The organism is Streptomyces sp. NPDC059861, from assembly GCF_042731435.1.
Lineage (GTDB): Bacteria > Actinomycetota > Actinomycetes > Streptomycetales > Streptomycetaceae > Streptomyces.
The window spans coordinates 57,672-110,703 of sequence record NZ_JBHWJQ010000030.1 but is presented as its reverse complement, the minus strand read 5'-3'; the positions used below and the strand labels follow the sequence as shown (position 1 = coordinate 110,703).

39 protein-coding genes (1 of these 39 running past the window's edge) are annotated in these 53,032 nt (G+C 70.6%); 13 read left to right on the top strand and 26 right to left on the bottom strand.

Features of this window, described 5'->3' with window-relative positions:
- Both ACFV6X_RS24855 and ACFV6X_RS24850 read right to left on the bottom strand, forming a co-directional pair.
- Nucleotides 1-167 (bottom strand): helix-turn-helix domain-containing protein (locus ACFV6X_RS24855; protein ID WP_385386885.1); only part of this gene is annotated, 167 nt, incomplete at its 3' end.
- A 120-nt stretch (nt 168-287) separates the two neighbouring features.
- Entirely contained in the window at nt 288-1,376 is a 1,089-nt protein-coding gene (locus ACFV6X_RS24850) for a CobW family GTP-binding protein (protein WP_385386872.1), read from the bottom strand.
- A gap of 381 nt (nt 1,377-1,757) precedes the next feature.
- Between ACFV6X_RS24850 and ACFV6X_RS24845 the strand changes: the two genes are divergently transcribed.
- Nucleotides 1,758-2,255: a DUF6082 family protein gene (locus ACFV6X_RS24845; protein ID WP_385386870.1), complete on the top strand. Its 498-nt coding sequence runs from the start codon at nt 1,758-1,760 to the stop codon at nt 2,253-2,255.
- Between the two features lie 266 nt (nt 2,256-2,521).
- A complete protein-coding gene (locus ACFV6X_RS24840; RefSeq protein WP_385386869.1) occupies nt 2,522-2,761 on the top strand; it encodes a hypothetical protein in 240 nt (79 codons plus the stop codon).
- A gap of 92 nt (nt 2,762-2,853) precedes the next feature.
- Here ACFV6X_RS24840 and ACFV6X_RS24835 read toward each other — a convergent pair whose 3' ends face one another.
- Nucleotides 2,854-4,020, bottom strand: a complete 1,167-nt coding sequence (locus ACFV6X_RS24835; RefSeq protein WP_385386867.1) for a citrate synthase — start codon at nt 4,018-4,020, stop codon at nt 2,854-2,856.
- A 111-nt stretch (nt 4,021-4,131) separates the two neighbouring features.
- Here ACFV6X_RS24835 and ACFV6X_RS24830 point away from each other — a divergent pair, with 111 nt between their 5' ends.
- The 4 genes from ACFV6X_RS24830 to ACFV6X_RS24815 all read left to right on the top strand — a co-directional run bounded on the left by ACFV6X_RS24830 (nt 4,132) and on the right by ACFV6X_RS24815 (nt 8,966).
- Nucleotides 4,132-5,388 (top strand): citrate/2-methylcitrate synthase, encoded by a 1,257-nt coding sequence (locus tag ACFV6X_RS24830; RefSeq protein WP_385386865.1) that lies wholly within the window; start codon nt 4,132-4,134, stop codon nt 5,386-5,388.
- A 54-nt stretch (nt 5,389-5,442) separates the two neighbouring features.
- A complete protein-coding gene (locus ACFV6X_RS24825; RefSeq protein ID WP_385386863.1) occupies nt 5,443-6,402 on the top strand; it encodes a sucrase ferredoxin in 960 nt (319 codons plus the stop codon).
- 213 nt (nt 6,403-6,615) lie between these two features.
- Nucleotides 6,616-8,286, top strand: a complete 1,671-nt coding sequence (locus ACFV6X_RS24820) for an ATP-binding protein (RefSeq protein WP_385386861.1) — start codon at nt 6,616-6,618, stop codon at nt 8,284-8,286.
- Nucleotides 8,286-8,966, top strand: a complete 681-nt coding sequence (locus tag ACFV6X_RS24815) for a response regulator (protein ID WP_385386884.1) — start codon at nt 8,286-8,288, stop codon at nt 8,964-8,966. Before ACFV6X_RS24820 ends, ACFV6X_RS24815 begins: the two co-directional genes overlap by 1 nt.
- 51 nt (nt 8,967-9,017) lie before the next feature.
- Here the strand turns inward: ACFV6X_RS24815 and ACFV6X_RS24810 are convergent, their stop codons facing one another.
- From ACFV6X_RS24810 to ACFV6X_RS24800, 3 genes are all read right to left on the bottom strand, one after another.
- Complete coding sequence (locus tag ACFV6X_RS24810; protein ID WP_385386860.1) at nt 9,018-10,610, bottom strand: cation acetate symporter; 1,593 nt, start codon at nt 10,608-10,610, stop codon at nt 9,018-9,020.
- Complete coding sequence (locus tag ACFV6X_RS24805; protein WP_385386858.1) at nt 10,607-11,041, bottom strand: DUF485 domain-containing protein; 435 nt, start codon at nt 11,039-11,041, stop codon at nt 10,607-10,609. Before ACFV6X_RS24805 ends, ACFV6X_RS24810 begins: the two co-directional genes overlap by 4 nt.
- 122 nt (nt 11,042-11,163) lie before the next feature.
- Nucleotides 11,164-13,287, bottom strand: a complete 2,124-nt coding sequence (locus tag ACFV6X_RS24800) for a type IIA DNA topoisomerase subunit B (RefSeq protein ID WP_385386857.1) — start codon at nt 13,285-13,287, stop codon at nt 11,164-11,166.
- Between the two features lie 443 nt (nt 13,288-13,730).
- On the opposite strand from ACFV6X_RS24800, the gene ACFV6X_RS24795 reads away from it, so the two are divergent.
- Nucleotides 13,731-13,961, top strand: coding sequence for a hypothetical protein (locus ACFV6X_RS24795; RefSeq protein WP_365446085.1), 231 nt, complete (start codon nt 13,731-13,733; stop codon nt 13,959-13,961).
- A gap of 175 nt (nt 13,962-14,136) precedes the next feature.
- Here ACFV6X_RS24795 and ACFV6X_RS24790 read toward each other — a convergent pair whose 3' ends face one another.
- The 7 genes from ACFV6X_RS24790 to ACFV6X_RS24760 all read right to left on the bottom strand — a co-directional run bounded on the left by ACFV6X_RS24790 (nt 14,137) and on the right by ACFV6X_RS24760 (nt 26,274).
- The gene (locus ACFV6X_RS24790; RefSeq protein ID WP_385386856.1) at nt 14,137-15,042 is read right to left on the bottom strand and encodes a serine protease; all 906 of its coding nucleotides are present in this window, start codon (nt 15,040-15,042) and stop codon (nt 14,137-14,139) included.
- Between the two features lie 131 nt (nt 15,043-15,173).
- On the bottom strand, nt 15,174-16,721 hold the full coding sequence (locus ACFV6X_RS24785; protein WP_385386854.1) for an RNA polymerase sigma factor: 1,548 nt from the start codon (nt 16,719-16,721) through the stop codon (nt 15,174-15,176).
- Nucleotides 16,722-17,354: 633 nt separating this feature from the next.
- A complete protein-coding gene (locus tag ACFV6X_RS24780; protein WP_385386852.1) occupies nt 17,355-18,242 on the bottom strand; it encodes a FadR/GntR family transcriptional regulator in 888 nt (295 codons plus the stop codon).
- Between the two features lie 173 nt (nt 18,243-18,415).
- The gene (locus tag ACFV6X_RS24775) at nt 18,416-21,016 is read right to left on the bottom strand and encodes an ATP-binding cassette domain-containing protein (protein ID WP_385386851.1); all 2,601 of its coding nucleotides are present in this window, start codon (nt 21,014-21,016) and stop codon (nt 18,416-18,418) included.
- A gap of 237 nt (nt 21,017-21,253) precedes the next feature.
- Entirely contained in the window at nt 21,254-22,012 is a 759-nt protein-coding gene (locus ACFV6X_RS24770) for an NUDIX domain-containing protein (protein WP_385386849.1), read from the bottom strand.
- A gap of 159 nt (nt 22,013-22,171) precedes the next feature.
- Nucleotides 22,172-24,091: a glycogen debranching N-terminal domain-containing protein gene (locus ACFV6X_RS24765; protein WP_385386847.1), complete on the bottom strand. Its 1,920-nt coding sequence runs from the start codon at nt 24,089-24,091 to the stop codon at nt 22,172-22,174.
- 485 nt (nt 24,092-24,576) lie between these two features.
- The gene (locus ACFV6X_RS24760; protein WP_385386846.1) at nt 24,577-26,274 is read right to left on the bottom strand and encodes a DUF4192 domain-containing protein; all 1,698 of its coding nucleotides are present in this window, start codon (nt 26,272-26,274) and stop codon (nt 24,577-24,579) included.
- Nucleotides 26,275-26,415: 141 nt separating this feature from the next.
- Here ACFV6X_RS24760 and ACFV6X_RS24755 point away from each other — a divergent pair, with 141 nt between their 5' ends.
- Nucleotides 26,416-28,581: a RecQ family ATP-dependent DNA helicase gene (locus ACFV6X_RS24755; protein WP_385386844.1), complete on the top strand. Its 2,166-nt coding sequence runs from the start codon at nt 26,416-26,418 to the stop codon at nt 28,579-28,581.
- A gap of 287 nt (nt 28,582-28,868) precedes the next feature.
- Entirely contained in the window at nt 28,869-29,492 is a 624-nt protein-coding gene (locus ACFV6X_RS24750) for a hypothetical protein (protein ID WP_385386842.1), read from the top strand.
- Nucleotides 29,493-29,897: 405 nt separating this feature from the next.
- On the opposite strand, the gene ACFV6X_RS24745 is transcribed toward ACFV6X_RS24750, so the two are convergent.
- The 5 genes from ACFV6X_RS24745 to ACFV6X_RS24725 all read right to left on the bottom strand — a co-directional run bounded on the left by ACFV6X_RS24745 (nt 29,898) and on the right by ACFV6X_RS24725 (nt 34,009).
- Nucleotides 29,898-30,551: a hypothetical protein gene (locus tag ACFV6X_RS24745; protein ID WP_385386840.1), complete on the bottom strand. Its 654-nt coding sequence runs from the start codon at nt 30,549-30,551 to the stop codon at nt 29,898-29,900.
- 68 nt (nt 30,552-30,619) lie between these two features.
- A complete protein-coding gene (locus ACFV6X_RS24740) occupies nt 30,620-31,321 on the bottom strand; it encodes a ribonuclease HII (protein WP_385386838.1) in 702 nt (233 codons plus the stop codon).
- A gap of 390 nt (nt 31,322-31,711) precedes the next feature.
- A complete protein-coding gene (locus tag ACFV6X_RS24735; protein ID WP_385386837.1) occupies nt 31,712-32,614 on the bottom strand; it encodes an ADP-ribosylglycohydrolase family protein in 903 nt (300 codons plus the stop codon).
- Between the two features lie 11 nt (nt 32,615-32,625).
- Nucleotides 32,626-33,285, bottom strand: a complete 660-nt coding sequence (locus ACFV6X_RS24730) for a histidine phosphatase family protein (protein WP_385386835.1) — start codon at nt 33,283-33,285, stop codon at nt 32,626-32,628.
- Nucleotides 33,286-33,403: 118 nt separating this feature from the next.
- Nucleotides 33,404-34,009: a YdbC family protein gene (locus ACFV6X_RS24725; RefSeq protein ID WP_385386833.1), complete on the bottom strand. Its 606-nt coding sequence runs from the start codon at nt 34,007-34,009 to the stop codon at nt 33,404-33,406.
- 151 nt (nt 34,010-34,160) lie between these two features.
- On the opposite strand from ACFV6X_RS24725, the gene ACFV6X_RS24720 reads away from it, so the two are divergent.
- Nucleotides 34,161-34,694 (top strand): TerD family protein, encoded by a 534-nt coding sequence (locus ACFV6X_RS24720; protein WP_385386832.1) that lies wholly within the window; start codon nt 34,161-34,163, stop codon nt 34,692-34,694.
- A gap of 134 nt (nt 34,695-34,828) precedes the next feature.
- Here the strand turns inward: ACFV6X_RS24720 and ACFV6X_RS24715 are convergent, their stop codons facing one another.
- Both ACFV6X_RS24715 and nrdR read right to left on the bottom strand, forming a co-directional pair.
- On the bottom strand, nt 34,829-37,723 hold the full coding sequence (locus ACFV6X_RS24715; RefSeq protein WP_385386830.1) for a vitamin B12-dependent ribonucleotide reductase: 2,895 nt from the start codon (nt 37,721-37,723) through the stop codon (nt 34,829-34,831).
- A 162-nt stretch (nt 37,724-37,885) separates the two neighbouring features.
- Nucleotides 37,886-38,437, bottom strand: a complete 552-nt coding sequence (gene nrdR / locus ACFV6X_RS24710; protein ID WP_385386828.1) for a transcriptional regulator NrdR — start codon at nt 38,435-38,437, stop codon at nt 37,886-37,888.
- A 562-nt stretch (nt 38,438-38,999) separates the two neighbouring features.
- On the opposite strand from nrdR, the gene lexA reads away from it, so the two are divergent.
- The gene (lexA, locus tag ACFV6X_RS24705) at nt 39,000-39,779 is read left to right on the top strand and encodes a transcriptional repressor LexA (protein WP_385386826.1); all 780 of its coding nucleotides are present in this window, start codon (nt 39,000-39,002) and stop codon (nt 39,777-39,779) included.
- 321 nt (nt 39,780-40,100) lie between these two features.
- Here lexA and ACFV6X_RS24700 read toward each other — a convergent pair whose 3' ends face one another.
- The 4 genes from ACFV6X_RS24700 to ACFV6X_RS24685 form a co-directional block, all read right to left on the bottom strand.
- Nucleotides 40,101-42,086 carry an ATP-dependent DNA helicase gene (locus ACFV6X_RS24700; RefSeq protein ID WP_385386824.1) on the bottom strand — a complete coding sequence of 662 codons (1,986 nt, stop codon included), beginning with the start codon at nt 42,084-42,086 and terminating at the stop codon, nt 40,101-40,103.
- Between the two features lie 290 nt (nt 42,087-42,376).
- Nucleotides 42,377-43,174 (bottom strand): GNAT family N-acetyltransferase, encoded by a 798-nt coding sequence (locus ACFV6X_RS24695; protein WP_385386822.1) that lies wholly within the window; start codon nt 43,172-43,174, stop codon nt 42,377-42,379.
- Between the two features lie 65 nt (nt 43,175-43,239).
- Nucleotides 43,240-45,261 (bottom strand): IucA/IucC family protein, encoded by a 2,022-nt coding sequence (locus tag ACFV6X_RS24690; RefSeq protein ID WP_385386820.1) that lies wholly within the window; start codon nt 45,259-45,261, stop codon nt 43,240-43,242.
- 81 nt (nt 45,262-45,342) lie between these two features.
- A complete protein-coding gene (locus ACFV6X_RS24685) occupies nt 45,343-47,145 on the bottom strand; it encodes an aminotransferase class III-fold pyridoxal phosphate-dependent enzyme (RefSeq protein ID WP_385386818.1) in 1,803 nt (600 codons plus the stop codon).
- Nucleotides 47,146-47,709: 564 nt separating this feature from the next.
- Here ACFV6X_RS24685 and ACFV6X_RS24680 point away from each other — a divergent pair.
- Both ACFV6X_RS24680 and ACFV6X_RS24675 read left to right on the top strand, forming a co-directional pair.
- Nucleotides 47,710-48,933 carry a trypsin-like serine peptidase gene (locus tag ACFV6X_RS24680; protein ID WP_385386816.1) on the top strand — a complete coding sequence of 408 codons (1,224 nt, stop codon included), beginning with the start codon at nt 47,710-47,712 and terminating at the stop codon, nt 48,931-48,933.
- Between the two features lie 323 nt (nt 48,934-49,256).
- Complete coding sequence (locus ACFV6X_RS24675; RefSeq protein ID WP_385386882.1) at nt 49,257-50,453, top strand: trypsin-like serine peptidase; 1,197 nt, start codon at nt 49,257-49,259, stop codon at nt 50,451-50,453.
- A gap of 68 nt (nt 50,454-50,521) precedes the next feature.
- Here ACFV6X_RS24675 and hflX read toward each other — a convergent pair whose 3' ends face one another.
- Nucleotides 50,522-52,015: a GTPase HflX gene (gene hflX, locus ACFV6X_RS24670; protein WP_385386814.1), complete on the bottom strand. Its 1,494-nt coding sequence runs from the start codon at nt 52,013-52,015 to the stop codon at nt 50,522-50,524.
- A 196-nt stretch (nt 52,016-52,211) separates the two neighbouring features.
- Nucleotides 52,212-53,032: the 3' portion of a M1 family metallopeptidase gene (locus ACFV6X_RS24665; protein ID WP_385386812.1), read on the bottom strand. The gene runs 754 nt beyond the window's last position; only the last 821 of its 1,575 coding nucleotides appear in the window; the start codon falls outside the window, past its right edge; it ends in the stop codon at nt 52,212-52,214.

Below are 53,032 nucleotides of genomic sequence, written 5' to 3'. Positions count from 1 at the left end.
ATGCCCGCCTCGCCGAACTGCCGGTAGCGCTCGGCCCAGCGCTGGGCGGTGGCCGGCGAGACCTGGAAGCGTTCCGCAGCGCGCCTGAGGGGCCAGTTGTCCTCGACCACGCAGCGGGCCAGACGCAGCCGCCCGGTCTCGGTCAGGGGTGCATTACGGTGGGGCACGAGGGCCTTTCGGTCAGGTGTAGACGTCGCAATCCACACCGAACCGGAAGGCCCTCACCTGTTCAAGATCCCTCAACCGAGACCTCGCTCACCCGTCCACAACCTCCCGGAACACAACATCTAGGCCGGGGGCTCCTCGAGATCCGGCGCGTCCGGATCCCGAGCGTCCGGATCCTGTACGTAGCGCAGGACGCCCCACATGCCGTGTTCATCGGCGTGCGGGGCGTCGCTCCTGCACGCCGCGAGTTCCTTGTCGAGGGCGGAAGCGTCGATGCCGGAGCCGATGAGGACGAGCTGTGTGAGGCGTTCGCCGTCGGCTCCCCAGGGCTCCGGATAGAAGCGCAGGAACCGCCCGACGGCGTGCACGGCGTACCGGCTGCACGGATCGTGCGGACCGAAGTCGACGTATCCCTTGATCCGGTAGAGCCCCTCGGGCCGGCTGTCGAGGAACGTCATCAACCGGCGCGGGTCGAGGGGCACTTCGGAGACGAAGGAGAGGCTGTCGTAGGCCGTGTGCAGGTGCCCGGCGTGCTCGTGCTGCGCGCCAGCGCCGTCATGATCGTGCAGGTCGTCGAAGGACAACTGCCCGACGCGCTCGCGCGAGGGCCGGCAGTCGAAGAGGAACTCGGGGTCGACACGGCCGTACGTCGCCGGTACGACGGCGGCGCCGTCGGCGAGGGAACGGACGAGGGCGAGGACGCGCTCGGAGTCCGGCGCCCGGTCGGTCTTGTTGACGACGACCAGGTCGGCGAGCGCGAGGTGCCGGCCGATCTCGGGGTGCTTCGCGCGCGTGTCGTCGAACTCGGCCGCGTCGACGACCTCGACGAGCCCGCCGTACACGATGCCCGGATGCTCGCTGGCCAGCAGCATCCGTACCAGTTCCTGGGGCTCGGCGAGCCCGCTGGCCTCGATGACGACGATGTCGATCCCGGCGCCGGGATGCGCCAGCCGTTCGAGGTACACGTCCAGCTCACTGGCGTCGACGGCACAGCACAGGCAGCCGTTGCCGAGGGAGACGGTGGAATCCCCCAGGGCTCCCGCGACCGCCATGGCGTCGATCTCGACGGACCCGAAGTCGTTGACGAGGGCGCCGATACGGCTGCCTCCGCTGCGGTGCAGGAGGTGGTTGAGCAGGGTCGTCTTGCCGGAACCCAGGAATCCGGCGAGTACGACGACCGGGATCTGCCGGGAACTCGGGCTCAGCCCCACCGTGCGACCTCTCTCACGCCTACGCGCACACCGGTTCACACCCCGGCGCACCTTACGGAACTTGCATGCCGGGCCAGGATACGAGCACGCAGAATCTCCGCGTAGTGAACGATTGTTAGCATCGCGAGCGGGGCAGACGTTGGGCATGGCGCCGGTTTGTGCGACCCTCGCTTCCTTCCGTGCGCCTCCTCTCCGCCTCCCCGCCGATCAGAGCCGCTCGGCACCCTGGGAGGGGGCAAGCGCCGCCCACCGCTCGCCGGTCCCCACCCGTCGACCCGCACCCCGACGACCGGCGGGCGGCCGCCTGAATCGGGGGTTGACATGGCCACACGGAAAATAAGGACACGGGGGCTGGCCTCTGCCGCCGCAATGGGGCTCGGCATGGCAGTCGGCGCAGTTCTCACCATGGCCGCACAACACCAGGCTTTGGAGTCACTGCGCCGGCGCCTGGAGCAACTGGAGCAGTCAGCGGAGACTGAGAGGCACAACAACCTCGCCAACCAGCAGCGTCAGCACTGGGAACTACTCAGCAAGGCGATCGACGACCCCGAACTCGCCGAGGTCCTCGACCTCTATGAGGTACCGGTGAGCTCCAAGCAGCGGCGCCAGTACATCTTCGCGAACGCCCTGTACACGAACCTGCTGTTCTACCACCGCATCGGCAACCTCAACCGCGAAGAGTTCCTCAAGCATGCCCGAGGCATCTTCCAGAGTCCGATCGTCAGAGAGTACTGGTACGCGACGAGGCAACAGCGTGCGAGTATCTCCGAGACCGACGAAGCCGAGCTTGGGCTGATGGTCGACGAGCTACTGCACCAACTGGAAGAAGCAGACACCGAGGAATGGTGGGTCATCGGCCAACCGCCGGACACCGCGTAGAGACGGCCCCCCACATGCATGGAGCACCCCTCGTCACCGGAGCGCAGCGAGGACCACACCTTCAGGCGATAACGGAACAATAAATCGGCGCGTTCTTCCTGATGCCAGACGGTTGACTACTGCGCGACCGCGCAAGGAGTCGACCGTCACCCTTATTTGTCGCTCCAACGCCGCCCGGTGGTCGAGGCCCTTACAAGGACGCCCCACGCACCGCGCAGCAGCCGTGCGCAGGCGCTAGTGCCTTGAGACCAAAGGAAAGACCAACAGTGAGTCAGATCATTCGCCGCCTTGGTGTGTCTCCGCGCGAACGAGGAAGCACATCCAGCGCGACGTGCCCGGACATCTTTGAGTTGAAGGATGGGAACTTCGCCGTCATCGGAACAGACGTGACTGACTCACTGGACTCGCACCTACCCCACGACGCCGCCCGGGCGGACTACGAACGCATCGTCGTCATCACCCGCGAAACCCTCATTCGTGCAAAGCGCGACATTCCTGATGTGTGACTGATCCACGGCGGCAATCGGCCGGGGTCGCCGCCGCTCAGGTCCGGCACCGTATTCAGTGCCGGACCTCGTCCGTCCCCCGGCCGTACCCGTCAGGCCGCCCGCGGCACCTCCACCGGTGCCCCGGGCCCCACATACCGTGCCGCGGGGCGAATGATCTTCGAGTCCTGGGACTGTTCCAGGATGTTGGCGCTCCAGCCGACCACGCGCGCCGCGGCGAAGGTCGGGGTGAACATCTCGCGGGGCAGGCCGCAGAGTTCCATGACCACGCCGGCGTAGAACTCGACGTTGGCGTGCAGTTCGCGGCCGGGCTTGAGGTCGGCGAGGATCGCCTCCACCCGGCGCTCCACCTCCACCGCGAAGTCGACCAGCGGTCCACCGAACTGCTGGGCGATGCCACGCAACATGCGGGAGCGCGGGTCCTCCGTGCGATAGACGGGGTGCCCGAAGCCCATGATGCGCTCGCCGGCAAGGACACGCTCCCGGATCCAGGGGTCGACGCGGTCCACCGTGCCGATCGCGTCCAGGGTGTCCAACGCCCGGCTCGGGGCACCTCCGTGCAGCGGCCCCGACAGCGCCCCGACCGCCCCCACCAGGCACGCGCCGACGTCGGCGCCGGTGGACGCGATCACCCGCGCGGTGAAGGTCGATGCATTGAATCCGTGATCAATAGTTGAGATCAGGTATTGCTCGACCGCACGGGCGCGCCGCTGATCCGGCTCCTCACCGGTCAACATGTACAGGTAGTTCGCCGCGTACGAGAGGTCCGCACGGGGCGGCACCGGTGCCAGCCCCTTCTCCAGCCGATGCAGCGCGGTGAGCACGGTCGGTACGGCCGCGGTCGCCACGAGCGTGTCCTCGCGCCGCCGGTCCGCATCGATGTCGTACAGCGGACGGAAGCCCTTCGCCGCGCCCAGCAGGGACAGCGCGGTGCGCAGCCCGGCGAGCGGCCCGGAGCGTCCACCGGCGGCAGCGATGCCGGGCAGCGCCGCCGACACTTCGTCGGGCAGCCGTCGCAGCACCGCGGTCTCGGCGACGAAGGTGGCCGCGCTCGGGGCGTCCGGCAGCTCGCCGTGGACCAGGAGATGCCAGACGTCCTCGAAGGAACGGGTCTGCGCGAGGTCGACGGCCGAGTACTGCCGGTAGTGGTAGAAGCCCTCTAGACCCCGTACGTCACCGATCTCCGTGTCGGTCACGACGACGCCCGCGAGTCCCCGCGGTACGTCGACGGGAGTGGATGCGGACCTGTTGACGGACATGTTTTCCTCCCTGGACTTGATGCGACTGTCCATGGTTGACTCAGTAGCTGTCAATATTGATTAGATCAATGCGGGAGTCAATGTGCTGTCCGGGCCGCTACGGTGACCTCCATGCGCGATCAAGAACCCGGCCCCGTCCCACCGGGCCGGCGGCTGAGCACCAAGGAGGCCGCCGAGTTGCTCGGCGTGAAGGCGGAGACCGTGTACGCCTACGTGAGCCGGGGACAGCTGAGCAGCCACCGCACGCCCGGCGGCCGGGGCAGCACGTTCGACGCCGAGGAGGTGGCGGCGCTCGCCCGGCGCAACAGGCGGGCGGCCATTGGGAGTTCAGCCGCCGACGCCGACATGGCCGTACGCACTCGCATCACGCTGATCGACGACGACCGGTACTACTTCCGGGGCGTCGACGCGACCGAACTCGCCGCACGCCACAGCTACGAGGAGATCGCCGATTGGCTGTGGACGGGGCGACTGCGCCCCGGGATCACCTTCGCCGCGCCCTTGGCCTCCGTCGCCGTCGCCCGGCGCGCGGTCGACTCGCTGCCCCAGCACAGCGGCCCCACCGACCGGCTGCGCGTCGCCGTGGTCGCCGCCGCCTGCGCGGACCCGCTGCGTTTCGACCTGTCCCAGGAGGCCGTCCTCGGCACCGCGCGCGTGCTGATCCCCACGCTCGTCGCCGCTCTGCCGCCACGACGCCGCACAGAGCGCGACGAGGGCTCCCTGGCCCAGCGCCTGTGGCGGCGGCTCAGCCCGCGCGAGCCGGACGAGACCTCGCTGCGCGCCCTGGACATGGCGCTCGGCCTGCTGGTCGACCACGACCTCGCCGCCTCGACGCTCGCGGTGCGCGTCGCGGCGTCGGCCCGGGCGCACGCCTACGCCGCCGTCTCCGCCGGGCTCGGCGTACTCGAGGGCCCCCTGCACGGCGCGGCCAGCGGGCTCGCCCACCGGATGCTCGTGGAGGTCCTGGACCAGGGTGACCCGGCGCCCGTGGTCGCGGAGGAGCTCCGGGCCGGCCGCCGTATCCCGGGCCTCGGCCACCAGCTGTACTCGGGCGAGGACCCCCGCGCGCGGGCACTGTTCGCCGTCCTGGAGGAGATGCCCGACGCCGAGCCCGCCCTGGCCGCCGCCCGCGACGTCATGGCCACCGCCGCCCGGCACGCCCCGCTGCACGCCAATGTCGACCTGGCCCTCGCCGTGCTCACGGTAGCGGGAGGGATGTTCCCCACCGCGGGCGAGACGATTTTCGCGGTGGCCCGCACGGCGGGCTGGATCGCCCACGCCCTGGAGGAGTACGGCGAGCGTCCCCTGCGGCTGCGCCCCAGCGGACACTACGTCGGCTCGCGCCCGCCGCAGCCCCTGCCGGAGTAGGACACCGGGACGTCCGGAAGTCACCCTGCACGAAGTCAGGTTAGGCTCCCCTGTGTGAGTAGGTGTGCAACCGTCTCGCGGGACCTCGACGAGCCCGTTCCCGGAACCGCCGCGACCGCCAGGACCTGGCTCCTGGTGGAACAGCCGGGTCCGTGGGGCGCGAGGGCGCTCACTTCGAGCCACCTGGATCCCGCGCTGGGCCGGGCCCTGGAAGCGGCCGCGAAGGGCACGGGCGTTCGTGTCGCGCTCATCCGCCGCCCGGGGCGCCACGCGGACTTCGGCACGCACGCCGTGCGCCAGGTGTACGCGGCGCACACCATGCCCGGCAACGCCTGGCTGCACGCCGCCACGATCGACGACCCGGCGCGGCTGCTCGACCTCGACTTCACCGCTCTCGGCAGGGGTGACCAGCACACCTTCGACGCCACGCTGCAGGGCCGTCCCCATATCGGTGCCCCGCTCGCCCTCGTCTGCACCAACGGCAAGCGCGACCGCTGCTGCGCCCTCCTCGGCCGCCCCTTGGCGAACGACCTCGCCGCCTCCGGCATGAGCGGCACCTGGGAGGTCACCCATCTGGGCGGTCATCGCTTCTCGCCGACCGTGCTCGTGCTGCCCCACGGCTACGCGTACGGCCGGGTCGAGGCCCACACCGTCAAGGACGTCCTGCACGGCGTCCAGGAGGGCCGCGTGGTCCCGGAGGGGTGCCGTGGCCGCTCGGCCTGGGAGCGGCCCGGTCAGGCGGCGGAGCTGGCCGTGCGCACGGCCGCAGGCGAGTACGCGGCGGACGCGCTGAGCGTCGTACGCACCGAGATCGCCGTACGGGTGGACGGTGCGGCAGCCCGCTGGGAGGTGATCGTCGCCCACGCGGACGGACGCCACTGGCGGGTGATCGTCGCCCAGGGGGCGTCGCTGCCCCCGCGCGCGGAGAGCTGCGGTACGTCAGTCCTGGGCGCCCCGGCGCGGATGGACGTGGTGTCGGTCCACGAACTCGAGCCGACGGCACTCGCGAGCTGAAACCGCCGGCGATCCCGTCGGCGCGGACCGACATGCCGCTCGCACCCCAGGTGAGTGTCCCAGGTGAGCGCCCCGGCTGAGCGCCCCCAAGGGCACCTACGCGCCTCCCGGCGCCGCACGCGCCCCGCAGGCGCCCTCACCCGAAGACCACACCCGACGGGACCCGCCCACCCCTCTACGGCACCCCCCGCTGCCCCACGTACCTTCGTGGGTATGAGCCCCACTCCCCCCGCCCGCCGCCTGCGCCTCGGACTCCCCCGCCGGGTGTTCTCGCAGGTGCTGATGATGCAGGTGGCGATCGCCGCGGGAGTCGCGGTGCTCGCGACCGGGCTGTTCCTCGCACCCCTGAGCGACCAGCTCGACGACCAGGCGATGCGGCGTGCGCTCGCCATCGCGCAGACCACCGCGGCGCAGCCGCAGCTCGCCGAGGAGGTCCGCACGACGCCCGCGACGCCCGACGGGCCCGTCCAGCGGGAGGCTGAGCGGATCCGGCGGGCCACGCAGGCCGAGTACGTCGTGGTGCTGGACCGCCGGGGCGTGCGCTGGTCGCACACCGAGCCCTCGCAGATCGGCAAGCACGTCTCCACGGACCCCGGCGACGCGCTCGCCGGCAAGGAGGTCATGGAGATCGACGAGGGCACCCTAGGCCGCTCCGCGCGCGGGAAGGTGCCGCTGCGGGACGCGGACGGGAAGATCGTCGGCGCGGTCTCGGTAGGGATCGCCTACGACAGTGTCCGGGCGCTGCTGATCCATGCGATCCCGGAGTTGCTGGCGTACGCGGGCGGCGCCATGGCCGTCGGCGCGCTGGCCGCCTGGCTGATCTCCCGGCGGGTGCAGCGGCAGACCCGGGACCTGGCGTTCTCCGACATCGCGGGGCTGCTCGCGGAGCGGGAGGCGATGCTGCACGGCATCCGGGAGGGCGTCGTCGCGCTGGACCGCACGGGCCGTGTCCGGTTGCTCAACGACGAGGCGCAGCGCCTGCTGGGCATCGGGAACGAATCCGTGGGCCGCGCCCCCGACGAGGCGCTCGGCGAGGGCCGCACGGCCGACGTGCTGGCCGGCCGGGTGACCGGCACCGATCTGCTCACGGTGCGCGGCAGGCGGGTCCTGGTCGCCAACCGGATGCCCACCGGCGACGGCGGCGCCGTCGCCACGCTGCGCGACCGCACGGAGCTGGAGCAGCTCGGCCGGGAACTGGACTCGACGCGCGGCCTGATCGACGCCCTTCGGGCGCAGGACCACGAGCACGCCAACCGGATGCACACGCTCCTGGGGCTGCTGGAACTGGAGATGTACGACGACGCGGTCGAGTTCGTGGGCGAGGTGGTCGGCGATCACCGGGCGACCGCGGAGCAGGTCACCGAGAAGATCGAGGACCCGCTGCTCGCCGCGCTGCTGGTCGGCAAGGCGACCGTCGCGGCCGAGCGGGGCGTCGCGCTGCGCCTGTCGGACCGTACGCGTCTTCCGGACCGGCTGGTCGACGCCCGGGGGCTGGTCACCGTCGTCGGCAACCTGGTGGACAACGCGCTGGACGCCGCCGCCGGCGCGCCGCACGCGCGCGTGGAGGTCGAGTTGTACACCAGGGGCCGTACCGCCGTGCTCGTGGTGCGGGACACCGGCCCCGGAATTCCGGCGGAGCTGAGGGAATTGGTCTTCACCGAGGGCTGGTCCACCAAGAAGCCGCCCACGCACCGGGAGCGAGGTATCGGCCTCGCCATGGTGCGCAGGCTGGCGGAGCGGCAGGGCGGATCCGCGACGGCCGGTGAAGCCGCCGGTGGGGGCGCGGAGTTCACCGTCGTCCTGCCCGAGGCCCTGGCCGAACCGGGCACGGAGCCGGCGCTCACCGTCCCGTCCGCTCAGCGGACCGCCGAGGAGGAGGCGTGATGATCGAGGTCCTGGTCGTGGACGACGACACCAGGGTCGCGCGCGTGAACGCCGCGTACGTCGAGAAGGTGCCGGGCTTCCGTGTCGCCGGGGAGGCGCACAGCGCCGCCGGGGCGCTGCGTCAGCTGGAGGCGTTGCCGCGGGTGGACCTGGTGCTGATGGACCACTACCTGCCCGACCGGACGGGCCTCGCGGCGGTGCGCGAGGTGCGCCGACGCGGCCTCCAGACCGACGTGATCATGGTCACGGCGGCGCGCGACATCTCGACCGTGCAGGCGGCGATGCGGCAGGGCGCGTTGCAGTACCTCGTCAAGCCGTTCGCGTTCGCCGGTCTGCGGGCCAAGCTGGAGGCGTACGCCGCGCTGCGCCGCACCCTCGACGGGGGCGGCGAGGCGGAACAGGCCGAGGTGGACCGCATCTTCGGCGCCCTGTCCGCGACGTCGGAGCCGGACCTGCCCAAAGGCCACTCCCCCACCACCGCCGAGCTCGTACGGCAGTCCCTGATGAACGCGGAAAGCCCCCTGTCCGCCCAGGAGATAGCCGAACGGACCGGGGTGAGCCGCCAGACCGCCCAGCGCTATCTGAAGCTCCTGGAGCGCACGGGGCGGGCCACGCTGACCCTCAAGTACGGTGACGCGGGCCGCCCGGAACACCGTTACGCGTGGGCGACCCGCACCTGAGCCCCGGCCCCGTCGGGCGGCTCCCAGGCCCGTCAGGCAGCCCCGGCCCCGTCAGACGGCCCCCGCCCCCGTCAGCGCCCGCACCTGCGTCTCCGCGTGCTTGGCGGCGTCCGGGGTCTCGGCGGACGTGACCGTGCCGAGCCAGCCCGCCAGGAAGCCCAGGGGGATCGAGACAAGGCCCGGGTTCTGCAGCGGGAAGTACTGGAAGTCGACGCCGGGGAACAGTGATTCGGGGCTGCCCGACACGACGGGCGACAGGGCGACGAGCGCCACGGCCGGCATCAGCCCGCCGTAGACGGACCATACGGCGCCGCGGGTGGTGAAGCCGCGCCAGAAGAGCGAGTAGAGCAACACGGGCAGGTTGGCCGACGCGGCGACGGCGAAGGCGAGGCCCACCAGGAAGGCGACGTTGAGGTCCCGCGCGAGCAGGCCGAGGGCGATGGCGACGACGCCGATGCCGACCGCCGCGGTGCGCGCCACGGTCACCTCGCTGCGCGGCTCGGACTTCCTGCGCCGCACAGAGGCGTACAGGTCGTGCGCCACGGACGCCGAGGAGGCCAGGGTGATGCCCGCGACCACCGCGAGGATGGTGGCGAAGGCGATGGCCGCGACGATCGCGAAGAGAACCGTTCCCCCCGTGGAGCCCGCCCCACCGCCCAGGTCCAGGGCCAGCAGCGGAACCGCCGTGTTCCCGGCGGCGTTCGACGCGCGTACGGCACCCGGCCCGACGATGGCCGCCGCGCCGAAACCGAGGACGATCGTCATCAGGTAGAAACCGCCGATCAGCCCGATCGCCCACACCACCGAACGCCGGGCCGCCCGCGCGGTGGGCACGGTGTAGAACCGGGACAGGATGTGCGGCAGCCCGGCCGTGCCCAGCACCAGGGCGAGCCCGAGGCTGATGAAGTCGAACCGGGCGGTCCAGTCCCCGCCGTACTTGAGTCCCGGCGCGAGGAACGCCTCCCCCTGGCCACTGCGCGCGGCCGCGGTGCGCAGCAGTTGGTCGAAGTCCCCGTGGAAGCGCGCCAGGACGAGCACGGTCAGGGTGATCGCTCCGCCCATCAGCAGGACCGCCTTCACGATCTGAATCCATGTGGTGGCCCGCATCCCTCCCAACGACACGTAGATCACCATCAGCGCGCCGACGCCGATGACCGTCCACGACCGCGCCGCCTCGCTGGTCCCGCCCAGCAGCAGCGTGACCAGACTGCCCGCACCCACCATCTGCGCCACCAGGTACAGAACGGACACGGTGACCGAGGAGGTTCCCGCCGCGATCCGCACCGGCCGCTCCCGCATCCGCGCGGCCACCACGTCGGCGAGGGTGAACCGCCCGCAGTTGCGCACCAGTTCGGCGACCAGCAGCAGGACCACGAGCCAGGCCACCAGGAAGCCCACCGAGTACAGCATCCCGTCGTACCCGAACAGCGCGATGAGTCCGGAGATGCCCAGGAAGGAGGCGGCAGACATGTAGTCGCCCGCGATGGCAAAACCATTCTCCATGGGCGAGAAGAGCCGCCCGCCGACGTAGAACTCCTCCGCCGAACCCTGCCTGTTGCGGCTCACCCAGGTCGTGATCCCGAGAGTGACGGCGACGAACGCGCTGAACAGCAGCAGGGCCAGCGTCTGGTGATCACCCGTCACAGGACACCGCCACGGACGCCACGCGCCAGTTCCTGGGTGTCCCAGCGCAGTTCGAGCGCGGCCCGGTCCCGGCGCAGCCGAGCGTGCCGCGCGTAGGCCCAGGTGAGCAGGAAGGTGGTGAGGAACTGCCCGAGCCCTGCCAGCATCGCCACGTTGACCGCGCCCACCACGGGCCGCGCCATCAAGCCGGGAGCGGTCGTGGCGGCGACGACGTACGCCACGTACCAGAGGAAGAAGCCGGTCACCGCGGGGACCACGAACCTCAGGTACCGGCTGCGCACCTCCTGGAAGGCGGCGCTGCGCTGCACTTCGAGGTAGATGTCGCCGGCCGCCGGGGCCTCCCCGCGCGCGGGTGTCACGGGCGCGGGGAGGCCGGCCTGCTCGCCCCAGCCGGAGGCCAGGGAGTCGTACCAGGGGTCGTCGTACTGCATGGGGCGACCATTGCTTGAGGGCATGCCCAAGCATGGACAGAGCGGGAAGATCCCTGACTATTCTTCTTCCCGCTCTTCACCCCATCAGGTGACTCGGGGCCACTGGTGGCCCCAGCTCCGCGCTAGGCGTCGATGCGCGACCGGTCCAGGGTCGCCGCCGAGTTGGAGATGAACTCCTTGCGCGGTGCGACGTCATTGCCCATCAGGAGGTCGAAGACCTGCTCCGCGGCCTCCAGGTCGGCGAGGTTGATGCGGCGCAGGGTGCGGTGGCGCGGGTCCATGGTGGTCTCGGCCAGCTGGTCGGCGTCCATCTCGCCGAGACCCTTGTAGCGCTGGATCGAGTCCTTGTAGCGGACGCCCTTGCTCTGGAACTCCATGAGCTTGTCGCGCAGCTCGCGGTCCGAGTACGTGTAGACGTACTTGTCCTGGCCCTTCTTGGGCTGGACGATCTCGATCCGGTGCAGTGGCGGCACCGCGGCGAACACCCGGCCGGCCTCGACCATGGGGCGCATGTAGCGCTGGAAGAGCGTCAGGAGCAGACAGCGGATGTGGGAGCCGTCCACATCGGCGTCGGTCATCATGATGATCTTGCCGTAGCGGGCCGCGTCGAGATCAAAGGTCCGGCCCGAGCCCGCCCCTATGACCTGGATGATCGCGCCGCACTCGGCGTTCTTGAGCATGTCCGTGACGGACGACTTCTGGACGTTGAGGATCTTGCCGCGGATCGGCAGCAGCGCCTGGAACTCGGAGTTCCGGGCGAGCTTGGCGGTGCCGAGCGCGGAATCACCCTCGACGATGAACAGCTCGCTGCGGTCCACGTCGTCGCTGCGGCAGTCGGCGAGCTTGGCCGGCAGCGACGAGGATTCCAGGGCCGTCTTCCGGCGCTGCGCGTCCTTGTGCTGGCGGGCCGCGATGCGCGTACGGGCGGCGGCGACCGCCTTCTCCATGACGACCCGGGCCTGAGCGGCGGCGTCCCGCTTCGTGGACGTCAGGAACGCCTTGAGCTCCTTGGAGATCACGGTGCTCACGATGCGACGGGCCGCCGAGGTGCCGAGGACCTCCTTGGTCTGGCCCTCGAACTGCGGCTCGGCGAGACGGACGGTCACGACCGCCGTCAGGCCCTCCAGGGCGTCGTCCTTGACGATGTCGTCCTCGGCGACCCGCAGCATCTTCTTGGTGCGCAGCACCTCGTTGAGCGTGCCGGCCACGGCCTGCTCGAAGCCCGCGACGTGGGTACCACCCTTGGGGGTGGCGATGATGTTCACGAACGACCTGAGGGTCGTGTCGTATCCCGTGCCCCACCGCATCGCGACATCGACGTCGAGTTCGCGGGTGACCTGGGTGGGGGTCATCTGCCCGTGCTCGTCAAGGACGGGGACGGTCTCCCTGAAGGTGCCCTGGCCGGACAGCCTCAGGACGTCGCAGACCGGCTTGTCGGTGGCCAGGAACTCGCAGAACTCGCTGATGCCGCCGTCGAAGCGGAAGGACTCCTCGCCCTTGCTGCCGCCCTCACCGAGGCCGTACTCGTCGCGGACGACGATGGTCAGTCCGGGTACGAGGAACGCGGTCTGGCGGGCGCGCTGGTGCAGGTTCTCCAGGGAGAGCTTGGCGTCCTTGAGGAAGATCTGGCGGTCGGCCCAGTACCGCACGCGCGTGCCGGTGCGGGTCTTGGGGATCTTCTTGGCCTTGCGCAGTCCACTGCCGGCGTCGAACTTCGCGTCGGGCCCCAGGGTGGCGAAGGCGCCGGGGACACCGCGGCGGAAGCTGATGGCGTGGGTGTGGCCGCCGCGGTCGACCTCGACGTCCAGCCGCGCGGACAGGGCGTTCACCACGGAAGCGCCCACGCCGTGCAGACCGCCGGAGGCGGCGTACGAGCCGCCACCGAACTTGCCGCCGGCGTGCAGCTTGGTCATGACGACCTCGACGCCGGACAGGCCGGTCTTGGGCTCGACGTCGACCGGGATGCCGCGGCCGTTGTCGCGCACCTCCACCGAGCCGTCGTCGTGCAGGGTCACGTCGATGTGGTCGCAGTAGCCACCCAGGGCCTCGTCCACGGAGTTGTCGATGATCTCCCACAGGCAGTGCATCAGGCCACGACTGTCGGTCGACCCGATGTACATGCCAGGGCGCTTGCGGACGGCCTCCAGTCCCTCCAGGACGAGCAGGTGCCGCGCGGTGTAGTTGGAACCGTCCCGGTCTGCTCCTGCCAGCAGCGCTGTGGACGGCACGGACGTTTCGGCGGTCACGCGGTTCGCTCCTCGCTGAATTTCATGTGGGGCCCATTTGGGTAAGGGCGCGGCTCCGGTAGCCGTTGAGAGGGTACCGAGGCCTGGTAGAGCCGTTGTAACGCCACCCTCGTCCGGAACTCAGACTAGTCCACGGTCGCATGCGTGTTCGATCCCTCGTTGGAGTGAAGCACATATCACGTTCCCTTCGAGGCATGAACCATTTAGGCTCCGGGCACGTCCTCATGAACAACCGGCAAGCCGGCCGGGGAGGACACCGACACCGACAGACTGCGCGAACCCGTAAGACACATAGACACGTAATACGGCACATTCGCCGCCAACCGGCAGCAGACAGCCACCTCGAAGATTTTTTTCGAGGAAACGCCACGAGCGGGAACGTTTTCGGGCTGGTTGGATGTTGACCCTGGTACGACAGCTCGTCGAGCTAGAGAAGAGGCGACGTGACTACTGTTCTGACCCCCGCGAGCCCGCTGACGGCGGCTGATCGCTGCGACCGCTGCGGCGCCCAGGCATACCTGCGCGTCGTGCTGCTCAGCGGCGGAGAGCTGCTCTTCTGCGCGCACCATGGCCGCAAGTTCGAGCCGGAACTCAAGAAGATCGCCGCTGAGATACAGGACGAGACGGAGCGACTCACGGCCGCTCCTGCGACCGCTTCCGAAGATGAGCGCTGACGCCTAGCGTCCACGACGAGCTCCGGTACAGACCGGTGAACGGGCGGCTGCCCTGCCTTCAGGGCGGCCGCCGTCCTCGTCCTCTCGCTCTCAGCGGCCCTGCCGGAACTCCTGTCCAGGCTCCCCGCCGGGAGTCCCGTTCAGGTCCCGTCAGGGAAGCCGCATCCAGGTCCCGTCAGGGAAGCCGCACGGGCTTCTCGGGCACCTTCCCGCGGCCCTCACCCGGCGCGCGGCGCTCCGAAGTCTGGGCGGGACTGTCCCAGCCCAGCTTCTTGAGCACGTCCGACACCCGCGTGTAGACACCCGGGCTGCCGGGCCGTCCGCAGCCGCTGCCCCATGAGACCAGGCCGACCAGCCGCCCCTGCGCGACCAGTGGCCCTCCGCTGTCCCCCTGGCAGGCGTCCCGGCCTCCCACCCGCTGACCCGCGCACAGCATGGCGTCCGCGCGATATGCGCCGTCGTCACTGCCTGGATACGCCCTGTCGCACAGCGCGTCCGGCAGCACGCGCACGCGTGCGGCTCGCAGGCCGTACGGGTAGTTGCCGGCGCCTGTGACGTCACCCCAGCCGTAGACCGTGGCGCTCGTCTCGGCCTCGTACGCGGCATCGCCTGCCGCGGCCATGGCGATCACGGCTTTCTCCGGAAGTTCCTCGGCGAGTGTGAGTACCGCGAAGTCGCCGGCGTTGCTGATGTTGTCGTACGCGGGATTCACCCATGTCTCACGGACGGGGATCTCCTGCCCGTCGTCCGTGCGCAGGTCCGTACGGCCCGCGATGACCTTGAGGTCGCGCACCTTGCCCGGCGGCTTGCCGAGGACGTCCTCGCCCAGGCAGTGCGCCGCGGTGAGGACAGTGGTCCGGCCCACCGCGACCGCGCCGCAGAACTGACCCGACCGCGTACCTCCGAACCGGTCACGGCTGGACAGCGCGACCGTGTAGGGACTGTCGGCTGCATCGATCGGGAAGCCGCCGACGACTATGCCGTCAGAGGCGGCAGGAACCGCCGTGGCCAGGGGTATCGCGGTCGCCGCGGCCGCCAGGACCAGCTGCCGGGCCAGGGCCCGGACAAAGGGACGACGCATGTCTTCTCCTCACTCTGGGAGGTTTGTGAGACACCCAGAGTGATTCAGGCCGCTACGGCTCGCACCCGCTCAGCCCAGCACGAAGGCCCGGCCCCCTTCGGGTGGCCGGGCCTGCATGTCGTACGGACGACCTAGTCGAGGTAGTCGCGCAGCACCTGCGAACGCGACGGGTGGCGCAGCTTCGACATGGTCTTGGACTCGATCTGGCGGATGCGCTCGCGCGTGACGCCGTACACCTTGCCGATCTCGTCGAGGGTCTTCGGCTGACCGTCGGTGAGACCGAAGCGCATCGAGACGACGCCCGCCTCGCGCTCGGACAGGGTGTCGAGGACGGAGTGCAGTTGCTCCTGCAGAAGCGTGAAGCTGACCGCGTCGGCCGGGACGACGGCCTCGGAGTCCTCGATGAGGTCACCGAACTCGCTGTCGCCGTCCTCGCCCAGCGGGGTGTGCAGCGAGATCGGCTCACGGCCGTACTTCTGGACCTCGATGACCTTCTCGGGGGTCATGTCGAGTTCCTTGGCCAGCTCCTCCGGGGTGGGCTCGCGGCCCAGGTCCTGGAGCATCTGGCGCTGCACGCGCGCGAGCTTGTTGATGACCTCGACCATGTGCACTGGGATACGGATGGTGCGGGCCTGGTCGGCCATCGCGCGGGTGATCGCCTGACGGATCCACCAGGTGGCGTACGTGGAGAACTTGTAGCCCTTGGTGTAGTCGAACTTCTCGACCGCGCGGATCAGACCGAGGTTGCCTTCCTGGATCAGGTCCAGGAAGAGCATGCCGCGGCCGGTGTAACGCTTGGCCAGTGATACGACCAGACGGAGGTTGGCCTCCAGCAGGTGGTTCTTGGCGCGGCGGCCGTCCTCGGCGATGATCTCCAGCTCGCGCTTGAGCTTCGGCGCCAGCTTGTCGGAGTTGGCAAGCTTGTCCTCGGCGAACAGGCCCGCCTCGATGCGCTTGGCCAGTTCCACCTCCTGCTCCGCGTTGAGCAGCGGGACCTTGCCGATCTGCTTCAGGTAGTCCTTGACGGGGTCGGCGGTGGCGCCGGCCGCGGCGACCTGCTGAGCGGGCGCGTCGTCCTCGTCCTCGTCGGACAGCACGAACCCGGCGCTCTCGGTGCCTTCGGGCTCCTCGCTGGCTCCCTTGGGCTCCTCCAGCGTCTCCTCTTCGAGGAGCTCCGCGTCGTCCTTCTTGGCGTCGGTGGATTTCTTGGGCGCGGCCGTCTTCTTGGCAGCGACGGTCTTCTTCGCGGTCGCCTTCTTGGCGGCCGTCTTCTTGGCAGCGGCGGCCTTCTTCGTGGGCGCGGCTTCCTCGGCCGGATCGTCGACGGCGGGCGCGGCCGGTGCAGGCGTGGTGGCGGAGGTCTTGGGGGCTGCCACCGTCTTCGCTGCGACCGTCTTGGTGGCGGTGCGCTTGGCCGGACTCTTCGCTGCGACGCTCTTGCGGGTGCGCTTGGGTTCTGCGGCACTGACCATCAGCGTCACACCCTCTTCCTCGAGGATCTGGTTGAGGCTGCGCAGTACGTTCTTCCACTGAGTGGCCGGAATCTGGTCAGCTTCGAAGGCCCGACGCACGTCATCGCCGGCGATCTGCCCCTCAGCCTTTCCCCGCTCGATGAGCGCCATGACAGAGACGGACTCGACGATCTCCGGCGGGAGCGTACGGGATGTGCTGGCCGACACGAACAACCTCTCGGAACGTTGGAAAACGACTTCCGGCCCCGTCCACGGCGGACAGGAGCCGACCGCCGACTTGGAGATGGGCCGACGGCGCGGGCGGGCGCCGGGAAGATTCACAACGCCTTGTACGGCGTCCGTGTTCCCTTCTCGGCTGTCACCTCTTAGGTCATCGCGCTGTTTCCACGAGTGTTACGCCCAATCTGCGTGGCCCGAGTCACACCCCGTAAGCGCGCAAAAACGGTCAGAGTCGGGCAGAAGTAGTCACACAGGGCTCTGAATCGTTCCGCTCAGATCGTCCCATGTGTCCGCCGTCGGTCCATCGCTTGTCCGTGGTCGCTCGATGGGTCGCTCCGTGGGTCGCTCCGTGGGTAGCTCCGTGGGTCGGTCCGTGGTCGGTCCGCCATCGGTCCGCTCACGGGTGCGCCATCGGTCCGCCCGTCGGTCAGTCACGGCCTGCCCATCGTCCCGCCCCGGCCGTCCGCACTCCGTCGCGTCGTCGGACCCCGCAGATCGAGATGAAACCTGCGGGGTCCGAGGGGGACGAACGGCCGGCCGAGCGCTACCGGGGAAGCCGAGCGGCACCGGGGAGGAGAACACCTCGGACACCTACCGGCCGCGGCGCACCGCGCTCCGCGGTCAGTGCTCGCGCGGTGCCGGCACCACGCGCTCCACCTCGGGGTGGACGGTCAGCAGTTGACGCATGGCCGCCTCGGCGGCCCCGCCGTCGCCGGCCGCGAGGGCGTCGGCGATCCGGGCGTGGTGCGCCAGGGACGCCTCGTTCGGCCGGTCACAACCGGTCACCGGGCCGCCGGAGACCTGGAGCGCGGCGGAGACGATGCCGGACAGGTGCTCCAGCATGCGGTTGCCCGCGACCTGGATGAGCAGCGAGTGGAACTCGGCGTCGGCACGGGAGAAGGTGATCGCGTCACCCTGCCCCATCGCGTGGCCCATGATCTCGACCATGTCGGACAGCCGCTGCTGGACGTCCTCACGGCCGTGGCCGGCGGCCAGGCGGGCAGCGAGCGGTTCGATGGTCCAGCGCAGCTCACTCAGTTCACGACGCTGGTCGTCACGCTGCGGACCGAAGGCCCGCCATTCGATGATGTCCGGGTCGAGCAGGTTCCAGTCGCTGACGGGACGCACGCGCGTGCCGACGTTCGGGCGGGCGCTGACCAGGCCCTTGGCCTCCAGAACGCGGAGCGACTCGCGGACGACGGTGCGGGAGACCTCGAAGCGCTGGCCGATCTCTTCAGGCACCAGAGGGCGATCGGCGCCCAGGTCGCCGGAGACGATCATCTGTCCCAGCTGCTGCACGAGTTGGCCGTGCAGTCCGCGGCCGCGGCTGCCCGCGGCGCGGCGGCCCACACGGCCCAGCTCGGGGTCCGCGCCCTCCCAGGCGGGGGCGCTCACGCGGTCGGGGCCGTGGGCCTCGGCGTAGGGGTAGCGGTCGAGTTCGCCCGGGCCGACGAGACCGGAGTCGGTGGAGCGGGCGGAGGTCATCATGGTGTGCGCAAGGGTACTCACGGATCCTTTGTCGGCGCTGTCTCCAACTCCCTTGAGGTCTTTGGTGAAAAGCACACGAAAGGGTGATCGCTCACCCCGTCGCAATTGACGCCTTATCAGAAAGAAATGGGCTTTCCTGAGGGAGTTGTGCGCAGCACCGAATCGGAAGGGCACGGAGGGTAGTCAGAAGCCTGTCATCGGACCCTGCTTCGCAGGGTGGTGAACAGATACGCGCAGAGCAGCGCGGTGAGCGACAACGTCAGCGCGCTGCCGACGGGTTGGGCGACGACCCGCGCCGCGGCCTCCAGATATCGCTCCCCGCCGAACGGCCACTGCAGCAGAAACATCTGCCTCATCCGCATCGGTAGCCCCGTGGCGGCTCGCACGGACGATCCCTCGACGACCTTCTGTACGAGCGGTACGACGAGGACCGGCACGGCGAGAACGGCGGCCAGCCCGGCCGTGGTGGACCGGAAGACACCGGCCGCCAGCACACCGGCCCAGGCGCACCCGACCATGAGCCCGAACCAACTCGCGCTCAGGGAAAGCCAGTCGCCCGGGATCTGCGCGAGATCCTGCCCGTAGACGAGATAGAGCACCTCGGCGTCGCAGCCCACCGTGAGGATGGCCAGGGCGAGCGCGGTGCCCGCGGCGACCAGGAGCTTGGCGGTGAGCAGCCCCAGGCGGCGGGGGACGGTGCCTCGGTCCGCCGCCAGGGCGGGGTGGCGGAACTCCTCCCCGAAGGCCAGCGCCCCCAGCAGGCCCGCGCCGAGCGCGGCGGGCGGCAACGGCAGCTGCTGCGGCCATGCGGCGAGCAGCCGCGCCTGCGGGGTGTGCCCGATCCGCGCGAGCACGAGAGCGGTGAGCGCGGACACGGCGAGCACGGCGGCGCTGGTGACGAATCCGGTACTGATGCCGGTGGCCCGGCGGAGTTCGTAGCGGAGGGGGCGGAGCGGGGAGGGGGCGGAGTGAACGGAGATGGGGGGTGGCAGCGGGGGGAGGGATTCCTGTGGGGTTGGAGATTTGGGGGTTGAGGGGTGGGGTGGTGCTGCGTGGGGTGGCGAGGGGTGGGGGGCCTCAGGGCTGCCAGGAGTTTTGTGGGTTGTGGGGGCTTTGTGGGTTGCAGGGGTGTGGAGGGCGCGGGTCTTGTCTGTCGGGGTGTTGCGGTCGGCGGGGGCCTTGCGGTCGGTGGGGGTGCCGCGGTCTGCGGCGGCGCTGCGGTCAGCGGCGGTGTTGCGATCGGGGGTTGTGTGGCTGGTGGGGGCCCCGTGTTCCGCGAGGGCGATGCGACCGGCGAGGGGTCCGCGGTCCGGGCGGGGGGCTTGGCCGACGTGCGGCTTGCCGGCCGCGAGGGGGCTGCTCTTGGTGACCGGCTCGTGAGCTGTCGGGTGGTTGGCATTGGCGGTGGGCTCGTGAGCCGACAAGGGGTTGCCGGCGGCGGTGGGCTCATGAGCCGACACGGGGTCGCCGTCGGCGCGAGAGTCGTGGGCCGCGGACTCGTGGGCCGTGAGGGGGTTACCCGTGGCCGGGAGCGCCTTGTTCGCGTCTGTGGGAACGTTCTGCTCGAAGGCGAGCAGCATCGCGGTCGGCGGTGCGTCGAGCGGGGCGGGCATCGGCCGGAGCGTGTGCTTGCCGGCAGCGGCTTCGTCGGTCGCCTCTGCGCCGGTGGCCGCCTTGCCGGGAGTGACCCCGCCGACGGCCTCCCTGTCGATCGCACCCGACGACGGAGCCGTGCCCTTGTGCGACCCGCTGTCCGACTGGCGCGGAAGGCCGGCTCCCGTGCGACGCGGGTCCGGTTCGGGCCCCTCCTCGGCCGGCGGCCGCTCGTGGCCCGGCTCCGAGTGATATGAGGGCTCCGAGTGGTCCGAGGGTTCCGAGTGCTGCGGTTCCAGCAGCGGCGTCGCTCCCGTCCCGGCCCCCGGCCCCATGTCCCCGATCTCGTCGGCGAGTTTGAGTACGAGGACATTGTGGCGGAACGCCGCCTCTCCGACGTCGGCGCAGGTACTGCCGTAGACGGACAGGCGGTTGCCGCTCTCCATGACGACCTCGACGGAGCGGTGCGCGGTGCGGGCCTCCTTGGTGAGCACGGCCGCGAGGCGGGCGGCGTGCGGGCTCTGGACGACCACGCGCGGCCGCAGCCGGGTGCGGGCGAACTCCTTGGCCTCCTGATCCGCGACGACCCTGCCCCGTTCCAGGGTGACGACGCGGTCGGCGGTGCGCGCGGCCTCCTTGGGGTCGGACGTGGTGACCAGGACCGTGCCGCCCTGGGCAGCGTGGGCGCGCAACATGCCGTAGAGCCAGTTGCTCTCGCGCGTCGAGAGCCCCTCGGCGGATTGGTCGAGCACGAGCGTGTGGGGGTCGGGCAGCAGGGCGCAGGCGAGGCCCATGCGGCGGTCCATGCCCCGGGAGAGGGTGCCGAGGCATTCGTCGCGGAGGCTGACGAGGCCGACCACTTCCAAGACCTCGTCGGCCCGGCGGGCGGAGATCCCCGCGGCGGCGCACAGCATGCGGAGATGGCCGCGAACCGTCCTGCCGGGGTGCCCCGGCACGTCGCCCAGCAGGACGCCGACTTCGTGGGACGGGTGGTCGATGCGATGCAGGGGGCGGCCTCTGAAGTAGGTAATGCCGCGGCCCGGTTGGAGTTCGAGCATCAGCCTGAGGGCCGTCGTCTTGCCTGCACCCGGATCTCCGAGCAGCGCGGTGACGCGGCCCGCGGGCGCTTCGAAGGAGACGTCGTCGACGGCAGGCGGAAGGTCCTTGCGGGAGTTGCTGGTCAGTCCGAAGGCCTGGATCACCCGTAGCAAGATAGCGTGCTATGTCCGTTTTTTCGGGTACCTAACACGTTGCCCTGTGGAGCGCGACCGGACACTTCGCGTCCGGGGCAGGTCGGTCCAGGCTTTCTCTGATGCTCCAAGGCACTTCCAGGGCGCCTCCTGGACACTTACGGGGCGCATGCCGCGTGCTTCCTGGGCACTTCCTGTTCGCCTCTCGCGAGCTCGAACCCGGCCCGGTGGCCGGTGACGCCGCCGCCGTCACACCTCCGGCCGCAGCATCGGCGGGTTGAGGAGCGTCGCCCCGCCCGCGCGGAAGAGCTGTGCCGGACGGCCGCCCTGCCGTGTCGTGGTACCGCCCGTAGGCACCAGGAAGCCCGGCGTGCCCGTCACCTTACGGTGGAAGTTGCGCGGGTCGAGCGCCACGCCCCAGACCGCCTCGTAGACGCGGCGCAGCTCCCCGACGGTGAACTCCTGCGGGCAGAACGCCGTGGCCAGCGACGAGTACTCGATCTTGGAGCGGGCCCGCTCGACCCCGTCCGCGAGGATCTGCGCGTGGTCGAAGGCCAGCGGCGCCACGGGCTCGCCGGCGCGGCCGTAGCCGCCCTGTTGCAGCAGTTCCTCGACCGGCGCCCAGCGGGCATTGCTGGCGTCCCCACCCGCGCGCGGCGCGGGCAGGTCGGGGGCCAGGGCCAGGTGCGCGACGCTGACGACACGCATCCGGGGATCCCGCTTGGGATCGCCGTAGGTCGCGAGCTGCTCCAGATGAGCCCCGTTGTCCTGGGTAGGGACAGCGGGGTCGTGCACGCAGAGCCCGGTCTCCTCGGCCAGTTCGCGTGCGGCGGCCTGTGAAAGATCCTCGTCGTCCCTTACGAAGCCTCCCGGGAGCGCCCAGCGCCCCTGGAACGGCTGCTCGCCCCTGCGTACCGCCAGCGCACACAGCGCATGGCGACGCACGGTCAGCACGACCAGGTCCACGGTCACGGCGAAGGGCGGAAAGGCTGACGGGTCGTAGGGCATGCCGCGATCATAGTCGTCTGCCTGACGATAAACACTCCCCTCGTCGGCCCCTTCGGCGGCCGGTCCACGTCCGGGCGGTACAGGTCTCACCTGCGGCTCCCGGCGGTCGCTTGCCGTCCCGCGGGCCTGCCTGATCGGCCTCTCGGACCGCCGTCCACTTCACACCCCCAGCTGCAATCCCTCCGCCGCCTCCTCCACCATGGCGAGGCCGAGGCGGCTGACCCGTACGGAGAAGGGTGCGCCCGCGACCCGTAGTCCGTTCAGGGTGATCTCTCCCAGGGGCGCGCTGCGGACAGGACGCAGCGTGACGGTGCCCCCGGGGGCGTCCGGACGGATGCCGGCGAGAGTGGTGAGCAGCAGGATCCCGGCGGCGGCCGTGGTGGCGGCGGGGCGGCAGGCCGCCGGGTGGGGCAGCGGGGCGCTCCCGTCGCCGCGCTGCTCCCCCGCGTACATCTCGGGCAGCCGGTGATCGAATGCCCCGGCAGCCGCGAGGACGCCCCGCAGCAACGCACTCGCCTCCTTCTCGTACCCGGCGGCAGCCAGTCCCGCGACCGCTGTCGCCGTCTCCTGGATCCGTACGGCGCCGCTGCGGTGGCCGAACGGGTTGTAACCCGCCTCCTTGACGCCCAGGCCGCGCAGTCCCCACCCCGAGTCCATCGCCGGGCTGCCCAGGAGCCGGGCGAGCTGCTCGGTCTGCACCCGGTCGAGCAGCCCGGGCGCCAGTTCGCCCCCGCCCAGCAGACCGGTGTCGAGAAGGTGGACGGCGGCCGCTCCGAGATGCGGCACGCGCCGACCGTCGGGGGAACAGGCCGCCGCCGGTCGCCCGCCTCCCAGGTCGTCGACCCAGAAGCCTGTCCTGAACGCGGACCGCAGTGTTCGGGCCCAGTCCCGCAGCCCGGGCCCACCCGGCCTGCCGCAGGCGTCGAGGAGATCGGCGCCCAGCAGCGCCGCGCGATGGGCGTGTGCCTGCGTCTCGCAGCGGACGGGACCACCAGGCTGCGGGTCACACAGGTACGTGCCGTCGCCCACGGCGGTCCGCAGCCAGGTCAGACAACGCTCGGCGGCGGGCAGCAGCTCCTCCACCTCGTGCTCCGGCATCCCCCAACGGCGGGCCTCCGCGAGGAGCGCGGGGAACAGCAGCGTGGCCTCGGTGCCCGTACAGGCGGGCGGCAGGTGACCGCCCGCGTCCCGGCGCGGCCCGGGGATCAGGCCGGACTGCTGTCCGGGACCGGCGAGTTGGCTCCGGGCGAGCGCACGCAGCGTGCCCGTGGCGAGCCGGGTACCGAGCGGCAACGCCATTCTCGCGGCCGCGAGTGCGTCGGCCGGGGCGAGGCCGCAACGCCACGGTGCCCCGGCTGCGAGATACACGTCCGTCGGCTGCGCGGGATCGCGCAACAGCAGCGCCTGCAGGTCGTCGACGCTGGTCCGCAGGAACGCCTGCACGCAGGGGTCGTCACCCGACGCTCCGGCCTGGGCGAGCGGACTCGCCGCCGCGCGGCCGACCGCCCGAACGGGCCCCGCGCCGGCCGTGCGCACCCTCAACTCCAGGGTCGCGCTACCGCCCGGGGCCAGTTCGACCTCCCAGCGCAACAGGCCCGCTGAGGCCAGCGCGTCGGCGGGCGGCGGGTCCGCCGTGACCGTCGAGGCCTCTCTGCCGTCGGTCCAGCGCAGACCCGCGTCATGAACGCTGGCCGGCACCTCCGGCCCCGCGTTGCCGGACGCGATCGCGCCCAGCGCCGCCAGATCCGTGCCGAGGGCGATCTCGACGGGCAGGCGCAGAGGACGAGAGGCCGCACTGTGCAGTGTGATCCGCTCAGTGCCGTCCGCGTGCCGCGTGCGCTCGACCACGACGTCCGGGTCCGGTCCGGCGTGCGGCGAGGCGCGCAGCGTACCCACGAAGCGAGCGTGGTCGGCACCGGTCATCCGGGCCTGCACCGCGAGCGGTTCACGCCCGGCCACGCGGACCTGGCACCGGGAGAGCAACCGCCGGCCCGCGCGGTAGAAGCCCTCCAGCCCCTGCCCGGTCAACTGCCCCTGCCCGCTGGAAATGGCGAGGCCCGGAAGAGCGACGCAGATCATGGCGGTATGGGTGGGTGGCAACTCGCCGGGGCGAGGTGGGAGAGGGGATGCGGGGCGGCGTTGGTGCGGTGGTTGCGGCGCTAGGGGTCCCCCGCCGTTCATGGAGGGCTCCCGGTGCCCGAGTCCGTCGGTCCGCTGCGGCGGGCCGGTGCCCGGCCCGGGCCGTGGCGCGTGCCGGCCACGGATCGTGCGGTCGGCCGTGGGCGGAGTCGGCTGGTGCATCGGGCTGCTTCCTCTGCGCTCTGTGCGCCTCGGGCTGGACCGAGGCCGGGCGCAAGGCTCCGTCGGGACATGGCATCGCGGCGGCTCCACCCGTCCAGGCGTTCCGCCACTCAGGTGAACGGAAAGGGGCTCCTTCGGGTCACGCCCATACCCGGCCGGCCCAACCGAATGGCAGGCGGGACGCGTGCCACCGCAGTCGACACGGGCACTCCCGTCCGCGACCGAACGCTGGTCAGCACCCTGGCCCCGACTGATCGGGCAGCTCACTCGACCGCCCCTCGTGCGTCCCCCTCACTGTCGTTGCGAGCAGGAGAAACACCTAGCCGGGAAGTGCCACGACGCCGTACGCCTCCCTTCCCTGCCGAGGGCGGACGCGTACCGCCGCTGCGCCCGTTCCCCGGACCAGTCCCTCCTGCTGACACCCTGCGCCGTGGCAACGCCTTCTTCCCCACCTCTTGATCCGCCAGGGAGCGGGTGTCGGCGACGTCACCGGCAGCCAGCTCGCGGCTGGATGGCTGCGTACCCGCCACCGGCTCCGCCCCTTCTCCCCCACCCCCGTCGCCATCAGCTCCCTGCGTCGTGTCGAGGCTCTCCGGCCCCGGCGTCATGTCGAGCTCTTCGGGTGTGATCCGGGCTCGGTCGTCCCGCTCCGCGCGCAGGCAGCGGCGGATCGATTCCGGATCCAGGCCTTCGTTGACGGCCTGGTGCAGGAGTCGGGCGAAGAGATAGCTGGGATCGGTCCCCAGTGCCATGGCCAGCGCCTCTCGTGCTTCGAGGTCGTCGCCGGTCGACCAGGCCACCCAGCCCGCGAGAGTGAGGGGCGCTGCCGCGTGCTCGCCGTAGGGGCCGACGCAGCGGCGCGCCAGGGCGCGCCAGAGCCGTAGTGCGTGGGCTGCCTCGTCGCCCTCCATCCACTCGGCCACCCGATCCCGGGTGGTGCGGTCCTGCAGACCGAGAATCAAGGTCGCCGCTTCCTCGCTCCGGAGCAGGCCGTCGTCGCGGAGGTCCGCCATGAACGCGCCGGACGCGGGCGGCGCACCGGCCAGCCGGCTCATGACCTGTCGGGCCAGCTCCACCGTCTCTTCGGCCACGTCCGTGCGACTGGTGCCGTCGAGCATCCTGGGGACGAGGGCCATGCTGCCGGAGTCCAGCGCGGCCTCCTGCTCCAGTGCCGCTGCCGTCTCCCAGGGCTGGAGCCTCGCCCTCAACTCACGCAGGGTCCCGCGTACTTGGAGACCTGCGTAGGTGGCCGCGGCGGCCAGAACCGACGTACCCGGCAGTCCCATGGGCAGGCCCTCGTCCGGGCAGCATCCCTTGATCTCGCAGCAGTACGACCAGAAGCGGCTGCCCGAGATGCACAGGGCCTCGATCACCGGCACGTCGAGCTGGCCGCACTGGTATCGCAGATGGTGGGCCAGCGGGCGGAGCCGCTCCATGACGTGCTGGCCCGTTTCACCTTTGCCGGGCTCCTGGCAGACGTACGCCACGATCTGTTCCGGTCGTGCCCCTCTGCGCTCGCTTCCCCGGATCAGGCCCTGCGCCAGCTGCTCCGCGACGGACTCCCAGTCCTCCGGATTCGTCGGAATACCCAGTCGTGCCCGGCCGCCGAACCGCCCGCGCCCGCCATGCAGGGCGACCAGGACGATGCTGTCCTCCGGGCGGTAGCCGAGCAGATACGGCAGGGCGTCGGCCAGCTCGGCCGGGGTGCGCAGGGTGACGCGGTGGGCGGCGGGGAGTGCGTCACGGTTCGTGGAGGCGCCGTCGTGAATATTGCCGTCGTGTGCCGTGTGCGCTTTGCCCTCCTGTGCTGTGCGCGCGTTGCCGTCATGTGGCGTGCGCGCGTCGTCGTGTGGTGTGCGCGCGTCGTCGTGGCGGTCGTGACCGTGGGGTCGGCGCGCCCCGGCCCACCCGGCCACGTCGTCGTTCTCGAAGGATCCAGTCGGTTCGCCGTGATGCGTCATGCGCCGACGATCTCGCGGAATCCAAAACTCCGCTTAGGCCTGTGGATAAGTCCGATCAGGGACACGACACCTTCGCTCATTCCTGATCCGCGCCTGCGGTCGGCCCGCCCGTCTGTCAGTGCCGTCTTGTTGTATGGACGCATGGAGCACACGAGCAACGCGGTACTCCGCACGGACGCCGACGCCGTCCTCGCACGCCTGGTCGGCGACGCCACAGGCATGGCCCGGCTGCGCGAGGACCAGTGGCGGGCGATCGAGGCGCTGGTCGCCGAGAAGCGCCGGGCCCTGGTCGTGCAGCGCACGGGCTGGGGCAAGTCCGCGGTGTATTTCGTGGCGACCTCGTTGCTGCGGGCCCGCGGCAGCGGTCCCACCGTGATCGTCTCCCCGCTGCTCGCGCTGATGCGCAACCAGGTCGAGGCCGCGGCACGCGCCGGGATCCACGCCCGGACGATCAACTCCGCGAACACCGAGGAGTGGGACGCCGTGCAGGCGGAGATCGCCGCGGGCGAGGTCGACGTCCTGCTGGTCAGTCCGGAGCGCCTCAACAACCCGGACTTCCGCGACCAGGTGCTGCCCGCGCTCTCGGCGACGACCGGGCTCCTGGTCGTGGACGAGGCCCACTGCATCTCCGACTGGGGCCACGACTTCCGCCCGGACTACCGGCGGCTGCGCACCATGCTCACCGATCTGCCGGCGGGCGTGCCTGTGCTCGCCACCACGGCCACCGCCAACGCGCGCGTGACAGCGGATGTCGCGGAACAGCTCGGTACCGGCGGCACGTCGGACGCCCTGGTCCTGAGGGGCCCGCTGGACCGGGAGAGCCTGAGCCTCGGTGTGCTGCCGCTGCCGGACGCCGCGCACCGCATGGCGTGGCTCGCCGACCATCTCGACGATCTGCCGGGTTCGGGGATCATCTACACGCTGACCGTGGCCGCCGCGGAGGAGGTCACCGCGTTCCTGCGCCATAGGGGACACGCTGTCGCCTCGTACACCGGGAAGACGGAGAACGCCGAGCGCCAGCAGTCCGAGGACGACCTGCTCGGGAACAAGGTCAAGGCCCTGGTGGCCACCTCGGCCCTCGGGATGGGCTTCGACAAGCCCGACCTCGGTTTCGTGGTCCACCTCGGCTCGCCCTCCTCCCCCATCGCCTACTACCAGCAGGTCGGCCGCGCGGGCCGTGGCGTCAAGCACGCCGAGGTCCTCCTGCTGCCCGGGAGGGAGGACGAGGCGATCTGGGAGTACTTCGCCTCCCTCGCCTTCCCCTCGGAAGAGCTGGTGCGCCGCACGCTCGACGTCCTCGCACGCGCGGAGCGGCCCATGTCGCTCCCCGCCCTGGAACCGCTGGTGGAGCTGCGTCGCTCCCGGCTGGAGACCATGCTCAAGGTCCTCGACGTGGACGGGGCGGTGCACCGGGTCAAGGGCGGCTGGATCGCGACCGGGCAGCCCTGGACGTACGACTCGGAGCGTTACGACTGGGTCGCCCGGCAGCGCAAAGCAGAGCAGCAGGCGATGCGGGAGTACGCGGCGACCACGGAATGCCGCATGGAGTTCCTGCAACGCCAGCTGGACGACGAGGGCGCCAAGCCCTGCGGCCGCTGTGACAACTGCGCGGGTGCGCGCTTCACCGCGGACACGTCGACGTCCGCGCTGGACGCCGCACGCGTCGATCTGGGCCGGGCGGGCGTCGAGGTGGAGCCCCGCCGGATGTGGCCCACCGGTCTGCCCGCGATCGGCGTGGACCTCAAGGGCCGCATTCCGGCCGGTGAGCAGGCCTGGCCGGGCCGCGCGCTGGGGCGGTTGTCGGACATCGGCTGGGGCAACCGGCTACGGCCGATGCTCGCCGCGCAGGCCCCGGACGGTCCCGTGCCGGACGACGTGGCGAAGGCCGTGGTCGGTGTGCTGGCCGACTGGGCCAAGGGGCCCGGTGGCTGGGCTCCGGGCGCGGCGGATGCCCAGCCGCGTCCCGTAGGCGTGGTCACGGTCGCCTCGCGCACCCGGCCGCAGCTGATCAGCTCGCTGGGCGCGCGCATCGCGGAGGTCGGCCGACTGCCGTTGCTGGGTTCGGTGGAGTACGCGGCCGACGTGCCGCCGGTCTCACGGAGCAACAGCGCCCAGCGCCTCAAGGCACTCGACGGAGCGCTGACCGTACCGCCCGCCCTCGGCGCGGCGCTGGCCGAGACGCCTGGCCCTGTCCTCCTCGTGGACGACTTCACGGAGACGGGCTGGACCCTCGCGGTAACGGCCCGCCTGCTCCGGCGCGCGGGCGCGCAGGGGGTGTTGCCTCTCGTCCTCGCCGTACAGGGCTGACCGCCCACGTGCATTCGTGGTGCACGCGCGCGTACCGCCCACACCCGCTACCTGCGTTGTCCCACCTGGCATCACCCAGCACCCCACGGGGTACGGATATAAGCCACGGACCACTCGATAAGGGCCGGGCGCCCCAATTGCTCGTTGCCGCATCCCAGTTCGGCGGGAAGAATTGAGGTCCGCTCCCCGCACGGCTCATCCCGTGATCAGGTAGGGCTCTGCTGCGGTGTGCGCTCCCCCGATCCAGACCTCGCCCGCAGTGTGGGCGCGTAGCCGAAGGGAGGAACGTGACCTTCGGATTCGCTCCGTCCTCCGCGGCATCCGCGTCGACTTCCGCCGCATCAGTCAACGCTGGTGCGCGACTGCTGGAACCCGCAGAGTGGGCCGCCGCGGGCATCCCGCTGCTGCGCAACCCTCGGGAAGTCGTCAGCGGCCTGCACACGCGACACCGCCCCGCCCCGTCCACGGCGATCGTGGCTGTCCTCGACGTGGACGATCGGCTGTGCGCGAGCGCCTCGTTCGCCAGGCGTCCGGCGGCCGCCGACGGCTGGGTCCTCCGCAACGCGCTGCTCGACCAACTGCGCCGGGTCATCCCGCACGACCTGCGCCGCCGCACACCGGTACGGACTGCCGTGCTGCTCTACTGCCGAGAGGGCGACGCGCGTTGGACGGAGGAGGACGGCGCGTGGATGTGGGGTCTGCGAGACGCCTGCACACTGCACGGACTGCGCTGCGGGGCGTACATCACACTGACCCGCGACGGCTGGCAGGTCCTCGGCGAGGGACGGGGCGGCCGCCGCCCCAACTCCGCATCGGCGCCCGAGCCGTTCGCGACGTCGGAGGCCCCGCCCCCGCCGCCGCGCACCGGAGGCGCCGCCTCCGACATCCTGAGCCGCGTGGCAGCCCGCTGAGGGCCGCCGGCCCCGAGCACCGGGACCGGCGCGGCACGCCGACCGCATACGGCGACCGGTCAGCGTGGCGTCACAGAGACCCCGCCCCTCCGGACAGGCCGGAGGACAGCCGAGGACACCTGCAGACAGGAACCACCTACAGGCAGAAGTACACCGCAGGCGGAAGGACACAGGCAGGCGGAAGGACACAGGCAGGAAAGAGGAAACCGACAACACACCCGTCACGCCCGCCCGAGCTCATCGCTCGCGCACGCCCTTCGCACAAGCCATCGCTCGCGCACGCCCTTCGCACAAACCATCGCCCGCGCACACCCTTCGCGCGAGCACGCCAAAGGCCGCACCGTGCAATGGCCGCCGGGACGGCGTATTCGCCGACCCAACGCCCCCGATCTGCTGGAACCGGGCTCAGACGCCCGCGCCCAGCACCGAGTTGATCTGCTGCGGGTCGCCGCAGACGATCAGCAGGGCGCCGGCCCGGGTGAGAGCCAGAGGCAGTGCGGTGACAGCAGCGGTGTCGGAACCACCGTTGACTGCGACCACGACCACAGGCCGGGACGCGGCACGGTCGGCCACGGCGGCATCGGCGTAGAAGACGTCGTCGTCGGCGTCGTGTTGCGCCCAGTACGACGCCTCACCGAAGGACAGCTCGTGAGCGGCCCAGGGGTGCGGCTCGCCGGTGGTGATCACCAGCACGTCACTGGGGGCGCGGCCGGACTCCAGCAGCAGGTCCACGGCTTCCTCGGCAGCGTCGAGCGCACCCTCGGCCGGGGCCGGGATGAGCTGGATCTGCGGAGTCGCCGGAGCCGAAGCCGGAGCGGACGCGGCAGGGGTGGCGGTTACGGCCGGACCCGCGGGGCCGGGCTTGGCCGACCCGACCGCACCCGGACGCTGCGCCGGCGGCGAGGGCCGGAGAGCGCCGGGACGACCAGGACGCGGCGGGGCCGCGGGGCGGGGGCCGGGTACGGGACGAGGGCTCGGCGCGGTACGGCCACTGGCCGAAGCAGCGCGGGGACCCTGGGCACTCTCGTGAATCTGAGGCTCCTCGGGGATGAGAGGCATGAGTTGATGTCTATCAAACGTTGGTACGGGTCGCGCCAGTGGGTGGCACATACGTGCGACCGGAACCGTCAGAAATCGAAGCCGAGCTGACCGTCGATCTCCGGAACGCTTCCGTCCGCCCAGCTGCGGGCCTTCTTGAGATGCCGCCATTGCGGCAGCGCATCAAGATACGCCCACGACAACCGGTGGTAGGGGGTGGGGCCCCGCTCCGCCAGTGCGGCCTTGTGCACGGGTGAGGGATACCCGGCGTTGTCCGCAAAACCGAAGTCTGCATGGTCGATACCCAGTTCGGCCATCATTTTGTCGCGCTGAACCTTGGCGATCACCGAGGCGGCCGCCACGGCCACGCACGACTGATCGCCCTTGATCACCGTACGGACCTGCCACGGCGCCCCGAGGTAGTTGTGCTTGCCGTCGAGGATCACCGCATCGGGACGGATCGGCAGCGCGTCCAGGGCTCGCACGGCCGCGATCCGCAGCGCCGCCGTCATCCCGAGGTCGTCGATCTCCTCCGGGGACGCGTGCCCCAAGGCGTACGACGTCACCCAGGTCCGCAACAGTTCGGCGATCTCGGTCCGCCGTTTCACGGTGAGCAGCTTGGAGTCGGTGAGACCCAGGGGAGGCCGGCGCAGTCCGGTGATCGCCGCGCAGACGGTGACGGGACCGGCCCAGGCGCCGCGCCCCACCTCGTCGACACCGGCAATGATCTTCGCTCCGGTCGTTGCGCGGAGGGAGCGCTCGACGGTGTGGGTGGGTGGTTCGTACGGCATGGCGCACTTAGATTACGCCGCCCCCAACCCCCTCCGACACCCTGGTCCCCCAAGCCACCGTCAGGGGCGCCGCAACCCGTTTCAGCCTCCGGGCGCGGGCGCACCAGCGCGACCGTCGGCTGACCGTCCGGCTCCTCGTCGAACGGTCGACCAGCTCCTCGATGTCCTGGTCGCACCATTCGCTCCAGCACACATTCGACCGACCCACCCTCATCGCCGACATGGCGTCGTGGACACATCGGTCCGCCGCGTCCGACCGCATCTCCACCGGCTCAATTCCGCGGCCGATCACCTGTACCGCCTCCTGACCGTGGGTCCACCGCGCCGCGCAGGACGACATCGCGAAAGCGCTCATCCCGCACGCCGTCGCATTCGTGAATCCGAACCGATCTAGGCCGAGGCACCCAGCCAGTCGGGCAGCGCCTCCGTCTGGCCCGCCCACTCCGCGGGCGGCGCGCCGGCCTTCTCCGCGGCGAGCACGCCGCCCACGATGGCGCAGGTTGTGTCCACGTCGCCGCCGGCCTGTGCGGTCGTCCAGAACGCCTGCTCGTAGTCGCCGAGGGAGCGTGCGGCCGACCAGAGGGCGAAGGGCACTGTGTCATGGGCGGACGTCCGCCGCCCGCAGCCCAGTACCGCCGCGACCGTGGCCGGATCGCCGTAGTCGAGCATGTCGCGGGCGCGGCGCAGCCCTGCGCCGACGGCGCTCTTCGGCACGAGTGCGACGACGTCGTCGAGCAGCGACTCGGGGCTCGGCGGTCCGCCGGGGGCCCCGACCAGCGCGGCGGCCGCCGCGACGGCCATGGCGCCGACCACGGCCTCACGGTGCTGATGTGTCGGGTAGGCGGAGATCTCGGCCTGGTGCGTGGCCTGCTCGGGGTCGCCGGCGTACCAGGCGCCCAGCGGGGCGATGCGCATCGCGGCTCCGTTGCCCCAGGAGCCCCTGCCGTTGAAGAGCGCGGAGGACAGTTCCCGCCAGTCGCCGCCTTCGCGGATCAGCCGGAGCATCCGGTTGACCGCGGGGCCGTAGCCGCGGTCGAAGTCCTGGCGCTCGGCGAAGGAGCGCGCGAGGGCGTCTTGGTCGATCCGCCGGTGGGCGGCAAGGACGGCGACCACGGAGCAGGCCATCTCCGTGTCGTCGGTCCACTGCCAGGGGCCGAGTGGCAGCTCGCGGCGCTTGAGCAGCGGATAGTTCACCGGCACGAAGAACTGGGAGCCCAGGGCGTCCCCGACCGCGAGTCCGCGCAGGCTGGCCAGGGCGCGATCCAGGGGCCCGCCGGGAGAGGAGTCAGTCATCGCTCTGCCACCTATCCAGTGATCCCGTACGGTTCCGGATCTCGCCAGCGGTCGAACGGCCGGTCAAGCGTGTACTTGCCGTCCTCCCCCAGAACGAGCATCCGTATCTCGCCGTTCCCGGGATTCGACAGCGACTCGAACTCGGCCACGGTCCAGTGGAACCAGCGCATGCAGAACAGCCGCATGGCCAGGCCATGCGTCACCAGCAGAACGTTGGACGGATGATCCGGCGCCTCGAAGCTGCGGTACAGACTCTCCAGGAAGCCGCCGACCCGGTCGTACACGTCGGCGCCGCTCTCGCCCTGCGCGAAGCGGTAGAAGAAGTGCCCGTACGCGTCGCGGTAGGCCTTCTGCAGCCTCACGTCGTCGCAGTCCTGCCAGTTTCCCCAGTCCTGCTCGCGCAGCCGGGGCTCCTCGCGCACGCGTATCAGGTCGGGGTCGAGGTGGAAGGCGCGGAGCGTCTCATGGGTACGGCGGTACGGCGAGACGTACACGCTCACCTGTTCGCGTCCGAAGAGGTCGCGGAGCCGCTTGCCGGCGTCCTCGGCCTGTCGCCATCCGCGTTCGGTCAGTGCCAGTGAGTGATCAGGCTCGCGTTCGTACACGGAGTCATCAATATTGCCCGTTGACTCGCCGTGCCGGACAAGGACGATGCGCCGTGGTCGTGCCATGCCAAAACCCTAGTTCGGGCGAGGCCATATCGAGCACTCGTACGGGCTCCATACGGCGTAGGTCACACACTTCCCGCACCATACGCCACATAGGGCGCACGTTCTCCGGCACCGGAATTCAGACGATCCAGGTCGGCTCCAGTTCCACGATGTCGCCCGTGAGTGCCGCGACGTCCGCCTCCGTCTGCGCCCGCAGAGCGAGCCTCTCCACGCGCTCGGTGCGGTATTTGCCGTGCTCGGCGGCCGACCGCCACATCGAAAGGACCATGAACTCATGTCCCGGGGCCTCGGCGAACAGCCCGCGGATCATCCCCGGTGAGCCGGCCATCGCGGGATTCCAGACCTTCTCCTGCATCAGCGTGAAGTTCTCGACCCGCTCCTCGTGGACGCGGCAGAGGGCCACCCGGACCAGGTCGGCGTCCGTGAAGCGCGGTTCGAAGCCCGTCTTCACGTCGAAGCGGTAGTCGAACAGCCTGACCTGGGCATCCTTGAAGGTGCCGACCTGGGCCGTGGCCAGCCGGTCGTGGGAGCGGGCCATGAAGGAGTCGTAGAAGGCACGGCTTTCCCAGAAGGCGAAGATGTGCGCCACCGAGGGCCGGCTCCGGCTCCAGCCCCCGCCCTGTCCCCGAAATCCCGGCTCCCCCGGAAGCCCCGCCCATTTTCGCTGCCCCCGCTCGAAGCCGCGGCGGTCCACCACGGTGCAGCGAATCCACTTGACCAGCACCGCGCCATCGTACGGCCACGGGCGTGGCGCCGGTCACGTTCGGACGCGGCGCACTCGCGCACGCCCACCCGTGCGCGTGGCAGGATGGACAACCGGCGTGGATCGCCCGGCAGTTCGGGCTGCGGGCGCATGGGAAGGGGGACGACGTCCGATGAGCGGCATCAGCAAGGGGATCCGCAAGGTCGAGATCGCGGTCAAATGGGACCCGAGTGCGGCGGGGCAGCCGCCGACCGATCTGGACATAGTGGCCGCCACCTACCTGGCAAGTGATCCCTACGGCGATCCCGCCTACATGGTCCACTTCGACAGCCGCTCCCCCGACGGCACCATCACGCTCAACCGGGACAGCAAGGACGGCAAGGGCTTCGGGTGGGACGAGGTCCTGACGGTGGAACTCGACCGGCTGGACCCCCGCTACGCGCGCGTGGTGGTCGGGGTCATCATCCAGCAGCGCCCCGACCGGCGCACGTTCGTCAGCGTCGTCAAACCGTCCCTGCGCATCCGCGAGGGCTACACGGACCTCGCCACGGACGACTTCGGCAGCGTCCCCGGCTCCACGGCGGCCAGGGTCGCGGAGTTCGTCCGCAGCGACTCCGGGGCATGGGACTTCCACTCCGGCGTCCACGGTTTCGAGGACGATCCCACCAGCTTCACCAGCTCGATGGGCCGCCCGCACCAGCCCTGACCACACGCCGCCTCCGCATCACGTGCCACCCCAGCGGCACGGCTGCCGTCGAGCACAGACCTGAGCGCATACGACAACGAGGGGCGCCGGCACAGAGCCGACACCCCTCGTTCTCAGGGACTATTTGTCAGGCGTCAGCTGCAGCCGCTCGTCGAGCCGCAGCCCTCGCAGATGTAGCAGGAGCCGGCGCGCTGCATCTTCGTGCCGCAGGAGAAGCACAGCGGGGCGTCGGCCTGGATGCCCAGCTGCATCTCCACCAGCTCGGCGCTGGTGTGGGCCTGCTGCGGGGCGGGCTTGGCCGCCTCGACCTCGGCCTTCGGCATGGCGACGGCCTTGAGTTCCTGAGCGCGCGGCGCCGACTGGGCCAGGCCCTCGACGTCCACGTCCTCGTCCGACGGCTCGTACGAACCGGTCTCCAGGTGCCGCTGACGCTCCTCGGCGGAGTGGATGCCGAGCGCGGAACGCGTCTCGAACGGCAGGAAGTCCAGCGCCAGGCGGCGGAAGATGTAGTCGACGATCGACTGGGCCATGCGGACGTCGGGGTCGTCGGTCATACCCGCCGGCTCGAAGCGCATGTTCGTGAACTTCGAGACGTACGTCTCCAGCGGCACGCCGTACTGCAGGCCCACCGAGACGGCGATCGAGAAGGCGTCCATCATGCCCGCGAGGGTCGAGCCCTGCTTGGACATCTTCAGGAAGACCTCGCCGAGACCGTCGTCCGGGTAGGAGTTGGCCGTCATGTAGCCCTCGGCGCCGCCGACGGTGAAGGACGTGGTGATACCGGGACGTCCCTTCGGCAGGCGCTTGCGGACCGGGCGGTACTCGACGACCTTCTCGACCGTCTCGCGGATGGTGGCCTCGGCCTTCTCCGTGATCTCGGTCTTCTCCTTCTCCTTGGTCTTGGCGGAGAGGGGCTGGCCGACCTTGCAGTTGTCGCGGTAGATGGCGAGCGCCTTGACGCCCATCTTCCAGGCCTCGAAGTAGACCTCTTCGACGTCCTCGACGGTCGCCGTCTCCGGCAGATTGACCGTCTTGGACAGCGCGCCGGAGATCCAGGGCTGGATCGCGGCCATCATCCGGACGTGACCCATCGCGGAGATGGAGCGCTCGCCCATGGCGCAGTCGAACACCTCGTAGTGCTCGTGCTTGAGGCCCGGAGCGTCGATCACATTGCCGTGCTCGGCGATGTGGGCGACGATCGCCTCGATCTGCTCCTCCTGGTAGCCCAGGCGGCGCAGGGCCTGCGGGACGGTGCCGTTGACGATCTGCATCGAGCCGCCGCCGACCAGCTTCTTGAACTTGACCAGGGCGAGGTCGGGCTCGAGGCCGGTGGTGTCGCAGGACATCGCGAGACCGATGGTGCCGGTGGGGGCGATGACGGACGCCTGGGAGTTACGGAAACCGTTCTTCTCGCCGAGGCGCAGCACGTCCTGCCAGGCCTCCGTGGCGGCGGCCCAGATCGGCGTGTCCAGGTCGTCCATGCGGACGGCCTTGCCGTTGGCGTCGGAGTGCTGCTTCATGACCCGCTGGTGCGGCTGGGCGTTGCGGGCGTAGCCGTCGTACGGGCCGACGACCGCGGCGAGTTCGGCGGAGCGCCGGTACGACGTGCCGGTCATCAGGGAGGTGATGGCGCCGGCCAGGGCACGGCCGCCGTCGGAGTCGTACGCGTGGCCGGTCGCCATCAGCAGGGCGCCGAGGTTGGCGTAGCCGATGCCGAGCTGACGGAATGCGCGCGTGTTCTCGCCGATCTTCTGCGTCGGGAAGTCCGCGAAGCAGATGGAGATGTCCATCGCGGTGATGACCAGCTCGACGACCTTGGCGAAGCGCTCGACCTCGAAGGACTGGTTGCCCTTGCCGTCGTCCTTGAGGAACTTCATCAGGTTCAGCGAGGCGAGGTTGCAGGACGTGTTGTCCAGGTGCATGTACTCGCTGCACGGGTTAGAGCCGTTGATGCGGCCGGACTCCGGGCACGTGTGCCAGTGGTTGATGGTGTCGTCGTACTGGATGCCCGGGTCGGCGCAGGCCCAGGCCGCCTCTGCCATCTTGCGGAACAGGGACTTGGCGTCGACCTCTTCGATGACCTCGCCGGTCATCCGCGCGCGGAGGCCGAACTTGCCACCCTGCTCGACCGCCTTCATGAACTCGTCGTTCACACGGACCGAGTTGTTGGCGTTCTGGTACTGGACGGACGTGATGTCGTCGCCGCCCAGGTCCATGTCGAAGCCCGCGTCGCGCAGGGCGCGGATCTTCTCCTCTTCCTTCACCTTGGTCTCGATGAAGTCCTCGATGTCGGGGTGGTCGACGTCGAGGATGACCATCTTGGCGGCGCGGCGGGTGGCGCCACCGGACTTGATCGTTCCTGCGGAGGCGTCGGCACCGCGCATGAAGGACACCGGACCGGAGGCGTTGCCGCCGGACGAGAGCAGTTCCTTGGAGGAGCGGATGCGGGAGAGGTTCAGGCCGGCTCCGGAGCCGCCCTTGAAGATCATGCCCTCTTCCTTGTACCAGTCGAGGATCGACTCCATGGAGTCGTCGACGGACAGGATGAAGCAGGCGGAGACCTGCTGCGGCTGGGGAGTGCCGACGTTGAACCAGACGGGGCTGTTGAAGCTGAAGATCTGGTGCAGGAGGGCGTAGGCCAGCTCGTGCTCGAAGATCTCGGCGTCGGCGGGCGAGGCGAAGTAGTTGTAGTCCTCGCCGGCCTTCCGGTACGTCTTCACGATGCGGTCGATCAGCTGCCTGAGACCGGTCTCGCGCTGCGGGGTGCCCACGGCACCCCGGAAGTACTTGCTGGTGACGATGTTGACCGCGTTCACCGACCAGAAGTCGGGGAACTCGACGCCACGCTGCTCGAAATTGATCGAGCCGTCGCGCCAGTTGGTCATGACGACGTCACGGCGCTCCCAGGCCACCTCGTCGTACGGATGTACGCCGGGGGTGGTGTGGATGCGCTCGATACGCAGTCCCTTGGTCGCCTTGGTGCCCTTGGCGCGGGAACTCCGTGCCGGACCGCTCGCCGTCTCTGTCATGCCGCCTCCCTCTACGGGCAAAAACGCCCTGAAGTGCCCCGATGTTCCCGTGGCACGGTGTTCTGTCTGGTGTTGCGGGGCCCTCTCACTGCCGCCCGCAACAGGTCTTCGGTCGCCGCCGACCGGCCGGCCCGGATGCCGCCTCCAGGCCCGGCCCGCCGTTCAGTCGGCGGAGCGCGCGGGCTCGGGGAGCTGAGCTGCCCCTCCGGACCCGCGGTCGTCTTCCTGGCTCCCCGTGCCGCCGGCTTCGTCGTCCGCGGCGGGGTGTTCCGGCTTTTCCCTGAGTTCCGCGATCGCCGCCTCGAAGTCCTCCAGCGACTCGAACGCCCGGTAGACGGAGGCGAATCGCAGATAGGCGACGAGATCGAGCTCCTGCAGCGGGCCGAGTATGGCCAGCCCCACGTCGTGGGTGGTCAGCTCGGCACTCCCGGTGGCCCGCACCGCCTCCTCGACCCGCTGGCCGAGCAGGGCGAGCGCGTCCTCGGTGACAGGCCGCCCCTGGCATGCCTTGCGCACGCCGTTGATGACCTTGGTGCGACTGAAGGGCTCGGTGACTCCGGACCGCTTCACCACCATGAGCGAGCACGTCTCCACGGTCGTGAAACGACGGGAGCAGTCAGGGCACTGGCGGCGTCTGCGGATCGACGTGCCGTCGTCGGTCGTACGACTGTCGACCACACGGCTGTCGGGGTGCCTGCAGAAGGGGCAGTGCATGGATTCCCAACCCTCCTCACAGCAGACTCAACAGCCTCAACAGACCCCTGGGCCCCTCGAAGCGAGCACAAGCATAGGCGATGATCGTGCGAGCCAAGACCGGGGGGACCACAACTTCTGGGCCGCTGTAGCCATCCAACCACTAGATGTGGGGATTGGCTCGTACATCCATCCAGGCTCGCGTGTCGATGGAGGCACCACCGAGCTCCACGCGCGCGTGCGTCACACCGGTCACCTGGGCGCACGGCCGTATCGCGGTCGCAGGTGGGGAGATACCGTGGGCGCCACAGGGAGAAGACGTACGACTTCCCACGCGGAAAGGGGTCGGTGCCCGACCGGCGGGGCCCCGGATGGCAGACTGGGCCGCACTTCACGAGGGTCATCCCGGCGGTGGAGGGTACGACAACGGGCGCTTTTGTCCGTGGGACACCGCGTTAGCCATTACATCCAGGCACGAGATCACGTCCGGTGATTCGCACTTTTTCACTCGAACGTGTGTTTGGCGCAACCTTTCGAAAGCAACTACCGTTGTGCTGCAGGGAGACCATCGAGAGGGGCCGACGTGACCACCACCGCAGACAGTGCCACCATCACTGCCCAGGACCGCTCCCAGGGCCGACTCGAGCCGGTGCATGCGATGAACGAAGCCACGAACCCAGAGGCGCACAAGCGCTCCCTGCCGGGCCGACCTCCAGGCATCCGGGCGGACAGCTCCGGGCTGACCGACCGGCAGCGCCGGGTGATCGAGGTCATCAGGGACTCCGTGCAGCGGCGTGGCTACCCGCCGTCGATGCGCGAGATCGGCCAGGCGGTCGGCCTGTCCAGCACGTCCTCCGTGGCGCACCAGCTGATGGCACTGGAGCGCAAGGGCTTCCTGCGCCGCGACCCGCACCGCCCGCGCGCATACGAGGTGCGCGGCTCCGACCAGGCCGCGTCCGTGCAGCCCACGGACACCGCGGGCAAGCCCGCCGCGTCGTACGTCCCGCTGGTCGGCCGCATCGCCGCCGGTGGCCCGATCCTCGCCGAGGAGTCGGTGGAGGACGTCTTCCCGCTCCCCCGGCAGCTCGTCGGTGACGGTGAGCTGTTCGTGCTGAAGGTCGTCGGTGACTCGATGATCGAGGCCGCGATCTGCGACGGCGACTGGGTCACCGTCCGCCGCCAGCCGGTCGCGGAGAACGGTGACATCGTGGCCGCGATGCTCGACGGCGAGGCCACCGTCAAGCGCTTCAAGCGCGAGGACGGGCACGTCTGGTTGCTGCCCCACAACTCCGCCTACGAGCCGATTCCGGGCGACGACGCGACGATCCTCGGCAAGGTGGTCGCTGTTCTGCGGCGGGTGTGACGCTCGCTGCGGGCGGCCCTGCCAGGACCGCCCTCCCTTGACCGGGCCCCGGGACCCCTGCGCCGGTTCCGGGGTCCTGTGCTGTCCGGCGCACCTACCGCCGGGGCCGAGAGGCCGTCCGGTCGCATTCCGGTAGACCGAAGGTCGTCCGGAGTCCGGCCGAAGACCGGCAAGGTAGACCGAAGGTCGTCCAAAGTCCGGCCGAAGGCCGGCAAGAGGCGGGGCGGCCTGGAGCATCGCGCGCCGGGCCGACCCGCGTTTCACCGGACTTTCGCCTACTCGCCGACCGCACCCCGCGCGCTTGTGCAGACCGCGCCCCGCCTACGTGGCCGGCTCTGCTTCCACCTTCTTCGCCACGGCGTCGATGGCGGCCAGAGACTTCCGGACCTGATTACGGTCCGTGGTGTACCAGAAGTCGGGCAGTGACGCCTTCAGATAACTCCCGTAGCGAGCGGTGGCCAGGCGCTGGTCGAGTACGGCGACCACCCCGCGGTCCCCCGAGGCCCGTACGAGGCGACCGGCGCCCTGGGCCATCAGCAGCGCCGCGTGGGTGGCGGCCACCGCCATGAAGCCGTTGCCGCCGGCGTCCTCCACCGCCTTCTGGCGGGCGCTCATCAGCGGGTCGTCGGGGCGCGGGAACGGGATCTTGTCCATGACGACCAGCTGGCAGCTCGGGCCGGGCACGTCGACGCCCTGCCAGAGCGACAACGTGCCGAAGAGGCATGTCTTCGGGTCCGCCGCGAAGTTCTTGATCAGCTCGCCGAGGGTCTCCTCGCCCTGGAGGAGGATCGGGAACCCGGGGATGCGCGTACGCAGTTCCTCGGCGGCCAGTTGGGCGCCCCGCATCGAGGAGAACAGGCCGAGGGTGCGCCCGCCCGCCGCCTGGATCAGCTCCGTCAGCTCATCGAGCATGTCCGCGCGATCGCCGTCCCGCGCGGGGCGGGACAGATGCTTGGCGACGTAGAGGATGCCCTGCCTCGGGTAGTCGAACGGCGAGCCCACGTCGACCCCCTTCCACTGCGGGAAGTCGTCCCCCTCGGTGCCTTCGGGGGCGAGCCCCAGAGAGGCCCCGACGCCGTTGAAGTCGCCGCCGAGCTTCAGGGTCGCGGAGGTCAGCGTCACGGAGCGGTCCGCGAAGAGCTTCTCCCGGAGCAGGCCCGAGACCGACATGGGGGCGACGCGGAGAGAGGCGCCGAAGCGGTCGTGGCGCTCGTACCAGACGACGTCCCACTCCGAGCCGTGCGTGATGCGCTCCGCCACGTCGTGCACCGTCTCCACGGAGGCCAGTGCCTGCTTGCGGACCGCGTCCTCGTCCTGGACGGACTTGTCGCGGGTCGCGCCGATCGCGGAGATGACCGTACGGCAGGCGTCGCGCAGTGCCGTCAGCGCGTAGCCGAGATCCTCCGGGATTTCTTCGAGCCGACCAGGCAGGGCCAGCTCCATCAGCCGCTCGAAGCCCTCGGCGGCAGTCTGGAGCTGGTCGGCGGCCTTCTCGTTGACCAGCTTCGCGGCGCGCCGCACGGCGCGGTTGACCTGGCCGGGGGTCAGCTCGCCGGTGGCGACGCCGGTGACCCGGGAGACCAGCTCGTGCGCCTCGTCCACGATCAGCACCTCGTGCTGCGGAAGGACCGGGGCACCCTCGATGGCGTCGATGGCGAGCAGGGCGTGATTGGTGACGACGACGTCGGACAGCTTGGCACGCTCCCGGGCCATCTCCGCGAAGCACTCGGCGCCGTACGCGCACTTCGAGGCGCCCAGGCACTCCCGCGACGAGACCGACACCTGGGCCCACGCGCGGTCCGACACGCCCGGCGTGAGGTCGTCGCGGTCGCCGGTCTCGGTCTCGTCCGACCAGTCCCGCAATCGCAGCAGGTCCTGGCCCAGCTTGCTGGTGGGTGCGGCCGCCTCGAACTGGTCGAAGAGACCCTCCTCCTCGTCCTGCGGAACGCCCTCGTGCAGGCGGTGCAGACACAGGTAGTTCGACCGGCCCTTCAGCATCGCGAACTCCGGGCGGCGGCGCAGCAGCGGGTGCAGGGCCTCGACCGTGCGCGGCAGGTCCCGCTCCACCAGCTGGCGCTGCAGCGCCAGGGTGGCGGTCGCTACGACGACCCGCTCGCCGTGTGCGAGCGCGGGCACCAGATAGCCCAGCGACTTGCCGGTGCCGGTGCCGGCCTGGACCAGCAGATGAGAACCGTCGTCGATAGCCTCCGCGACGGATTCGGCCATGGTCACCTGGCCGGGGCGCTCCGTACCACCGACGGCTGTGACGGCGGCATGCAGGAGTTCGGGGAGTGAGGGCTTCGTCATAGCTCGACCACCCTACGGCGCGGCACTGACAAAGGGGTGATCACGGTGGGGGTGGAGGTGGGATCAAGACCATGGGTGGCGGGGTGCGGGCTGGGTTCTGGATGGTCGGCGGATCGGTTGCGTACGGCATGGGATCGGTGAGGATCGCCTGAGATCGGACCTGGGTTGATCGGAGCGACAGAAGATCGATTGACCGTGTCGCCGCACGCCCTCGCCGAACTCGAAAGAAATCGAGTGGAACCGAATCACCGCGGGCGGTGTACTAAAAGTGATGATGCTGTCGCACAGCGCTACAGCAGGTGACGCAGGGACCGGTCTCGCACCATGAGGGCGGCCCGTTTGGCAGGCAGGTCGGCCTCGGCGGCGAACCGGAAGCCGGCGCTGAGGAAGGCGGCCACGGAGGGGGTGTTGCGAATGTCGGGTTCCGCTACGACGCGCGCGCAGGCGGGCCGTTTGTCGAGGACAAGGTCCGCGACGGATCTGAGAAGGATGCCGCCCAGCCCTCGTCCTCGTCTGGCGATATCGCCGATGAGGATGTGGATGCCTGTGTCGTGGGGCCGAGCCGGGTAATGGCGGGCCAGCGAGTCGAGGTCGGCCCGGTAGATCTCCCAGTAGCTTATCGGGGTGCCGTCCAGCACACCGAGACAGGGGACGCTGCGTCCGTCACCCGCCAACTGGGCGTTCAGGTGCTTCTCGGTCAGGTCCTGGGTTCCGTCCAGCTCCCAGAACGCGGCCACGGCGGGATCGTTCATCCAGCGGCCGAGGAGGGGCAGGTCCCGCTCGACGCGCACAGGAACGAGCTGGAACGCGCCCGCGGGTGTGTCGGTCGGACCCCAGTCGCCGACCTGGTCGAGGAGGTCTGCGGAGGCGGGCGGTACGGGTGTCAGCCGTGGTGCCGCGGCAGGCTCGGGTCGGTCCCCTTCGGGCTCCTGCCCGGCGAGGAAGGCGATGAACTCGGTGGGCAGACGCAGGTCCAGCGTGTCCTCGGCGTCGGTGTCCTGAGGCGGGTCCTTGTCCTCGCCCGGGCCGGGACTCCCGTCGGTGAGGGGTGCGCTAGCGGCGTCGGTGCTCGCGTCGGTCGGAGGCACTTGGGGCTCCTCTCAGAAGGCGGCGTCGGGGCGTCTTCCTTGTGGATGAAGGCAGTTGGCGTTGATCAGGGATGGAGGGGGTTGGTGATGGTGACGTAGACGGACTGGGTGTCCACCGGGCCCGCGAGTTCGTCCAGTCCGTGCAACCGGGTCAGCAGGTTGGCCTTGCAGCGCAGAACGGACGAGTCCAGGAGGCGGGAGGGGAACGAGGTGCGCAGCCGGACGGGACCGGAGGCGGCGCGTTCGAGGAAGCGGCGGAAGGCAGCGAGCAGCAGCCGTTCATCAGCCAGATGCTGCGATCCGAACGCACCGATGAGGCCGAACACGTTGTTGATCGCCACGTAGTAGGCGAAGCGTTCGTCGGCGACCTCGTCGGCCACGAAGGTGTCGCTGCGCTCGCCGATGCCCGGGAGCCGGGAGGCGAGCTCCGCGCGCCGGGACTCGCGGAAGTAGAAACCCTGGTTGTCGCGGTAACGGCCACCGGCAGGCCAGCCTTCACTGTCCAGCAGGACCAGCGTGTTCTGCTGGTGGGCCTCCAGGGCGATCCCGGCCTCACCGTCCAGCCAGAGGACGGGACGGACGACCTGCTCGAGGTAGCGCAGGAACCACTCGGCGGCCACGGCTCCGCGCGGACGGCCTGTCCGGCCGACGAGCTGGGTGACGATGTCTGCCAGCCGGGACCGGTGCGACGGCCGGTCGGGGCGCTGCGAGTGGTCGGTGTGCGCCGGGTGATCGGTCTGCACCGGGTGGTCGGCAGGCACCGGGTGGTCGGCGTGCTGCACGCGCTCGGGGTGCGAGCGGCTGGCGGACGGGCACGGCTGGATGTGCGGGCGGGGAGCCGTGAGCCCGGCGAGGCAGGCGACGTCGTCCGTGGGCGCGAACGGGTTGTGCCGGATCATCACGTCGAGTCCGGGCACGGGGCTGCCGTCCGGTCCGTCGACGGCGAGCCAGGCCGGGTCGCGGACGACGTCGAAGCCGGGGTGGACGGCTTGCCACTGCTGGGCCAGCCCGGTGCGCAGCAGACGGTGGGCCTCGACGCCGCGGTGCAGTTCCTTGCGGAGGTTCTCACGACGGGAGTTGGTGATGTGCAGGCCCAGGGACAGCTTGAGCATGGCGGGGGCGTGGGGCCTGTAGACGGTTCGGACGGAGGAGGTGGGTTGCCAGGCGGGGCCGTGTGCCCCGAGGTCCCGGAGGAGTCCGGCGTCGAGCAGTGCGGCGACATCGCTGCGGTGCCGGAGTTCGCGCATCTGCCGGGGGTGCAGGGGAAGGGCGGTGCAGCCGTCGGGAAGGGGCAGGTCGACACCGGCCAGGTGAGCGGTGAGCCGGGCTGCGGGCACGGCGCGGCCGCGTTCCGTCCAGGCGGAGTCGGTGGCGAGTACGGAGGGGGCGACAGCCATCCAGTGCAGAGGAAAGGAACCGCGCAACTCAGGTGACCAGAGGCGCGCTTCGGCCTCGGTGATGCCTTCGCGGCTCTTCGGGGTCGGGTGCAGGGGGTGCCCGAGCAGCAGCGCCTGCTCGGCTGCCAGGAAGCGATCCGCCTCCGCGGGGAGCTGTCTGCGCTCGCCGATGAAGGTGGCGACGCGGCGGACGGAGTCGGCGACGCGCGCGACGAGGTCGGTGCCTTCGCGGCGTCCGGGCGCGTTCGCGTCCAGGCTCCCAGGCGTCTCCCGGGCCAGCAGTGCGGCGACGGTGACCGCGTCGAGGGGTGGGGCTGCCTCCGGTGCGTTGGCCAGATGGGGCAGGCCGAAGCGGTGCAAGCCCGTGCGGGACCAGTAGTGCACGGGGATCAGCAGAGCGGTGCCGCTGGAAGGGAGTGGGATGTGGAGGGTGCCATGGTCAGGGGCCGGGAGGTCGGTCTCGCGTACCCAGCAGCGCAGCAGGTTCTCCACGGCGGCGGCCTCGGCCGCGGTATGGGCGTCGGCGTGGTCCAGGAGGTCGGTGGCGGTGCCGTTCGGGGGGTCCGCCTCCCGCCGAAGTCGCTGCTGTGCCGGGACGGTCGCGGTCGTGGGTACGGGCGCGGTCTCGGACCCGCAGCGGCGTTGCGCGGGGGTGCGGAGACGGCCGTCAGGTGTGGGGGCGGTGGTCAAGACGGTTCCTCGGGGGGTCGATCTGGCTCCGACGACAGCGCGCGTCGTGGCGTTTGGGGGAGATCTGCATCCGCGCTCCCCTTATCGCGACCGGTCGGTGCGGGCGGTGCGATCGGCATGGTCGGCGTGGGTGGTGCCGACGCGGGCGTCGGAGACGGCGATGGCAGCCGGGGCGGTGCGATCGGTGCCGGTGGTGCGTTCGGTGCTGGTGGTGCCGACGCGGGCGTCAGAGACGGCGATGGCCCCGGGGTCGGTGCGGGCGGTGCGGTCGCCGCAGTGAGCGTGGTCGCCCTCGTCGCCATGGCCCCCCTCGTCGCCGTGGCCGCCCTTGCCGCCATGGCCGCCCTTTCCGGCGTGGCCGCCGCGGTGCGCGTCGCCGCCGTTTCCGGCTTGGCCGCCGTTGCCGCCTCGGCCGCCGCGATCGGCGTCGCCGCCCTTCTTCGCGTGGCCGTAGGGACGGCGATCCGAGCGGCGCGACGGGCCGGCGCCCTCACCGGGGTGAGTTCGGGACGCCGCCGCCAGGGCGTCGGCCAGACGGTCGAGTACAGCGGAGGCCTGTTCGTCGCTGATGGTGAGCGGTGGGAGCAGCCGTACGACGTTCGGCTGGCCAGGGGCGATTCCGACGATCAGGCCACGCCGGAGGCACTCCCGCTGAACGGCGGCGGCGAGGCCGGGGGCTGCTGGACACTCGGGGTGGGTGCCTGCCTCTAGGCTCGGTTGAGGACCGACCGCGGTGTCGGGCCCCGGCGTTCCGGCGTCATCCCCCACGGCACGGGCATGCACCGCTTCCCGACCTTCCACCAGCTCGATGCCGATCATCAGCCCCCGTCCGCGCACCTCGCCGATGCAGGGGAATTCGCGCGCCAGCAGACGGAGTCGGAACAGCATCTGGGAGCCGATGGTCGCTGCTCGCTCGGCGAGGCGGTGATCGCGGACGTGGGCGAGGGTCGCGGTGCCTGCGGCGAGAGCGAGTTGGTTGCCGCGGAAGGGTCCGGCCGGGGCGATGTGCCGGCCGAGCGGGAGGTCGTTGTGGTGGATCACCGCGGCCAGCGGAAGACTGCCGCCGATGGCCTCGGAAAGGATCATCACGTCGGGCGTGACCCCACTGTGCTCGACGGCCCAGAAGGCACCGGTCCTGCCGACGCCCGTCCGCGTCTCGTCGACGATCAGGGGGATGGAGCGGGCGGCGGTGAGCTGCCGTGTCGCTCGCATCCAGGCGTCGGGCGCGGGGATCACTCCGCAGTCGCCGTGGACGGGTTCGACAAGCATTCCCGCGGGGCCGCTCACCCCGGGCGAGGGCGCGAGGGCCGCCTCGGTCCAGTGGGCTGCCAGTTCAGTGCCGTCGGCGTCGGCGGTCCCGAAAGCGCAGCGAGGGCCGGGCGGAGAGGTCGGGCAGGCATCAGGAGACGGGGCGGACATGCCGGAGGTCCCCGCCATGGCCAGCGGCGTCCTGTGCTCGGTGCTCGTCAAGGCGACGACGCCGGAGCGTCCGGTCGCGGCGCGTACGAGCGCGACGGCGGTCTCGACCGCTTCCGTTGCCGACGGGCCGCAGAACTGCACGCGGGCGTGCTCGGCGAGTCGGGGCGGCAGGGTGCGCCTCAGTTCTGTCACGAAGGCGTCCTCGACGGGCGTGGCCAGGTCAGGGACGTTGAGGGGGGCGCCCGAGTCGAGGACCTTGCGGATCGCTTCGAGTACGACGGGGTGATTGTGGCCGAGGGGGAGGGTGCCGGCGCCCGAGAGGCAGTCCAGGTAGCGGCGTCCGTCCGCGCCCTCGACGGTCAGACCGCGGGCGCGTACCGGCACGATCGGCAGGGCGCGTGGGTAGGTCCGCGCAGCCGGCTCGCGCGCCGGCTGCCGGCGCGGGATCCCCTCGGTCACTGCCACGGCTCCCTGTCCTCCCGTTCTGGGGCACCCCCCGTCGCTGCGCGGCGACAAGTTGGTCTCGCGCTCTCCGCATACGGCTGGTCATCCCCACCTGCGATGTCCGCGCCCTCACTCACCGGCCGGACGAACGGCACCGTCCGACTGCCGCTCGACTGCCCGGCGTTCACGGCCTCGCAGTCCGGCACGGCACACCACACGGCAACCCGGTCACCAACCCCGGCCGGCGCGCCCGTTGAAGGACTAGCGCCCAGGCCGCGCCCCGGGAACAGTCACTGTTCGACGGCACACCTCCCGAGGCGACGCACGCAGTACACGGGCACACAGGACCGGCCCCGGTCCCCGCCTCCATCGCTACCAACCGCGGTACCGCCACCCGGTTACGGGTTGCTTCAAGATCCTTGCCGTGACGGAACCGTTGCCGTTCCGTCGGAAGTCCCCCACAGCGAGCGCATAGTGTGGGGTGCCGTTCCCAGAAAGCCGTGAGATCGGCCTGAACCGCAGGTGAGTTCGGCCGGGATCGCGGCCGCGGCGCCGAGTCCTTTCACCACCAGGGGGAGTAACACCATGCGATCCATACCGCCGTCGTTCACCGCTCGCCGGGACAGGCACACGCGTCGCAGGGCCTCCCCGGTGCTGGCCGCTGTCGCGCTGGCTTCCGCGCTGGCGCTCACCGTCACCGCGTGTGACTCGGGTGACTCCGCGGTGGATGCCAAGGCCTCGGCCTCCGCGAGTACGGGGGGCGACGGCGAGTTCAAGATCCCGGACGACATCAAGGACCAGCTCAAAGAGCACGGGATCGACCTGGACAACTGGCGGAACGGCGCCTGGAAGAACTGGGACAAGGACGACTGGCTGCGCGAGGCCGAGGACTACATCAACCCGATCATCGAGGACCTGTGGGACCCGGACCGGATGCGGGAGGCCCAGGAGCCGGACCAGGCCGTCGACGAGGGTGACATCTCCGGGGACCAGGGTGTGACCGACCCGACGCCCGAGCCGGTGGAGGCGGCGGCCGTGCCGGCGGCTTACCACGCCAACGCTCCCGAGGCGGGCAAGGTGCTCTTCGACTCCCCCGAGGGCACGATGGTCTGCTCGGGAACGGTCGTGAAGGACCCGGCCAACCCGGGCAAGTCGAACCTCGTGTGGACGGCCGGGCACTGTGTGCACGCGGGCAGGAGCGGCGGCTGGTACCGCAACATCGCGTTCGTGCCGTCGTACAACGACGCGGGCCTGTCGGCGGCGGAGCTGCAGAACGCCACGAAGGAGGAGGTCGCTCCGTACGGCGTCTGGTGGGGCGACTGGGTGCAGACCTCGGACCAGTGGATCGAGCAGGGCAGTGCGACCGGCGGCGAGGGAGCGGCGTACGACTTCGCCGTGCTCCATGTGACGCCGGAGGACGGCAGTGGCGGCAAGTCGCTGGAGGAGATGGTGGGCTCGGCGCTGCCGGTCGACTTCGCCGCGCCGACCGTGCCCGAGATGGAGAGCATGACGGCGACGGGCTATCCGGCGGCGCCGCCGTACGACGGGCAGAAGCTGTACCAGTGCGAGGACAAGCCGGGACGTCTGTCGATCAACGCGTCGGACCCGACGATGTACCGGATCGGCTGCACGATGACCGGCGGCTCGTCCGGCGGTGGCTGGGTCTCGACGGGGTCGGACGGGAAGCCGGCGCTGGTGTCCAACACCTCGATCGGACCGGTCACTGCGGGCTGGCTGGCAGGGCCGCGGCTCGGTGACGAGGCCAAGGGCGTGTTCGAGGCCGTGAGCGGAAAGTTCGCGGGCCAGTGACGGTGCCGTAGGACCGGCGGTGGGGTGGCGTGGCGGAAACCCTCACCCCCTCATCGCCGTTCGCCCGCAGGCTCGCGGGAACGGTGGGGTGTCGCTCGCAAGGTGATCCACAGGATCCCTGAGCGTCCACCCACTCATCCATGCGTCCACTCGCCCATGCGCATACCCAGCAATGCGTCCGCTCAGCCAGGGCCGTGCTTCACACCTCCACAACTGCACCCGGCCCCGCGGTCACGCGGTCATCCGTGGACCGATGCATGAGCGCCACGCGCGAGCGGCAGCACAGCAAACCCAGACGACGTTTCAACGGGGGCCACACCACCATGCGTTCTCTGCACAAACCCCGCACCACCCTCGCCGCCTCCGCCCTCTTCGCCGCCCTCGCGCTCACTGCCACCGCTTGTGGCGGCGACGGTGGCGACAGTGCGGGCAGTGCGGCCGATCAGGCGGGTGCCGCGGCTTCGCAGGAGGCCGGCAGCGGCGACGGCAAGGTCGGGATACCGACGGACATCGCGGACCGCCTCGCCGAGGCGGGCATCGACGTCGACGCCTGGAAGGACGGCGGCTGGCGGGACTGGGACAAGGACAAGTGGCTCAGTGAGGCCGAGGACTTCGTCAATCCGGTGATCGAGGGCCTGTGGAAGCCGGAGCGGATGCAGTCCGCGCAGGAGGCCGACAAGACGCTGTCGACGAAGGACGCGTCGGCCGACGGGGGCGTGAGTGACCCGGAGCCCGCGCCGGTCCAGGCCGAGGCCGAGAAGACGCCGTACCACCAGAACGCGGCGCCGGTCGGCAAGGTCTTCTTCGACTCTCCCGAGGGCTCGATGGTCTGTTCGGGCACGGTCATCAAGGACGTGAACCACCCGGGCAGGTCCAACCTCGTCTGGACGGCGGGGCACTGCGTGCACGCCGGGCAGAACGGCGGCTGGTACCGGAACATCATGTTCGCCCCGGCCTACAACGACCTCGGCAAGTCCGAGGCGGAGCTGGGCAACGCCACCAGCGGCGAGATCGCGCCGTACGGCAACTGGTGGGCGGACTGGGCCTCCACCTCCAACGGCTGGCTGCAGGGCGGCTCGGCCACCGGCGGTGCGGGGGCGGCGTACGACTACGCCGTGCTCCATGTGCAGCCTGAGCAGGGCGCCAAGTCCCTCGAGGAGACGGTCGGCGCGGCGCTGGACGTGGACTTCTCGGCACCGTCCGCGGCGGAGGCCCGCGAGATGGGTGCGTGGGGGTATCCGGCGGGACCGCCGTACAACGGGCTGCGGATGTTCAAGTGCATCGACCGGCCGGGGCGTTTCTCGCTCAGCCCGGCGCTGCCGACGATGTACCGGATCGGCTGCACCATGACGGGCGGTTCGTCGGGCGGCGGCTGGTTCCGGGTGGTGGACGGCGAGACCAGGCTGGTCTCCAACACGTCGATCGGCCCGCTCGACAGCACCTGGCTGGCGGGTCCGCAGCTGGGGCAGGACGCGAGGGCGCTGTACGAGAACATGAGCCGGACGCATGGCGGTCGGTGACGCGCCGACGAGAAAGGCCCGCCCCTCACACCAGGGGCGGGCCTTTCTCGTCGGGACTGCTAGGACTGCTATGCGGCCGGCGCCGGAACGTACGGCGTGAGTTCCGCCGCGAGTTCCTCGTGCACCCGGACCTTGAGCAGGGTGCCCTCCGGGGTGTGCTCCTCGGAGATCACATCGCCCTCGTCGTGGGCGCGGGCGACCAGCTTGCCCTGGGTGTAGGGCACGAGCGCCTCGACCTCGACGGACGGGCGGGGCAGCTCGTTGTCGATCAGCGCGAGCAGCTCGTCCATGCCCTGACCGGTGCGGGCCGAGACGGCGATGGAGCGCTTCTCGATCCGCATCAGCCGCTGGAGGACCAGCGGGTCGGCCGCGTCGGCCTTGTTGACCACGACGATCTCGGGTACGTCGGTGGCGCCGACGTCCCGGATCACCTCGCGCACGGCGGCCAGCTGCTCCTCCGGGGCCGGGTGCGAACCGTCGACCACGTGCAGGATCAGGTCGGACTCGCCGACCTCCTCCATCGTGGAGCGGAACGCCTCGACCAGGTGGTGCGGCAGGTGCCGGACGAAGCCGACGGTGTCGGCCAGCGTGTACAGCCGGCCGCTCGGGGTCTCGGCCCGGCGGACGGTCGGGTCCAGGGTCGCGAACAGCGCGTTCTCGACCAGGACGCCGGCACCTGTGAGGCGGTTGAGCAGGGAGGACTTGCCCGCGTTGGTGTAGCCGGCGATGGCGACGGAGGGCACCTTGTGGCGCTTGCGCTCCTGGCGCTTGATGTCGCGGCCGGTCTTCATCTCCGCGATCTCCCGGCGCATCTTCGCCATCTTCTCGCGGATCCGGCGCCGGTCCGTCTCGATCTTGGTCTCACCGGGACCACGGGTGGCGAGGCCGCCGCCCTTGCCGCCGCCCATCTGACGGGACAGCGACTGACCCCAGCCTCGCAGCCTCGGCAGCATGTACTGCATCTGCGCGAGCGCGACCTGCGCCTTGCCCTCTCGGGACTTGGCGTGCTGGGCGAAGATGTCCAGGATCAGCGCCGTGCGGTCGATGACCTTGACCTTGACGACGTCCTCGAGGTGGATCAGCTGGCCGGGGCTGAGCTCACCGTCGCAGATGACGGTGTCCGCGCCCATGTCGACCACGATGTCGCGCAGCTCCTGGGCCTTGCCGGAACCGATGTAGGTCGCGGCGTCGGGCTTGTCGCGGCGCTGGATCACACCGTCGAGCACGAGCGCGCCCGCGGTCTCCGCGAGGGCGGCGAGCTCCGCGAGGGAGTTGTCCGCGTCCTGCACGGTCCCCGAGGTCCAGACGCCGACGAGGACGACCCGCTCCAGACGGAGCTGGCGGTACTCGACCTCGGTGACGTCCTCGAGCTCGGTGGAGAGGCCCGCGACGCGGCGCAGGGCCGCGCGCTCGGAGCGGTCGAGCTGGTCGCCGTCCCGCTCTCCGTCGATCTCGTGGCTCCAGGCGACGTCCTCTTCCATCAGGGCATCGGCCCGAAGACCTTCGGGATAGTCCTGCGCGAGGCGCTTGGTGTCCTGGGAAGGGGAAGAAGAGGAGGTCATTGGGTCCTTACGTCGTTGGGGATTCCTTGGTTCGGCGACGGGGCGCCGCGAGCGAAGCTTCTCGGACCTCTGTGCGTAGCCGACCCGTCACCGCGTTCAACGCACGAGGGTCCCGGGAGATTCCCGTCGCCTGTGCCGCCGACCTGAAAATGGTCGCACGCAACGCCCCGTCTCGTCACCGTGTTATTCCGCCGCCCTATTCCACCGCCCCCTTCCTGGGCGCCGTGACCTTGGGCGTGGAGGGCTTCTCGGGCGACTGGCGGGCCGCCACCGGCTTCCAGTCCGGGTGGCCCGGCATCGGCGGGGTCTTCTCGCCGAACAGCCACGCCTGGAAGAAGCCGTTCAGGTCGCGTCCGGACAGCCGGGAGGCCAGGGAGACGAAGTCGGCGGTGGTCGCCGTGCCGTCCCGGTACTGGCTCACCCAGGCCCTTTCCAGTCCCTCGAAGACCCGACGTCCGATCTCCTGGCGGAGGGCGTACAGGACCAGGGCGGCGCCGTCGTAGACGTTCGGGCGGAAGATGCCCAGGCGGCTGTCGGCCTCGGGCACCTTGGGTGCCGCGGGCGGACCGCCGGCGGCGCGCCAGCGGTCGGAGGCGCCGTACGCGGCGCGCATCCGCGACTCCAGGGACCGGTTCGACTTCTCCTGCGCGTACAGCGCCTCGTACCAGGTCGCGTGTCCCTCGTTGAGCCACAGGTCGGACCAGGTGCGGGGGCTGACGCTGTTGCCGAACCACTGGTGGGCCAGTTCGTGGACCATGACCGAGTCGACGTACCACTCGGGGAAGGCCGGGTCGGTGAAGAGTTCTCTCTCGAAGAGGGAGAGGGTCTGCGTCTCGAGTTCGAAGCCGGTGGAGGCGTCAGCGACGAGCAGGCCGTACGTCTCCAGGGGGTACCGCCCGATCTTGCCCTCCATCCAGGCGATCTGGTCGGGCGTCTTGGCGAGCCACGGCTCCAGCGCCGTCCTGTGCCGGGTCGGGACGACATCCCTCAGGGGGAGCGCGTGCGGCCCTGTGCGGC

What these genes read in the sequence shown, in the direction of transcription:
- nrdR (WP_385386828.1), bottom strand. Translation starts at nt 38,437, where the DNA reads ATGCACTGCCCCTTCTGCAGGCACCCCGACAGCCGTGTGGTCGACAGT.
- ACFV6X_RS24815 (WP_385386884.1), top strand. Translation starts at nt 8,286, where the DNA reads ATGATCGAGGTCCTGGTCGTGGACGACGACACCAGGGTCGCGCGCGTG.
- ACFV6X_RS24680 (WP_385386816.1), top strand. Translation starts at nt 47,710, where the DNA reads ATGCGATCCATACCGCCGTCGTTCACCGCTCGCCGGGACAGGCACACG.
- ACFV6X_RS24760 (WP_385386846.1), bottom strand. Translation starts at nt 26,274, where the DNA reads ATGACGCATCACGGCGAACCGACTGGATCCTTCGAGAACGACGACGTG.
- ACFV6X_RS24740 (WP_385386838.1), bottom strand. Translation starts at nt 31,321, where the DNA reads ATGCCGTACGAACCACCCACCCACACCGTCGAGCGCTCCCTCCGCGCA.
- ACFV6X_RS24820 (WP_385386861.1), top strand. Translation starts at nt 6,616, where the DNA reads ATGAGCCCCACTCCCCCCGCCCGCCGCCTGCGCCTCGGACTCCCCCGC.
- ACFV6X_RS24770 (WP_385386849.1), bottom strand. Translation starts at nt 22,012, where the DNA reads ATGCCCTACGACCCGTCAGCCTTTCCGCCCTTCGCCGTGACCGTGGAC.
- ACFV6X_RS24790 (WP_385386856.1), bottom strand. Translation starts at nt 15,042, where the DNA reads ATGCGTCGTCCCTTTGTCCGGGCCCTGGCCCGGCAGCTGGTCCTGGCG.
- ACFV6X_RS24745 (WP_385386840.1), bottom strand. Translation starts at nt 30,551, where the DNA reads ATGCCTCTCATCCCCGAGGAGCCTCAGATTCACGAGAGTGCCCAGGGT.
- ACFV6X_RS24765 (WP_385386847.1), bottom strand. Translation starts at nt 24,091, where the DNA reads ATGATCTGCGTCGCTCTTCCGGGCCTCGCCATTTCCAGCGGGCAGGGG.
- ACFV6X_RS24805 (WP_385386858.1), bottom strand. Translation starts at nt 11,041, where the DNA reads ATGCAGTACGACGACCCCTGGTACGACTCCCTGGCCTCCGGCTGGGGC.
- ACFV6X_RS24755 (WP_385386844.1), top strand. Translation starts at nt 26,416, where the DNA reads ATGGAGCACACGAGCAACGCGGTACTCCGCACGGACGCCGACGCCGTC.
- ACFV6X_RS24720 (WP_385386832.1), top strand. Translation starts at nt 34,161, where the DNA reads ATGAGCGGCATCAGCAAGGGGATCCGCAAGGTCGAGATCGCGGTCAAA.
- ACFV6X_RS24730 (WP_385386835.1), bottom strand. Translation starts at nt 33,285, where the DNA reads ATGGCACGACCACGGCGCATCGTCCTTGTCCGGCACGGCGAGTCAACG.
- ACFV6X_RS24735 (WP_385386837.1), bottom strand. Translation starts at nt 32,614, where the DNA reads ATGACTGACTCCTCTCCCGGCGGGCCCCTGGATCGCGCCCTGGCCAGC.
- ACFV6X_RS24835 (WP_385386867.1), bottom strand. Translation starts at nt 4,020, where the DNA reads ATGTCCGTCAACAGGTCCGCATCCACTCCCGTCGACGTACCGCGGGGA.
- ACFV6X_RS24700 (WP_385386824.1), bottom strand. Translation starts at nt 42,086, where the DNA reads ATGACGAAGCCCTCACTCCCCGAACTCCTGCATGCCGCCGTCACAGCC.
- ACFV6X_RS24675 (WP_385386882.1), top strand. Translation starts at nt 49,257, where the DNA reads ATGCGTTCTCTGCACAAACCCCGCACCACCCTCGCCGCCTCCGCCCTC.
- ACFV6X_RS24830 (WP_385386865.1), top strand. Translation starts at nt 4,132, where the DNA reads ATGCGCGATCAAGAACCCGGCCCCGTCCCACCGGGCCGGCGGCTGAGC.
- ACFV6X_RS24845 (WP_385386870.1), top strand. Translation starts at nt 1,758, where the DNA reads ATGGCAGTCGGCGCAGTTCTCACCATGGCCGCACAACACCAGGCTTTG.
- hflX (WP_385386814.1), bottom strand. Translation starts at nt 52,015, where the DNA reads ATGACCTCCTCTTCTTCCCCTTCCCAGGACACCAAGCGCCTCGCGCAG.
- ACFV6X_RS24715 (WP_385386830.1), bottom strand. Translation starts at nt 37,723, where the DNA reads ATGACAGAGACGGCGAGCGGTCCGGCACGGAGTTCCCGCGCCAAGGGC.